Source organism: Herpetosiphon gulosus, assembly GCF_039545135.1.
Classification (GTDB): Bacteria; Chloroflexota; Chloroflexia; order Chloroflexales; family Herpetosiphonaceae; genus Herpetosiphon; species Herpetosiphon gulosus.
Window position 1 is genome coordinate 1 of sequence record NZ_BAABRU010000001.1, and the last position, 55,009, is coordinate 55,009.

Sequence of the window (55,009 nt, forward strand, 5' to 3'; positions counted from 1 at the left end):
TGGTGATGCCAGGCGACAACATCCAAATGACGGTGGAGTTGATCGTTCCGGTAGCTATCGAACAAGGCTTGAAGTTTGCGATTCGTGAAGGTGGCCGCACCGTGGGTGCTGGCATCGTGACCGAAATCATCGCATAAGCTATAAAACGGCTGGCAGGTGTGCCCGTCACACCTGCCTTCTTTTGCGCTTAGGAGTAATGACGTTGGCAAAGCAAAAAGTTCGCATTCGCCTCAAGGCGTATGACCACAAGATCTTGGATCAGTCGGCACGCCAGATCGTGGATGCGGCAGAACGCACCGGTGCCCAGGTCGCTGGCCCAGTGCCGTTGCCGACCAAGATCGAAAAATACAGCGTGTTGCGCTCACCCTTCATTGACCGCGACAGCCAGGAACAGTTCGAAATTCGGACCCACAAGCGTCTGATTGACGTGATTGATCCAAGCCAGCAAACGATCAATGCTTTGATGAAGCTAAACTTGCCCGCTGGTGTGGATATTGAAATTAAGCTCTAATCGGGAACCCCGCTTGGAGCCATAGCCAATACGGCTGGGCGTGGTAGCCCAGAGGCTCCGCACGCTATGGACTAAGGAGTAACCAATGCTCAATGGTATTTTGGGTCGCAAAATTGGTATGACCCAGATCTTCACCGAAAAAGGTGAAACCATTCCTGTCACCGTGATCGAAGCTGGCCCATGTGTGGTCACCCAACTTCGCACCAAGGACAAGGATGGCTATGAAGCAGTCCAACTCGGCTTCGGCGAAATCAAACCACGAAAAGTAACGAAGCCAATCCAAGGACACCTGAAAGCTGCTGGTCGGTTGGTTCGCTTCATGCGCGAAGTGAAAACCACTGACTTGAACGCACACACTGTCGGCGACGTGGTAAATGTTGATATTTTCCAAATCGGCGAAAAGATTGATGTCGTCGGCACAAGCAAAGGTCGCGGTTTTGCTGGTGTTGTCAAGCGCCACGGGTTCCGTGGTGGCCCAGCAACCCACGGTCAAAGCGACCGTCATCGCGCCCCAGGTTCGATTGGTTCAGGCACCACCCCAGGCCGCGTCTGGAAAAACATGCGTATGGCTGGTCGGATGGGCAATGATCGCGTAACCGTTCAAAATTTGGAAGTGGTAAAAATTGACCTTGAACGCCACGTAATCTTAGTTAAAGGCTCAGTGCCAGGCGCTAAGAATGGTTTGGTGATGGTCTCACGGGCAGCTAAGGCCACGAAGAAATAGGAGTTGACGCATGGAAGCCAAGCTTTATAACCAAGCCGGTCAAGCTATCGGCACGCTTGAGCTGCAAGACTACATCTTCGGCATCGAGCCTAACATTCCCGTGATGCACCAAGCAGTCATTCGCCAACTGGCTAATGCACGTTTGGGCACTCACAGCACCAAGACTCGTGGTGAAGTACGTGGTAGCACGCGCAAGTTGTATCGCCAAAAAGGTACTGGACGCGCTCGCCAAGGCGCTATTCGCGCCCCCCATCACTCAGGTGGTGGTGTTGTTCACGGGCCAAAGCCCCGCAAGTACACCAAAGCTATGCCCCGCAAAATGCGCCGCTTAGCTGTACGCTCGGCACTTTCGGCCAAATACGCTGAAAACCAAATCATTTTCTTAGATGATTTGAGCTTGAATGCACCAAAAACCAAAGACTTCCTGGCTTTGTTGAAAAACTTGCCCTTAGTCGGCGATAAGACGCTGGTGGCATTGGGTGAAAAGAGCGATAACATCACGTTATCAACCAGCAACCTGCCAAACGTCAAGACCTTGTTGGCAGCCTACCTGAATGTTCGGGATCTGTTGACCTACGACACCTTGATTTTGCCCAAGTCGGCACTCAGCGTTGTTGAAACAATTCTGGGCAAAAAGTAGGAGATGCAACCGATGAACGCGCACGATATTATTATTCGCCCCGTCATCACCGAAAAAAATACGGCGTTGATGGAAGAGGGCAAATACACGTTCGAGGTGGCACAAGAAGCCAACAAGCCGATGATCAAGGCTGCTGTGCAACAGATTTTCAACGTCAGTGTGAAAGCTGTTAACACCATGAATGTCAAGGGTAAGTTGAAAGTTCGCCGTACTCGCAATGGCCAACAAAGCGGTTATAGCCGCAGTTGGAAAAAAGCCATCGTTACCTTGGCTCCAGGCGAACGGATCGAAATCTTCGAAGATCTCTAGGAGGTTACGCAGTGGGCATCAAACGCTATAAACCGACATCGCCGGGTCGGCGTGGCATGACCGTCTCGGACTTCGCAGAAATCACGAAGTTCGAGCCAGAAAAGTCGCTTACCGAACCCTTAAAGAAACATGCTGGCCGTAACAATCACGGTCACATTACCACCCGTCACCGTGGTGGTGGCCACAAGCGCCGCTATCGCTTGATCGATTTCAAGCGCAAGAAATTTGATATTCCAGCAAAAGTAGCGGGGATTGAGTACGATCCAAACCGCTCAGCGAATATCGCGTTGTTGCACTACACCGACGGCGAAAAGCGCTATATCATTGCTCCATTGGGCTTGAAAGTTGGCGATATGTTGATGGCTGGCCCCAACGCCGAAATTCGGGTTGGTAACGCCTTGCCATTGGCCAACATCCCAATCGGTTCGCAAATTCACAACATCGAATTGACCCCTGGTCGTGGTGGCCAATTGGTGCGCAGTGCTGGTAACAGTGCCCAATTGATGGCCCGCGAAGGTAACTACGCCACTGTGCGTTTGCCATCTGGCGAAATGCGCATGGTCCATATCAAGTGTATGGCTACCTTGGGTCAAGTCGGCAATGTTGATCACCAAAATATCATGATTGGAAAAGCTGGTCGCAGCCGCTGGTTGGGCCGTCGCCCAGTCGTGCGTGGTTCAGCAATGAACCCTGTTGATCACCCACACGGTGGTGGTGAAGGTCGCGCCCCAACTGGGATGAACCCCAAAACCAAATGGGGCAAGCCAGCAATGGGTAAAAAGACCCGCCACAACCCCCGCACCCAACGCTTTATTGTGCGGACTCGCAAGCAAAAATAATCCCTGGGGAGCGCTTCGTTGTGATGGCGCTCCTCACCTTGGAGCAAGGGCGGCTTGGCCGCCGCTGCACTGGGTTCCGATAACTCGTGCAGCGCCTTCTCCCTCGTGAGTAGTGACAACAACTACTGCAACTAAAGGAAGGAAACGAATGTCTCGTTCAACCAAAAAAGGTCCATTCGTTGATGTTCGGCTCTTGAGCCGCGTTGAAACGATGAATCGTGGCAATGAAAAGCGCCCACTCAAAACGTGGTCACGCGATTCAACCATCTTCCCTCAGATGGTTGGTCATACCATCGCTGTCCATGATGGCCGCCGTCACGTGCCAGTGTATATCACTGAAAACATGGTTGGTCATAAGTTGGGTGAATTCGCGCCGACCCGCACATTCCGTGGGCACGGTGGCAAAAAGGCCGACAAGCGCGGCAAATTAAAGTAAGAGGTGCGCAATGCAAGCTAAAGCCATTCTGCGTAACTTCCGCATGTCGCCGCAAAAAGTTCGGCTGGTTGCCGACCTCGTGCGCGGTAAAAATGTGACGGAAGCGCTGGGGATTTTGCAATATCTGCCCCACAAGGCAGCCCCAGAAATTGCCCGCGTGATCAAGTCGGCCAAGGCCAATGCCGATCACAACTATCAAATGTCACCCGAGGATCTGGTCGTTAAAACGATTATGGTCGATGCTGGTCCAGTGCTCAAGCGCTATATGCCTCGCGCACGTGGCCGTGGTGATCGTATCTTGAAGCGTTCGTCACACATTACCGTGATCGTCGATGACGGCGAAGTCTTGTAGAATATAAAGCATGAATGATGAAGGCATCGTGCAATGATGACCTTCATACTTCATCCTTTAGTTCATCATTATCTTAGGAGGATCTCTTGGGTCGTAAAGTGCATCCGAATGGATTCCGCCTCGGCATCATTAAAGATTGGAAATCGAAGTGGTTTGCCGAACGTAACTATACTGAACAACTGCACCAAGACTTGGCACTGCGTAAATATATCGAAGGTGCCGATGAGTTGAAAAATGCTGGTGTAGCACTTGTTGATATCGAACGCTCAGCCAATCGGGTTGAAGTGACCATCCACACGGCCAAGCCAGGGATTGTCATCGGCAAACGCGGCGCGAACGTCGATACCCTCAAAAACCAAATTGAAAAACTTACAGGCAAAAAGGTGCGCTTGAATATTCAAGAAATTCACCAGCCTGAATTAAATGCTTACCTGGTGGCCGAAAGCGTTGCTGAACAAATCAGCAAGCGGGTTTCACACAAACGTGCCATGAAGCAAGCAACCCAACGAGCCATGCGGCTTGGTGCTCAAGGCATCAAAGTCAAATGCTCAGGCCGTTTGGGTGGCGCTGAAATGAGCCGCTCATTGTGGGAACGTGAAGGTCGTGTGCCGTTGCACACCATCCGCGCAGACATTGACTACGCTTTGGTGCATGCTCACACTACCTATGGCCGAATCGGGGTTAAAGTTTGGATTTATAAGGGCGATGTGCTTGGTCAACGCGAACGCCAATCTGCAACTGCAGCAGCCGATGCGTCAAAAACCAACACTCGTTCGGGCAAGGGGTCGTAAACCATGTTAATGCCCAAGCAGATGAAATATCGCCGCCCACACCGCCCTCGTAACATCAAGGGTATTGCTCAACGCGGCGCAACTGTGGCATTTGGTGATTTTGGTTTGGTCTCACTCGAAGCTGGCTGGATTACCAGCCGCCAAATCGAGTCGGCTCGCCGTACCATCACCAACTATGTGAAGCGGGGCGGTAAAGTTTGGATTCGGATCTTCCCAGATCGTCCAATTACCCAAAAGCCTGCTGAAACACGGATGGGTTCCGGTAAAGGTTCAGTTGAATACTATGTCGCAGTGATCAAGCCAGGTCGCGTGTTGTTCGAATTGAACGGCGTGCCCGAAGATGTGGCCCAAGAAGCACTGCGCCGCGCTGCCCAAAAATTGCCAGTCAAGTGCAAATTCGTAACCAAGGCATCGCAGGAGGTTGGCTCAAATGAAGGCTAGTGAACTGCGCGACATGAGTAACGCTGATTTGGAAAAGTTGATCAACGATAACAAACAAGAGTTGTTCACCATGCGTTTCCAAAAATCAGTTGGCAAATTGACCAACACCGCCCGCGTGCGGTTGTTGAAAAAAGATATCGCCCGCGCCAAAACGGTCATCCACGAACGCACCTTGGTGGCGGAGGGAAATTAATGAACGAGCATTTAGCAACAACTGATAGCCGCAAGCAAAAAGTTGGTCGGGTTGTCAGCACTAAAATGAACAAAACTGTGGTGGTTGCGGTCGATTACCTGCGCCCCCATCCGTTGTATCGCAAAACCGTGCGTCAAACCAGCAAGTTTTACGCCCACGATGAAAACAACGAATGCCATGTAGGCGATACCGTGGTGATCGAAGAAACCCGCCCCTTGAGCAAGCTCAAGCGCTGGCGCGTGGTTGAAATCGCCACCAAAAACCGCCGCGAAGGCTTGAATGTTCTGCGCCAAGACGTAGTAACCGTTGAAGGCGAAACCGAGGAGGCCTCGTCGTGATCCAGCAAGAATCTCGTATGCGGGTTGCCGATAACACAGGCGCAAAAGAGCTGTTGTGTATTCGGGTACTCGGTGGCACCAAGCGCCGTTATGCTAGCGTTGGCGATACGATTATCGCAACCGTTAAGCAAGCGAACCCAGGTGGTTCAGCCAAGAAGGGCGAAGTTGTTCGCGCCGTGATCGTTCGGGTCAAAAAGGGCTATACTCGCCCCGATGGCTCGATGATTCAGTTTGATGATAATGCTGCCGTCATTATCAACCAACAAGGTAACCCTCGCGGCACGCGTATCTTTGGGCCGGTCGCCCGTGAATTGCGCGAAAAGCAGTATATGAAGATCATCTCACTTGCTCCAGAAGTGTTGTAACATTCTTCACGAGCTGTGGTACAATACAACGCTTGTGGGCAACCACATAGCGGTGACACTATGGAGGCAAAACCATGCACGTCAAAAAGGGCGACCGCGTAGTGGTCCTTAGTGGGCGCGAAAAAGGCCGCGAAGGTGTAATCAAGCTGTCTTTGCCCAAAAAAGAACGCGTCGTCGTTGAAAATGTTAATATTGTCAAAAAACACGTTAAGCCAATGGGGAATCGCCAAGGCGGTATCCTCGAAGTTGAAGCAGCTTTGCATGTCTCAAAAGTCATGTTGATCTGCCCAGCTTGTGGCAAACCTTCACGTACTGGCCATCGCGTCAATGACGAAGGCAAAAAAGTCCGTGTTTGCAAACAATGCAATGCCGACGTTGCCTAATTGAGCAAGGTCGAAGACAAATGAGCAATGAACAACCCTTGGTTGCTGACTACTCATTTGGTTGGAACTATCGTATTTGCCATCTGGGCTGGCGCAGTTGTGCCGCAACCGTTTGGTAGCCTTGGTTACCAATGCTGCCGCCGAACCCCAGAAGTGAGGAACCCATGGCACGTCTTAAGGATGTCTATTTGAAGACCGTGGCTCCTGCATTGTTCAAGGACTTTGGTTTTAAGTCCCCAATGCAAGTGCCTCGTATTACCAAGATCGTCATCAACATTGGCTTAGGTGAAGCGTTGCAAAACCCCAAAGCGGTGGAAGCAGCCATCGGCGACTTGACCATGATTGCAGGTCAAAAGCCGGTTGTAACCCGCGCTAAGAAATCGTTGGCAGCCTTCAAACTCCGCCAAGGAATGCCGATCGGCGCAATGGTAACCCTGCGCAACGACCGGATGTACGATTTTTATGATCGTCTGGTCAACTTGGCGTTACCCCGTATCCGCGACTTCCAAGGCTTAAGCCGCAAATCGTTCGATGGTCGCGGGAACTACAGTATCGGTATTCGGGAACAAATCATCTTCCCTGAAATCGAATACGATAAAGTCGATAAAATCCGTGGTCTTGAGGTGGCGATTGTTACCACCGCTCCAAACGACGAACAAGGCTTTGCTTTGTTGAAGGCGTTGGGGATGCCGTTTCGTGACTAGAGTTGGTCAGGCACTACAGCGGTAGTGAACCAACGACTCTTACTGGGAGGCCAAAACAGTCTATGGCTAAGAAATCAATGATCGTCAAGGCGAATCGCGCACCAAAATTTTCAACGCAGGGATACAATCGCTGCAAGCGCTGTGGTCGGCCTCGGGCGTACATGCGAAAATTTGGTATCTGCCGGATCTGCTTCCGCGAGTTGGCATCACAGGGGCTGATTCCCGGTGTAACAAAATCAAGCTGGTAGAACCAGGAGGACGAGCTAGTGAGCGTTAATGATCCAATTGCCGACCTGCTGACACGCATCCGCAACGCGGGTATGGCGCGTCACCAAACGGTGACGATTCCATTGTCGAAAATCAAGCGCGGTATTGCTGAAATTTTGCAAGCCGAAGGCTATATTAAAAGCTTTGAAGTTCAAGAAGGCACACCATTCTCAAACTTGGTGTTGACCTTGAAGTATGCTGCTGACCGCAAGCCAGTAATCACAGGCTTGAAGCGGGTTAGTCGCCCAGGTTTGCGGGTCTACACCAAACGCAACGAGATTCCTCGGGTGCGTAATGGTTTGGGCTTGAGCATTCTTTCAACGCCGAAAGGGTTGATGACTGGCGATGCCGCTTGGAAATCGGGTGTTGGCGGCGAAATTGTTTGTTACATTTGGTAATACTAAACGAGGACAACGGTAGCATTACCGTCATCACTCGTGGAGGAAATGACCCATGTCACGTATCGGTCGTAAACCGATTGAAGTTCCAGCTGGCGTAACTGTGAACGTTGACAGTAATAATCTGGTAACGGTCAAAGGCCCCAAAGGAACCTTGAGCGAATCAATTCGGCCTGAAATTACGGTTACGATCAATGGCGCAACGGTAGATATTACTCGCGTCAACGATAGCCGTCAGGCTCGCGCATTTCACGGTCTCTCACGGACGCTGGTCGCCAATATGGTCGATGGCGTAACCAAGGGCTTTGAAAAAACGCTTGAAATGAATGGTACAGGCTACCGCGCCGTACTTGATGGCAAAACCTTGGTGCTTTCACTTGGCTTCTCGCACCCAGTGCGAGTTGAGCCATACGAAGGCAACAGCTTTGAAGTAGCCGAGCGTCGGGTTGTGATCAAAGGTCCCAACAAGCAAAAAGTTGGCGACCAAGCAGCGAATATTCGTAAGCTGCGTCCACCCGAACCCTACTTGGGCAAAGGCATCAAGTACAGCGACGAAGTGATCCGCCGCAAGGCCGGTAAAGCTGGTAAGAAGTAGGCTGTTGGCGGCGGCGTAGCGTGGTAACACTAACGCGCCGCCTAACCCACCTACAGGAGAAATATAGCAATGTCGAAATTTACATCCCGCGAATTGCGGGCCCGACGGCATCGTCGGCTTCGTGGCCAACTCAGTGGTACGCCCGAGCGCCCACGCTTGAATGTGTTTCGCTCAGGCCTGAATATCTATGCCCAAGTGATCGATGATCTCGCTGGTCATACGCTTGTTTCCGCGTCAACGATCGATACCGAATTACGCGGCAGCCTTGGTGAGCAACGCAAGCTCGAACAAGCACATTCAGTTGGCAAGGCCGTTGCAGAACGTGCTCGCGCCGCTGGGATTACCAAAGTGGTGTTCGATCGCGGTGGCTACAAATATCACGGTCGTGTGAAAGCTGTTGCCGAAGGGGCACGCGAAGGCGGACTTGAATTCTAATCAACTCTGGAGGCAACGTGGCGAAGCGAAATCGAACTGGCGCTGATGAAGTTGAACTGGACGAACGAGTTGTCCAGATCAACCGCGTCGCGAAAGTGGTCAAGGGTGGCCGCCGCTTCAACTTTAGTACCGTCGTAGTCGTTGGCGATGGCAACGGCAATGTCGGGCTAGGGATGGGCAAGGCTTCTGAAGTACCTGAGGCGATCCGTAAGGGCGCTGAATCAGCCAAACGCAATATGATCGCGGTTTCCGTTATCGGAACCACCATTCCACATGAAATTGTGTCAACCTATAAAGCATCAAAAGTGTTGCTCAAGCCAGCCTCGGCTGGTACCGGCGTTATCGCTGGTGGTGGCGTGCGGGCCGTGCTTGAAGCCGCTGGCATCAAGGACGTTCTGACCAAATCATTGGGCAGCAACAACTCAGTCAATGTAGTGCGAGCTACCTTGAAGGCACTTTCTGAATTGCGCACTCCGCAAGAAGAAGGCCGTCGCCGTGGTCGCGCTGCATCGTCATTCCGCCTGAGCGGCCAAAGCCGCGCCGTTATCAGCGGTACGGAGGAGTAACGATGAGCTTGCGTATTACTTATAAAAAGAGTTCAATCGGCTATAGCCAAGCGCAAAAAGATACTGTGCGCTCACTCGGCTTGCGCAAATTGAACCAAGTGGTCGAACTTCCAGATACTCCGGTTGTCCGTGGGATGATCTTCAAGATCAAGCACTTGGTAACTGTCGAGGAAGTGACTGCGACGGAGGCCAAGTAATGAAATTGCATGATCTGAAGCCAGCACCAGGCTCAACTCGCAAAAGCAAGCGCGTTGGTCGTGGTCATGGTTCGGGCAAAGGTAAGACCTCTGGTAAAGGTATGATGGGTCAAAAGGCTCGTTCAGGGCCAAACCCCTACCCACACTTTGAAGGTGGTCAAAATCCTTTAGTCCGCCGGATGCCCTACAAGCGTGGCTTTACCAACCGTTTCCGGGTTGAATATACCGTCGTTAATGTCGGTGATTTGATCGAATGGAACAATGGCGATGTAACGCCAGAAGCACTGCGCGAAGTCGGCTTGATCAAAAACCTCAAGCAACCGATCAAAGTCCTCGGCGATGGCGACCTGAACGTAGCCCTCAAGGTGCGTGTCCACAAGGTTAGCGCCAGCGCTCGCCAAAAAATTGAGGCTGCGGGCGGTTCAGTTGAACTGATTGACGCTGCCGCCTAAACAATGGTGATGCGATGACCTTCTCTTGCGACGGCGTAGCGGGCTTTGCCCAAGGCTACGCCGTTTGCAAATGAAGGTCATTCGTGCATTACACAGGAGAATTCCATGCTTCAAGCTGTGGTCAACGCGCTTAAAATCGCCGAAGTGCGTAAGAAAATTTTGTTCACCATGATGATGCTGGTGATCTTCCGCTTTATCGCGGCTATCCCAGTGCCAGGGGTCGATACAGCCGAACTTGATCGGTTGTTTAATGGTCAGTTGCCGTTGAGCGATTTGGCTAACTTCCTCAACTTGCTCTCGGGTGGGGCTTTGCGGCAGTTCTCAGTCGCAGCCATGGGGGTTTATCCCTACATCACGGCTCAAATTATTATGCAGTTGCTGATTCCGTTGATCCCAGCGCTGGAGCAATTGAGCAAAGAGGGTGAGCAGGGTCGCAATCGTATTCAGCGCTATCAGTATTTCCTCACTGTGCCACTAGCTTATCTCCAAGGCTATGGCCAAATTAAATCCTTGATCAACAGCGGGATTAATTTGTTCGGTACGTTGAATTTCAGCATTACCGAAAACTTCTTCCAAACCTTCTCGATCTTGACGATTATGGTCTCAGGCTCGATGTTCTTGGTTTGGATGGGTGAGTTGATCGATGAACGCGGGATTGGTAATGGTCTCTCGATGATTATCTTCGGCGGGATTGTTACGGCCTTGCCAAGTATGGTCTATCAAGCAATCACCACCTCAAGCTCAGGTAACAACGTGATCGGCGGGATTTTGCTGCTGATCGTGACCTTAGCCACTGTGGTGGGGATCGTGTTGATCACCGAAGGCCAACGCCGCATTCCAGTTCAATATGCCAAGCGCGTGCGTGGCAACAAGGTCTATGGCGGTCAATCAAGCCACTTGCCGTTGAAGGTAAATATGGCTGGGATGATTCCCTTGATCTTCGCCCAAAGCATTTTGATTTTCCCCAGCACCGTTGCTTCCTACTTCTGGAACCCCAATGGTTCGGGCTTTTTCAATGGCGTTGCCAACTTCTTCGTCAACAGCTTTGGCCCGAATGGCTTAGCCTTTACCTTGGCGATGTTTGTGTTGGTATTGCTCTTCACCTACTTCTATGCCTTGGTGATGTTCAACCAACAAAACTTGCCTGAAATGTTGCAACGCAACGGCGGCTTTATTCCAGGCATTCGCCCAGGTCGCAACACCGAAGTCTATTTGACCAAAGTCTTGAACCGCATCACCTTGATTGGCGCGGTTGGCTTGGCGGTGGTTGCAGCCTTGCCTTATTTTGTACAACAAATTACGGGCTTGCAAATTGGCTTTAGCAGCACCGGCTTGTTGATTGTGGTTGGTGTAGCGGTCGATACCATGCGCCAACTCGAAGCTCAAATGATGATGCGCAATTACGAAGGCTTCATCTCGCGCTAAAAAACGCTAACTGCTGTGGGCAGGCGGCGCTATGGCGAACAACGGCGTTCGCCATCCTTTGCTGACTCACCGAGGAGCACTGACCTATGAACATCATTTTGCTTGGTTCGCCTGGAGCGGGCAAAGGAACCCAGGCAACTGAGTTGGAAGCAGCCACCGGCATGAAGCATATTGCCAGCGGTGATATGTTTCGGGCGGCTGTGCGTGAAGGCACACCACTGGGCAAACTCGCTCAATCGTATCTCGATAAAGGCGAGCTTGTGCCCGATGATGTTGTGATTGGCATGGTTTTGGAACGGGTACGCCAACCCGATTGTGAAAATGGGGTGATTTTCGATGGGTTTCCCCGAACACCTCAACAAGCCGAAGCCCTGCAAGCAGCCCTAGCTGAACATAACGATGCGATCAACGCTGTGTTGTTGCTGCATGTCGATAAAGATGTGCTGATTCAACGGGTGATTGGGCGCTGGACTTGCAGAAAATGTCAAGCTGTATATAATACATACTTCCGAGCACCAAAAGTCGAGGGTGTTTGTGATCTCTGCGAAGGCGATTTGTACCAACGCAGCGATGACAACCTTGAGACGATCAACCATCGACTTGATGTTTACGAAGCCCAAACATCGCCATTAATTGCCCATTATCGCACGCAAGGTATCTTGCACGAAATTAATGGTCTCGGCGATATCGACGATATTACTGCACGTATGGTTCAAGCAATTGAATCGGCAAAGCCGTGCTAAATTTGTGGTATAGTAATAGGTACCGATGCAGAAGCATGGGCCGACGGCCTATGCTTCTAGCTTGCTGCGTATGCTATACACCGTCTGCTGGCGTATTGCACAGCCCAGTGACGGATTATCCTTTGGGGCAATTGCGCACCACTCGCAACGCATGCGACCATTGCCACCGCTGATGTGCTAGTTTTAAGGAGTTATATGGCCAAGAAGAAGGATGTCATTGAGGTCGAGGGCGTTATTACTGAGCCACTGCCAAACGCGATGTTTAAAGTAGCGTTGGATAATGGGCTGGAAGTATTAGCACATGTCTCTGGCCGGATTCGGATGAATTATATTCGGATTCTCAAAGGCGATCGCGTGCTAGTCGAACTCTCGCCCTATGATCCGACTCGTGGCCGTATTACTTATCGGTACAGATAACACACTGACCACCGCAACCAATGCCTCTGGCCGAAGCGGACGGGGGGTTGGATTGTTGTGTGTCTACGAGCGAGGTTCCGATGAAAGTTCAACCATCAGTCAAACCACGCTGTGAATATTGCCGGGTCATTCGTCGTAAGGGCGTTGTCCGCATCATTTGCAGCCGCACCCCGAAGCATAAGCAACGGCAAGGCTAAGAGGAGCATCGAATGGCACGTATTTCAGGGGTTGATATTCCCCGCAACAAACGGGTGGAAATTTCCCTTACCTACATCTACGGGATTGGTCGCACCACCAGCAGTGAAATTCTGGCTCGCACCAGTATCAATCCAAATGTTCGGGTCAAAGATTTAACCGAAGACGAAGTGATTCGTTTGCGCGAAATCATCGACCAAGATTACACCGTTGAAGGCGATTTGCGTCGGGCTGTTCAATTGAACATCAAGCGTTTGATGGATATTGGCTGCTACCGTGGGATTCGTCACCGCAAAGGCTTGCCATTGCGCGGTCAACGCACCAAAACCAACGCCCGTACCCGCCGTGGTAAAAAAGGCGCAGCAATCGGTGGCAAGAAGAAAGCTACCAAGAAGTAATTTCCTGAATTTTTATTTTCAACGCTATTTCGGAGGCCTTGAATGGCGAAACAAGCAAAAGCGGGAGCAGCTCGCCGCCCTCAACGCGGTCGTCGCCGTGAGCGTAAAAATGTGCCGCGCGGGCAAGCTCACGTCCAAGCGACCTTTAACAACACGATCGTTACGATCACCGACCCAGCTGGCAACGTGGTTTGCTGGAGCAGCGCCGGCGCAAGTGGCTTCAAAGGCTCACGCAAAAGCACCCCATACGCTGCCCAAGTAACTGCCGAACAAGCAGCCCGCAAAGCCATGGATAACGGCATGCGCGTGGTTGAAGTGTATGTAAAAGGCCCAGGCGCTGGCCGTGAATCAGCGGTGCGGGCACTGCAAGCTACTGGCTTGTCGGTTATTGCAATCACCGATGTTACGCCAATCCCACACAATGGTTGTCGCCCACCAAAGCGCCGCCGCGTGTAATGGCTTCGCGGCAGCATGCTGTCGCCGAAGTGTGTAGTAGCAACGCCACGATTAAAATACGTGAGCAGGATGAAGCACGGCTGTTCCTATACGTGGAAATAGGAGTCGGTGTGTAAACTGCCTTGGCAATTAGGAATTGCGAAGGGACAAACAAGAACATGGCTCGATATACTGGTCCAGTATGTAAATTGTCACGCCGCGAAGGCGTTGACCTAATGCTCAAGAGCGGTAACAGTGGCCGCAAGGTGCTTGAGCGCCGTGGGAGCCAGCCCCCTGGCCAACATGGGGCTTCAGTCCGACGACGACAATTGTCTGATTATGGTGTTCAGTTGCGCGAGAAGCAAAAAGTTCGCCGGATCTATGGTGTTTTGGAACGTCAGTTCCGCCGCTATTATGGCATTGCGACCCGTACCACCGGCCAAACCGGTGCTGTGCTCTTGCAAATCTTGGAACGTCGCCTCGATAATGTGGTGTTCCGCTTAGGCTATGCAGTAACTCGCGCCCAAGCTCGCCAGTTGGTCAACCACGGTCATATTACCGTGAATGGCCGCAAAACCGATATTCCTTCAGCCTTGGTTGAAGTTGGCGATGTAATTGGTGTGCGTGCCGAAAGCCGCAAACGCGATTATTTCAAAGATCTCGAAGAAACCAAACAACTCAACCGCGTGTCACCACCAAGCTGGTTGTCACTTGACGCTGGCAAGATGGAAGGGGTTGTGCAAACCTTCCCATCACGTGAAGAGTTGGATATGTCGATTAACGAGCAGTTGATTGTTGAATTCTACAGCCGCTAATCGGACGTAATCGGTATCACTATCCCAGCAGGAGGCGGATACGTGCTAGACATTGCAATGCCCAAACTCGAATGTGTCGCAGCGGCGGAGAACTATGGGCGGTTCAAAATTGAGCCTCTGGATCCCGGGTACGGGCACACATTAGGGAACGCGCTGCGACGGGTGTTGTTGTCGTCCATCCCTGGGGCAGCGGTCATCAAGATTAAAATTGATGGGATTTTCCACGAGTTTTCGCCAATTCAAGGCGTGCGTGAAGATGCTACCGAGATTGTGTTAAATGTGAAAGGCATTCGTTTGCGCTCCTACGCCGAACGCCCAGTCAAGATGATTTTATCGAAGACTGGCCCAGGCGTGGTGCGGGCAAGCGATATTGAATGCCCTTCGAATGTGGAGATCGTTAACCCCGATCACTACATCGCAACCCTCGATAGCTCCGATGCCCGCTTGGATATGGAGTTGACCGTGGAACGTCACCGCGGCTATCTGCCAGCTGAAAATCGTGACCCGGTGCCGATTGGCGAAATCCCGGTGGATGCGATCTTCACGCCGGTGCACAAGGTTAACTACGTTGTGGAACATACCCGCATTGGCGGGATGACCGACTTCGACCGTTTGTTGCTTGAAATTTGGACTGATGGCACAGTTAAGCCAGGCGATGCTCTAAGCTACGCCGCGCAAGTGCTGGTTCAATATTCATCGATCATCGCCGATTTCAATCGCTTTGACGATGAACAAGAGCAAGTTGGCGATGCTAATGGTCTCGTTATTCCCAGCGAGATCTACGATATGCCTATCGAAGATCTTGACCTTTCAACCCGCACCTACAACTGTCTCAAGCGTGCCGACATCACCAAGGTTGGGCAAGTGCTGGAGATGGACGAGAAGCAACTGCTGGCTGTGCGGAACTTGGGGCAAAAATCCATGGACGAAATTCGCGAGAAATTAATCGAGCGTAATTTACTGCCAACCTTGCCTTTCAACTCCGCTATTCTGAACACCAATGTCGCTGCCCGTCTGAACGACGGTAGCGCTGAATAGACGAGGATCGTTTCATGAGACACCGCAAGTCTGGCAAGAAGATGGGCCGGCCAACGGCTCAGCGCAAAGCCTTATACCGCAGCTTGATGATTGCGATTATCGAGCATCGCGGCATTACAACCACTGATGCCAAGGCCCGCGCAGTTCAACCAGAAGTTGAAAAATTGATTTCATTGGGTCGCTTTGATACTCCCCACAATCGCCGGATGGCGCTTTCGAAGCTGCACAGCAAGATTGCCATGAACCTTTTGTTCCAAGTGGCTCCTGCTTACGCCGAACGCCCAGGTGGTTACACGCGGATTGTCAAGATGGGCTTCCGCAAAGGTGACGCTGCGGAAATGGCTCGGATTGAATTGGTCTAATTTGCCTTATGAGCCGTACTTTAGCATTGTGTTTTGAATATCTCGGCACTGCTTTTTGCGGCTCGCAATGGCAACCAGGTGGTCGCTCCGTGCAAACGGAGTTAGAGACTGCTTGGCAGCGATTAACAAGCGAGACTGGGCGTTGGATTTTTGCCGGTCGTACCGATGTAGGAGTTCACGCCCTGGCCCAAGTCGCCCATATCGTGAGCGATACGTCGCGCAGTTTGGATACAATTGCCAAGGCAATCAATGCCATTACGCCGCCAGATATCAGTGTTCACGAAGCATGGGAGATGCCAACCGGCTTTCATTCCCGCTTTAGTGCCCGTCAACGAACCTATCGCTATGTTCTTGATAGTGCACCTGCGCCTTCAGCCACGCTCTCTGGGCGGGTGTTGCGCCTCGATCATCAACTTGATTGGGCGGCGATGCAGGCGGCCTTGGATACGCTGATTGGTACTCACGATTTTGCGGCGTTCGCTGGCGCTGGTCACGAAGGCTCGACCACTCGCACCTGTATGTTGGCACAATTACGCCCCGCAGAGTGGCTTGGTCGCCCAGTGACTGTCCTGCATTTGCAGGCCAATGCTTTTCTCAAGCATATGGTGCGCAATATCGTTGGTACGTTGCTGATGGTTGGCGATGGCAAGCTTTCATTGGAAGCTTGGCAGGCGATTATTGCTAGTCGCGACCGTCGTAACGCAGGCCCAACCGCGCCCCCACAGGGGTTGTATTTAGAGTCGATTGGCTATGACCCAGCACTTCAGCCATTGGCGACAAGTTCACGCTGGGATGGCACGACCTATTTTCGGACGTATCAAGGCTGACGATGTGAATACGGGCAGGTTGCCAACGCTTCTCATCGCCAACCTTACAACGATTTGTGAACATGCCAGCGTGGCATAATTCACAATTCATACACGAGGAATTCAGCAGCATGAAGACTTATAGCCAAAAAGCTTCGGAGATTCAGCGCGAATGGCTGGTCGTCGATGCAGAAAATCAGGTGCTTGGTCGGCTCGCGACCCAAATTGCAACCCTGATTCGCGGCAAGCACAAGCCAACCTACACGCCAAGCATGGATGGTGGCGATTTTGTGATCGTGGTTAACGCTGAAAAAATTCGCGTTACCGGCGATAAAGCCAACCAAAAAATTTACTATCGCCACTCGAACTTCCCTGGTGGTTTGAAGCGCACCGCTTATAAAGTGATGTTGCAAACCCACCCCGAGCGGATTCTTTACTTCGCGGTAAAAGGCATGTTGCCACGCAATCGCTTGAGCCGCCACATTATCAAAAAACTGAAGGTGTATGTTGGCGCTAGCCATCCTCATGCATCACAATCACCTAAAGTCTATGCGGTGAAAGGTTAATAACGATGAGTGAACAACGCTATTTCCAAGGCACTGGTCGCCGCAAGACCGCCGTGGCTCGGGTACGCTTGTATCCTGGTACTGGCGAGTTTGTGGTCAATGGCCGCACCTCAGAAGAATTCTTTGGCGGTCGCGCTTTGTATCAACAATTGATTCGCCAACCGTTGTTGGCTGCCAATCAACTTGGCTCGTTCAATGTGTTGATCAAGGTTCGTGGTGGTGGTGATACTGGCCGCGCCGAGGCTGTGCGCCACGGTATTGCTCGCGCCTTAGTCGATGCAGATCCAGCATTCAAGCCCATTATGCGGGCTGCTGGCCTTTTGACCCGCGATGCTCGTAAAAAGGAACGCAAGAAACCAGGTTTGGTCAAGGCTCGCCGCGCCAAACAATACACCAAGCGCTAAAGTTTTTAGCCTTTGGTGTCCGGTTCTTCTCCCCCAGCCTCGGAGCTTCGGTTCTAAGGCTGGGGTTGTTTTTTAGGGGTCAGGGTTCAGGGGCTAGGGGTCGGTTAAGGTTGATCCACGAAGAGCACGAAGGGGAATGAGGCTATTGGCTTTGGGCTATAGGCGATCAGCATGCCCTCACCCCCTGACCCCCTCTCCCGCACGCGAGGCGAGGGGGAATCCGCCATTATGACTGGAACGCCCCTCGCCCGCCGCATGGGAGAGGGGTTGGAGGTGAGGGCCATTCAAACCTATCCCTGTAAGAATTACCGATCCTCTTCCCTATGCCCTCTGTTCTTAACGTATTCCTGACCCCTGAACCCTAGCCCTGAACTCTAATTCCCACCTCTTAACGCTAGCTTCATCCTTCATCCCTCATCCTTCATCCCTTCTATCGTTTGACTTTGGCCTTGGCTTTGACCACCACTGGCTCGATAATGGGGGCGGGCAGGGCTTTGCTAGCTTCGCGCCAAGCACTGTAACCGCCAAGATGGGCTTTGACGCTACCATCAGCGACCGCCCAAACCCGATCAACCACCCGATCAAGGAAGTAGCGATCGTGCGAAATCACAATGACTGTGCCGTCGTACCGTTCTAAAGCATCTTCTAAGACTTCGACTGAATCGATATCCAAGTGGTTGGTTGGCTCATCAAGAATCAGACAATTGGGCTTGGCTAACATCAACAAGGCCAATTGCAAACGTGCCCGTTCGCCACCGGAAAGCGAGCCAATGTTTTGACGACATTGAGCATAACTAAACAAAAATCCACCTAAAAAGGCTACCGCTTGGCCCTCGTACATTGAGCGGGTTAGGCGTACCACATCAATCGGCGTTTGGCTATGGTCAAGCGTCTCAACGCCTTGGGCAAAATAGCCAATGTCGATCGATGGGCCAACCCAAACCATGCCATCGCTTGGTTCAAATTGCCCATGCATCAATTTGCCCAACACACTTTTGCCAGCTCCATTTTGGCCAACGATCCCAACTCGTTCGCCGCGCCAAATCGTTTGTTCAATTCCGAGTAAGACCAAATCGTCACCAAAACTCATGCTGACATCACGCAGATCGATGATTTTTTGGCCGCCACGCTGCTCGGAGCGTAGGCTCAAGCCGACTTTGCGCCGTTCTAGCACGGGTTTTTCAACTTTATCCATCTTATCAATCTGCATTTGCTTGACCCGTGCTTGCTTGATATGGCGTTCGTTGGGAACTAACGAAGCCCACAGTTGAAAACGCTTAATTGCTTCTTCTAAGCGATTAATTTCCTTTTGTTGAGCCGCAAAATCTTGCTGCTGGCGCTGCAAAGCCAATTGGCGATTGACGGCGTAGGTCGAATAATTGCCCAGCCAGAGGCTAGTTTTGCCAGCTTCCAAATGCACAACGCTAGTGATGGTTTCATCGAGCAAGTAGCGATCGTGAGCGACAATCACCACCGCGCCCGCAAACTCACGAATTGTCGTCTCTAAAAACTCGCGGCGATTCAAATCGAGGTGAGTTTCTGGCTCGTCGAGCAGTAATAAATCGGGGCGCTGAATCAAACAACTTGCCAAACCGATCATTTTGCGTTGGCCACCGCTGAGCGAGTTGGTTGGTAAATTCAAATCGTTACTATCAAAGCCAAATTGCTGTAAATAGCCACGAGCATCGTTATCGAGCATCGAGCCACCCAACTCCTCGAATTGGTTCAATAGGCGACTATGATGCTCTAAAACCTGATTCATGCGCTGAAGATCGTTGGCGATCGCTGGCTCGCCCAGTTGGTTTTCGCAAGCCTGAATTTGGGCTTCAAGTTCGCTCAAATCGGGGCGGGCGGCCATGACGGTTTGTAAAGGTGTGCGCTGATCGCCCACAATATGCTGTGAAAGATAGGCGATGCGCAAGCCACGGCGTGTGCTAATGTGACCAGCCGTTGGCGTTTCAAAGCCCGCCAATAAGCGTAGTAGGGTTGATTTGCCTGCGCCATTCGCGCCCACCAGGCCGATGCGGGCGCGTTCGTGAATTTCCCAATTCAGGCCGTTGAGAATGCTTCGACCACCAATGCTGTAGTGTAAATCTTGAGCGCTAGCGATAATCATCGGGCAACCTCCAAAATAGGGGGCAGCACTATGCACGAGCATCAAAAAAGACTAGAGGCGCATAATGCTGCCCCCTAGTCTTAATCATTTGGTTTCAATAGCAAATGGTTCAGATTTTAGGCGCAGCTATCCTGTCTGCGCCCTTGTTGAACCCTTTCCGTGCGTGAATCACGCCCATAAATGCATTGAAAACCATAATCGTCTTCCAAACTATAATCCATTAAGTGCGGCTAGGATAGCATAAGCAAGCAACGATCATGATCGGTCTTTAGGCCGAATCTAAAATCCAGCCAAGCTCATTTAATCAACCAATTGATTTAGCGAGGAATATTCGATGAGTTTACAAATTGGCCTAAATGGGCGTTTTTTCGAACAGAATTGGCGGCCTGCACTGAATGAAATTAATTTTGCTGCTGCCAATGGTTTTGCCAGTATTCAGTTTCAGGGTAAACCAGTAGGCTTACAAGCCGCAGCCTTGGGAGCCGATTTTGCTAGCATTCGTCAACAACTCACAGCCCATCAAATTACGGCGGTAATGGAAATTGCCCTTAAAATTGAGGCAAATGGGCGTTCTGAGGCAGGTCAAACGCCGCTGGAAGTGCTTGAAGCCAATTTATCTGCAATCACTGGCTTGGGCTGTCAACGAGTGCATTGGCATCTTTATAATTTGCCTGCCTTAGAACCTACCCAAGTTGCTGAGCTTGAAATTGCTTTACAATCCCAATTTGCCGCAGGTGTAGCTTTGGCTCAGCAGTATGGCTTTAAATTTGGCTTCGAGCATAACGACCCGATTTTACGCTTGTTTACCACACCGCAAGCCTGTCGCCAACTGCTGGATGCTGTGCCAGATTTGGGTTTCGTTTGGGATTTTAATCATACCTTACCAGAGGATTTAACTGGATTTTTGCAATTAGTTCCGCGAATGAGTATGTTGCACATCTCAGATACGCCTTTGCCAGAGGTTAATTGCCACCTGCCTTTGGGTCTGGGTAAGATTGATTTTGCGGCCTATTGCCAAGCCTTGGTTGCTGCCAATTTTCACGGCCCTGCGATCTTAGAAATTGGTGGTTTACCCAAATCAGGTGGGTATGGGCGTGATACTGATGCTGCGTTGATTGATTCATTGGCCTATTTGAAGGCTGCTTTGTTGCAAGCTGCTTGAAGTGTGGGCGGTTTTAACATAGAGGTGCAGAGGATGAGTAGGGACTAGGTTTCAGGGATTAGGAGTTAGGTAACGTAGGATTGCGTTGGGCATAAGTGGCTAATCAAATAAATCGGTGGCTAAAAAATCGGTTTTCACGTTCTTCGCGGTTCCGGTCTTTACAACCGATCTTCAATCATAACGTGACACCTTGCGTCATAAACCTGCTTAGGGTATGATCATGCAATAACGACTGTGCGCCTTCAACGGAGAACGCCAAAATGACTCAATCAGATAGCCTTCGCTCGTTTGGTCTGTATATTGACGGAGCTTGGGTCGCGGCCAGCGATGCTGCTAGCGAAACCCTGTACAATCCCGCGACTGGCGAGCCAATCGCCCAAGTAGCGCGAGCCACCATCCACGACATCGATCGAGCGGTTGAGGCTGCGCGGAAGAGTTTTGATATTGGTTCGTGGGCGCAAATGCGGCCTGTTGATCGCGCTAAAACGATCGAGGCGATTGCCGATTTGCTTGAAGAGAACACCGACGAATTGGCTGAGCTTGAGACGCTCAACGGCGGCGCGACCCTGCGCAAAAGTTCATGGCTGGATATTCCAGTTGGCATCGAGCATTTGCGCTATTTTGCCGATTTGGCGCGGCAACACCCCATGCAAACCTTGCCCTATATCGATTTCCCTTCGCCAAGTGCTAATGCGGTTTGGCGTGAGCCGATTGGGGTCTGTGGCCAAATTATCCCGTGGAACTACCCATTTTTGATGGCAATTTGGAAGATTGGCCCAGCTTTGGCCGCTGGCAATAGCTTGGTGCTCAAGCCAGCCTCATTAACTCCGGTTACGGCCTTGCGCATGGCCGAATTGATTCACGAAGCCGATTTGTTGCCCCATGGCGTTTTCAATGTGGTGACTGGGCCTGGCGGTTTGGTGGGCGAACGCCTGACCAGCCATCCTAAGGTCGATAAAATTGCTTTTACTGGCTCAACCGAGGTTGGTCGCCGAATTGCCGAAGTCGCTGGGTGCAATCTCAAACGAGTTACCTTGGAGCTTGGCGGTAAATCGCCAGTGGTTGTATTACCCAACGCCGATCTTGATTTGGCGGTTGATGGGGCAATTTGGGCGGCCTTTATGCACTCTGGCCAAAGCTGCGAGGCTGGCACGCGCTTGCTCTTGCCCGATTCACTGCACGATCAGTTTGTTGAGCGCATGGTTGCGCGGGTTGAACAATTGGTGCTGGGCGATCCACTTGATCTTACAACCGATTTGGGGCCGTTGGTTTCAGCTGCCCAAAAACGCGCGGTCGAAGCCTATATCGAGCTGGGGATTCAAGAAGGCGCTACTTTGCGCTGTGGCGGAGTGGGCATCGATGATCCTAAGCTTGCCAATGGCCATTTTGTGCGACCAACGATCTTTACCGATGTGCATAACCAGATGCGCATCGCCCAGGAAGAAATTTTCGGGCCGGTACTATCGGTGATTCGCTATCACACGGTTGGCGAGGCGATCACGATTGCTAATGCCACTAACTATGGTTTGGCAGCCAGCGTTTGGAGCCGCGATTTGCAAGATGCCCAAGAAGTGGCACGGGCAATTCGGGCTGGCACAGTTTGGATCAACGATCATCACCTGATCAACGCCAAAGCGCCATTTGGTGGCTATAAAGATAGTGGGATTGGCCGCGAGTTGGGGCCGAATGCGCTTGATGCCTATAGCGAAATCAAGCATATTCATACCGACTTGACCCAAGAACGCACGCGCCGCATTTGGGTCGATATTGTTACACCACGGCTTGATGATTGAGTAATTAGATGGAGTCTGGAAGAAGGTTTTAACCACGAAGGACACGAAGAGCATGAAGGATGCGGCTATAGGCTATTGACTATCGGAATAATTGTTGGTATTTCCAACCAATGTTCGATAGTCAATAGCTGTAATGATTTAGGAGTTGGCAAACGCCATTATTCCCTCACCCCCTGACCCCCTCTCCCGCACGCGAGGTGAGGGGGAACCGCTTCAGGGGAGTGCTCCCTTCGCCCACCGTAGTGGGAGAGAGGCCGGGGGTGAGGGAACGGGAGAACCCAATATTCTATGCCCTATGCTCTAGGTTCTTCAATGGTTAACGCTGAGGCTTTGGTGCTGAAGGCTTCGCAGGTGCGGCCAGTGGCGGCATGGTAGGCTGGGCCTAAAGCTGCAATTACCGTATCAACTTGGCTGGCTTCGACTAAGGCCACGCAGCAGCCACCAAAGCCAGCGCCAGTTAGGCGTGCGCCCCAAACCCCAGCCATATCGCGCAATAACTCAGTTAGTTGATCAAGTTCAGGGCCGCTAACTTCATAATCGTCGCGTAAGCTCCAGTGCGATTCATTCATCAACTCGCCGACGTAGCCAAAATCGCCAGTCCGGAAAGCGGCGGCGGCTTTATGCACGCGCTCGTTTTCGCTAACAACATGGCGGGCACGCCGATAAATAACATCTTCAAAGCGATCTTGTTCGACGGCTTGGGCTAGCAAAGTGCTGCTGACATCACGCAAATCGTTGATGCTTGGGTCGAGTTGCTGCAAAATTGCCACAGCTTGTTCACATTCGGCGCGGCGTTGATTATAGGCTGAGCCAGCCAAGGTGCGTGGCACACCACTATCAATCACCAAAACGGCCACTTCAGCCGGAATTGGCACAGCCTCGATTTCCAACGAGCGGCAATCAATTAATGTGGCATGGCCTGCAACGCCTGCAGCAATCGAGAGCTGATCCATAATTCCACAATTAACATGGGCGTATTCAATTTCGGCGCGTTGGGCAATTTTGGCTAATTCGGCAGGTGCAATCGTGATGCCTTGGGCGTGGAGTAGGCTAAAAGCCAAGCCAACTTCTAGTGATGCCGATGAGCTTAATCCGCCGCTCAGCGGCAAATCGCCATCAATATTAATCTCAGCGCCTTGCAATGCGTAGCCAGCATCAAGCAAGGCTTGGGCTGTACCCCGCACATAATCGCGCCAATCACCATGTGTGCCAGCTGCCAAATTAGCCAAATCGGCTTGATCATGAGCATTGAAACGCAGGGCATGCACAATCAACTGCTGATCATCACGGGGTTGAACCTGAAACGTTGTGCCACGTTCAAGTGCCAGCGGCATAACAAACCCAGCATTGTAATCGGTATGCTCGCCTATTAGATTAACCCGACCTGGAGAACGAACAAAAAATGCAGCTTTAACCTCAGTCATAGCCAAATGCTCCAAAATCTATCAATGAGTACGTTAGCTGGCGAAGGAGCACTGCCAAGTTTGGTGGAGTACAGCAGAGGATATAGTCCAAGCAGCACCCAATAGCGCGATTGGATGCTGCTTGTCGAATGAGCCAAAGCCGATCTTGCAAGCCAACGCACGAAAGCGATCGGCTAGATCTTATGCCTTATTGGCTAAATAATCAATCATGTCAATTTTGGTGATGATCCCGCGGACAACTTCGGATTCATCAACCACAACCCCGACTTGACCACGGCTAAAGACTTCGGTCAAAGCATCGATACTGGTGTCGGGGCCGACGGTTGCTACGGCGCTGCTGACAATATCGCTAATTTGATGATCCATCTGGCCAGCGCCCGAAAGCAGATAATCCAGCAAATCAACTTCAGTAATCAAGCCAACCAACGTGCCATCATCGCGCACAACTGGCATTTGCGAAATATCGTTGGCCTTCATATCTTGGATAACTTGGGCGACGGTGTGCGTTGCTTTGGCTGAAATGACCGAGCGTGGCCGAATATCGAGCAATTGGCTAATTGGTTCGCTTTCCAAGAAGCCATTTTCGCGCATCCAATCGTCCGAGAAGATTTTGCTGATGTAGCGCACGCCAGAATCGGGCAGTAGAATCACTGCGGTTTTGCTTTCGTCCCAATTTTGGGCACGCAACCAGCGCATCGCACCCGCTACGGCCATTCCACACGAACCGCCGACAAACAAGCCTTCTTCGCGCACCATGCGGCGAGTCATTACGAACGATTCTTTATCGCCAACCTGCACCACATCATCAACATATTGGAAGTGCATCGTGGTAGGCAAGAAATCTTCACCAACCCCTTCAACTTTATAGCCAAAGGCTGGGCCAAGCTGGCCAGTGCGGAAATACTCGGTATACAACGAACCAACTGGATCAATCCCGACGACTTGAATATTGGGATTTTGCTCTTTCAAGAATTTCGCCGTACCGCTGATTGTGCCGCCAGTGCCCATACCTGCGATGAATGCATCAATTTTGCCAGCGGTTTGTCGCCAGATTTCAGGGCCAGTGGTACGGTAGTGGGCCTCAGGATTGGCTTGGTTCCAATATTGACCAGCCAAAATCGCGTTAGGCGTTTCTTCGGCTAAACGCTTGGAAACCGAATAATACGAGCGTGGGTCGTCTGGCTCGACGGCTGTCGGGGTAATTACGACTTTGGCTCCTAAAGCACGCAAATAACGAATTTTTTCGTCACTCATTTTGTCGGGCATCACAAAAATTGTTTTGTAGCCACGAATTGCCGCCGCAATTGCTAAGCCCGCGCCAGTATTCCCGCTGGTTGGTTCGACAATCGTGCCACCTGGTTTGAGTCGGCCTGAGCGCTCGGCATCCTCGATCATGGCAATCCCGATGCGGTCTTTGACCGAGCCACCTGGATTCATGTATTCGACTTTGGCCAGCACTTGAGCGCGAACCCCACGATTGACCCGATTCAAGCGAACCAAGGGCGTATTCCCGATCGCGTCCAAAATGGTGTCGTGAATTTGCGGCATCGCCATTGTTGCCGTCTCTGTCATTGGGTGCTCCTGAGTTGATTGATCTGTCATGCTTCTATCCTAATCGCAAAAATTCAATGCCGCAAGCAAAATGCTTGGCCTCATGGTAGCACATCTTAAAGGCAGAAGGCAGAGGGCAAAAGGTAAAAGGTAAAAAGAATATAGGGATCAGGGGGCAGAGGTTAGGGATCAGGCGATGGCATATAGTGATAATCAAACAAATCTGGGTCAATCTGTAGCGAAACAACAGCCCTTCGTGCTCTTCGTGTCCTTCGTGGATAAAAATCTGGCCCCTGAATCCTGACCCCTGATCCCTTCCATCTAATGACCGATCCCTGCTATGGTACACTGCACATATTGGCATAAATGAATACAGGAATAGTGGGTGAATTCGATGCAGGCAGTGCAAATCTCAACCAATCAGAATCGGGTCGAAATTCCATGGCGAGCCTATGTGGCGCTGGCAATTGGCATTGTTTGTATCGCGTTATCGGCAATTTGGGTTAAGTGGGCGGCTGTGCCAGGGCCAGTTTCGGCCTTTTACCGCATGCTGATTCCGGCGGCGATTTTGCTGCCATGGTGGTTTGCCAAACGGCCTAAGCAGCTGCCCAAGCAAGCTACGCGGCTTTCGCTGTTGGGCGGTGTTTTTTTTGCCTTCGATTTAGCCCTGTGGAATAGCGCAATTTTGCTGACTTCAGCCGCCAACTCAACCCTGTTTGCCAATAATGCCCCGCTATGGGTTGGCTTGGGCGCTTGGTTGATTTTTCGCGAACGCTTGCCACAGCGCTTTTGGTGGGGCATGGCAATTGCCCTGATTGGCGTAGTGGTGATTATGGGCGAGAATTTACAACAGCTCACGATTAGCCAAGGCGATTTGCTAGCGATCTCGGCAGGTGGTTTTTATGCTGCCTATTTGCTCACAACCCAACGCGCCCGCGCCGAACTGGATACCTTGACCTTTATGACCTTAGGAATCGTGGTCAGCGTGGTCATTTTAGGCTTGATGTGTTTGATTGGCGGCTATAGCATCGTTGGGTTTAGCGCCAAAACATGGTGGTCGTTGCTGGGCTTGGGCTTGGTTTCACACCTCGGCGGTTGGCTGGCGATCAACTATGCACTTGGGCATATCAAAGCTGCAACGGCTTCAGTCAGTTTATTGGGACAGCCCGTGTTGACTGCAATCATCTCGATTCCGCTGTTAAACGAACCCTTGCAGATTTTTCAAATCATCGGTGGTAGCTTAGTTATTGGTGGCATTTGGCTGGTTAACACCCAAAAAGAGTAATGGTCAAATTGCTGGACAAAGACGATTACGTGCCAATGCAACCCTTCTTTGTCCATTGCATTACAGACTGCTCGAATCGTTGTCATAGCTCTTTAATGCAGGAGGAAGTAGAAAAACGAACAAATGTTCGTTATACTAACGAGGCTGAGGTATACTGTATGTTCGCCTTGGCTCAAACGGAGGACACTATGGGACGCTTGACCTTCAGTATTAACATCACCCTCGACGGATGCATCGATCACCAGGAAGGCATCGCCGACGACGAGACCCACGCCTTCTTCACCCGGCTTATGGACGAGAGCGGGGCAATGCTCTGGGGCCGTATCACGTATGAGATGATGGAAGGCTACTGGCCGGCGGTCGCTTGCGGCACCACGGAGGCACCGCAGGCGCTGCGCGAGTGGGCGATCAAGCTGGATGCCAAGCCGAAGTACGTGGTATCCTCGACACGAACGGACTTCCCTTGGACGAACAGCCACCTCATTACGGGCAATCTGCGCACGGCAGTCCAGCAGCTTAAGGACGCGACCCCAAATGGTGTGCTTCTTGGGAGCGGCAGGCTCGCGACCGAACTAGACCGACTGGATCTGATCGATGAGTACAAGTTCCTTGTCCACCCGAGGATCGTTGGCCATGGCCCGACCTTGTACGCAAGTGGGCTGCCCAACACGCGACGGCTTACGTTGATTTCGTCGATATCGCTCCGCAACGGAGCAGTCGCCATGCACTACCAGCGTGCAGGTTGATCATTCCATTAACACCCAAAAAGAGGCTTCTAAACATAAAATGTAGCGTTTATTACAAAATTGATGTATACTAACAATAAGTCGTGCTATACTGATGCGACATGCAGCGACCACGCCAACTGGAAACGCAGGGATGCTGCCAACAAAGGAGCCTTATTCAGATGGAAAAGCAAAAAGTAACCGTGATTGGTTCGGGGCCAGCTGGCTTGACGGCGGCGCTGTATGCTGCGCGGGCCAATTTAACCCCGTTAGTAATTCGTGGAATTCAGCCTGGTGGCTTGATTGCTACCACCAGCGAAGTTGAAAATTACCCTGGTTTCCCCGATGCGATCAATGGCTTTGATTTAGCCGATAAAATGGAAAAACAAGCAGCCCGTTTTGGAACCCACTTCTTAGATGGGATTGTCGAAAAAGTTGAGTTGGGCGAACGGCCTTTCAAGCTGCATATTGATAATGGTACGATTGTCGAAACCGAAACCCTGATTATTGCGACTGGGGCTTCGCCGCGCAAATTGGGCGTGCCTGGTGAATTAGAATTGGCTAATCGCGGCGTTTCGTATTGTGCCGTATGCGATGGCTTCTTCTTCCGCGATAAAACCTTGGTGGTGGTTGGCGGCGGTAATAGCGCTTTGGATGAAAGTTTGTTCCTGACCCGCTATGCCAAGGAAGTGCATATCATCCATCGCCGCGACCAATTACGCGCCGACCCCGTATTGATCGAACGTGCCCAAAATAACCCGAAAATTAAATTTATTTGGGATACGGTGGTCACCAAGGTTGAAGGCACGGTTAAGGTTGAAGGTGTAGGTTTGCAAAATGTCAAAACTGGCGCTGAATCAACCTTTGCTGCCGATGGGGTGTTCCCATACATCGGGCATATTCCTAATACATGGTTATTCAAAGATCAAATTGAGTTGGATGAGAACGGCTATATCGTTAGCCCGGGGCGTGCCCGCACCAATGTTCCAGGGGTTTTCGTGGCTGGTGACGTAGAAGATCATGTCTATCGCCAAGCGATCACCGCTGCTGGCAGTGGTTGTATGGCGGCCATGGAAGCTTCATGGTTCTTAGACCAAATTGAGCACGAGCAAACCAGTTTGGCTCAGTGGTAATAACGAGGGGCTAGGGTTCAGTTGTCAGGGGTCAGAATTAATTTTCTGACCTCTGATTTAATTAATCTCTAAGCTGCTTGATGCTTTTAAAATAAGTCTGATAGCACCATTCTAATTGTTTGATTGCAGCATCTAGGTGCTGCATAACGTGTTGGCAGTCGGCGATATTGATTGTCTCTGAATATGAATTAATCAGCATGCGATAACCAACGAGTGTCCCAACGCAAGGTTGAATATCCTCACGAAGCAAGAGAAAATTGTAAACGATCTGTTTCTGAATTTCTAATGGAATTCGATCAACTATCTCTCGATCCATATTAATCTCCTCAAAATGATAGAATCGATAGCCATTGCCAAGATAGCATTTAATCCCAGTCAATTCAAATTGCGATTAACTGAGGGTGCTCATCTTTCAATCAAAATAAACACCCTCAAACCTGAACCCTAAATCCTAGCCCCTGACCCCTCTTTAAACCTTCGCACTTTGCCATTTGCCTTGGCGGAAGCGCCACCAAGCCAATGTGCCTTGGATGGCAAAATCGGTACACATTGCCAGCCAAATGCCATTCAAGCCAAGCTCGAATTGCTTGACCAACAGCCAAGCCAAGGGCAAACGTACACACCAAACACTCAGCATTTTGCTAATCAAGGGCCACTTTGGCTCACCGCCGCCACGCAAACTCCCGCTAAAAATAAAATTGGCGGCCAAGGCGGGCTGAGCAAAACCGACCATCCGCAAGGGCAAGGCGGCTAAACGCACAACCTCTTCATCGGCCACGAAAAAACGTAAAAATACTTCAGGTGCAATCACAAACAATAAGCCGATTGCTCCCATAAAGATTGCCCCAAGCCGAAAAGCTTCAAAACCACTTTCGCTCGCTTGTTGCGGCTGATTTGCGCCCATATGCTGACCAACCAAGGTAGTTGCTGCCACCGCCAAACCCATGCCTGGCAAAAACGAAATACTCTCGATTGTGATAATCGTGTTGTGAGCAGCATAGGCTGCCGTGCCAATATCGTTGATCAAATGAATGAAAATCAACAATGCTGCTTGAAAAATAAATTGTTCAGCGCCATATGGCAGGCCTTGGCGCAAAATCCGCCAAATTAAGTTGCCATTTGGACGAGGTAGTTGATCAAGTTTCAAGCCAGAGCGCCCGCGAATCAGCGTGGCTAGCACCATTAATCCGCCGATGCCCTGACCGCTCATCGCGGCAAAAGCTGCTCCATTAATCCCCATTGCTGGAAAACCGAGATAGCCATTGACCAACAACAACGATAACCCAGCATTAATCCCGTTGACCACCAACATCACCTTGAGCGGTGTACGAGTATCGCCAGAGCCGCGTAAGGCTGCATTGCCAACGTAGAGCATGGCCATCAACGGCATCGATAAGGCTGAAATTCGCAAATAGCCAGCGCCGTATTGGCGAACTTGGGCGTTTGCGCCGAGTAAATCCATGAGTTGCGGCGCAAACGTATACGCCAAAAACAAACTTAGCAAGCCCATCGCTAAGCCAATTAGCAAGGCTTGGCGCAAAGTTTGGTTGGCTTGTTCACGTTCGCTGGCCCCAACAAACCGGGCAATGACCACGGTGCTACCGAGGGCCACTGCCATAAAAAAGGTGATTAATGTCCATGTGACTTGGCTTGCAATCCCAGTCGCCGCTAGGGCGATTTGGCGATCGTAGCCATTGGCTGCGGCTACGGCTAAGCTCAAGTGTCCCACCACATAGGTATCAACCAGCCCAACCATCAAACTTAATAATTGCTCGCCGACTGCTGGCAAGCCCAACTTTAATACAGCGCTACGTTGGCTACTCCGCCCACGGGCTGCGCCTAATGGAATTGCCATGATGTGTCCGTTACCTCATGCAATATGTCGATATATGCATAATAGCAGAAGTCATGCAAAGTATGAAGGATGAGGGATGAAGGATGAAGAACATAGAGCCATGATGATCGGGTAGCTATTGGCTTGTGAATAATAGATTATTTGAAATTCCCAAGGGTTTCCGATAGCCTTGAGCCAATAGCCATATGATTCTCTGTGCCACTGTTGTATTTCGAGCTACAAATTTTTCATCCCTCATCCTTCATCCCTCATATTTTCCTCCGTGGCACACTTTCTGCATTTACTCCAATTCAGAACGACAGACTGAACATTGCAAACAGAAAAATGCTGGCACACTTTCTGCATAAGAGTAACAGTAGAATGATACGTAGATTGAACAATCAATGAACAATCTACAACTACTGAAAAAAGAATGCTGGCACACTTTCTGCATAAGCAATCAGTAGTAGTCAAGACAAGCACTTATTGAAATTATTACGCGGAGGAATCAACAATGTTCTCACTTATCGCATGGCTCATCTTCGGTGCATTGATCGGTTGGGTCGCAAGCAAAATTATGAATACCGATGCCCAACAAGGTGCAGTTTTAAATATCGTGGTGGGGATTATCGGGGCATTCATTGGCGGTTTTTTGATCAATCGCGACGTGACCGGTAATGTGTTCAATTTGATGAGCGTCTTTACTGCATTGATTGGTGCAGTTGTGCTGCTTGGGATTGTAAATCTCTTCCAACGTGGCCGCGTGCGCTAAGCTTTGAATAAATAATCCAAGCACTGATTAATAAAATAATTATTTGGAGGAATTTAGAATGTTTTCACTTATCGCATGGCTTATCTTCGGTGCATTGATCGGTTGGGTTGCTAGCAAAATTATGAATACCGATGCCCAACAAGGTGCAGTTTTGAATATTGTGGTCGGGATCATCGGAGCGTTCATTGGTGGTTTTTTGGTCAATCGCAACGTGACCGGTAGCGTGTTTGATCTGTGGAGCGTCTTGACCGCGCTGATTGGTGCCGTTGTATTGCTTGGGATTGTAAACCTCTTCCAACGTGGGCGCGTGCGCTAAGCCAGCATCCTAGCCTGATCTGACGAATCGCGAATGCTACAATGCCGTAGCATTCGCGATTTTCGTTTAACTACAGCTAAATCGCAACGCTGTAAAAGCCAAAGTAGCCCAATTAACACCAAACTCTGGCGGTAGAGGCGGCGCTTTCTGCTATAATCGCTGCTGTTGACAGTGATCAAAACGATTAACAATCAGTCAAAGGATCATAAATGACCAGCGAACGTCCAAGTATTTCGGTCTTCTTCCCTGCCTATAATGATGCTGGCACCATTGGTAGCTTGGTGATTACAGCATTTCACGTTTTACCCGAACTCACCGATGATTATGAAGTGATCGTGGTGAACGATGGTAGCAGCGATTATACCGCGCAAGTACTTGATGATTTAGCCACCAAATATCCACGTTTTCGACCAATTCACCACCCCAAAAACCGCGGTTATGGCGGAGCGTTACGCACAGGTTTTGCCTCGGCAACCAAAGATCTAGTGTTTTATACTGATGGCGATGCCCAATACGACCCCAACGAGTTGCGCGATTTGTATCAAGTGCTGACCCCTGAGGTTGATATTGTCAACGGCTATAAGATTGCCCGTTCAGATCCATTGCATCGTAAAATTATTGGCCGAGTGTATCACCACGGAGTCAAATTTTTATTTGGCTTTAAATTGCGTGATGTTGATTGTGATTTTCGGCTGATTCGCCGCAAAGTTTTTGATGTGGTTAATCTTGAATCCGATAGCGGCACGATCTGCTTGGAACTGGTCAAAAAGTTACAAGATGCAGGATTTAATTTTGCTGAAGTGCCAGTTCATCACTATCATCGTACCTATGGCAAATCACAGTTTTTCAATTTCCCCCGTTTGTGGCGGACGCTGATTCAGTTGTTGCAGCTTTGGTGGAAGTTAGTCATCCTTGGCAAACATCTTAAAGAACAAGCTGCTCGCCAACGTGCTCTTGGGCGCGACGCGGGCTAACGGCTATTTATGGAGGTTGTGTGCTAGAGCAGGCATTTCGTGGTAAGCGTTGTTTGATTACTGGCGGTTTGGGCTTTATTGGCTCGAATCTCGCGTTTCGTTTGGTCGAATTAGGCGCTGAAGTGATTATCGTTGATTCCTTAGTTGCTGAATATGGCGGCAATATGGCGAATGTCCATGGCTTGGCAGAACAAGTCCGGATTAATATTGCCGATGTCCGCGATCAACATTCGTTGCAATATCTGGTACAAGGCCAAGATTATCTGTTTAATCTTGCTGGTCAGGTTAGCCATATTGATTCAATGGAGAATCCCTTCAACGACTTGGATATTAATTGTCGGGCACAGCTTTCAATTTTAGAGGCTTGTCGCCACAATAATCCAGCGATCAAGATTGTTTTTGCGAGCACCCGCCAAATCTATGGCCGCCCCGATTACGTGCCTGTTGACGAGCAGCATCTGCTGCACCCAACCGATGTCAATGGCATCAACAAAATGGCGGGCGAGTGGTATCACATTCTCTATAACAATGTCTATGGGATTCGGGCCTGTGCTTTGCGCATGACCAATACCTATGGGCCACGCATGTTGGTACGCCATGCTCGCCAAACAGCGTTGGGTTGGTTTGTACGCCAAGCGCTTGATGATGAAGTGATTAGCATTTATGGTGATGGCGAGCAGCAACGCGATTATACCTATGTTGATGATGCAGTTGAAGCCTTCCTGTTGGCAGCCATCAATCCGGCTGCCGATGGTCAGGTGTTTAATCTCGGCGGCCCTGAGCCAATTAGCCATTTGCGATTGATTTCGACCTTGACTGACGTTGCTGGAACTGGCTCGTATCGGCTCGTGCCGTTTCCCCCCGAAAAGGCTCGAATCGACATTGGTAGCGTCTATAGTGACTACAGCCGAATTCAAGCAGTCTTGGGTTGGCAGCCGACCACGAGTTTGCGCCAAGGTCTTGAATATACCGTAAACTTTTACCGTGAATTCCGCGAAGCCTATTGGTAGTTGAGATCCCTCACCCCAACCCCTCTCCCACTGCGGCGGGAGAGGGGCTAGTTTATAGCGGTTCCCCCTCGCCTGCTGGGCGGGAGAGGGGTCTAGGGGGTGAGGGCACGAAGTTTGGTTCTATGATGGCAACAACCCCAACAGCCTCAATCGATCAACAAATACGCGTCGCTATGCTCTGTCGGGCAGTTTTTCCGTTACACGGATTTGGCGGCATCGAGCGCCATGTCTTTCATTTGGTGACTCATCTCAGCGATTTAGGGGTTAAGCTCGATCTTTGGACCCAAACAATTCCCCAGGATGCGCCCACATCGGGCGAGGCCTATACCCGTTTATGCCAAAACCCATTGATTGAGCTGCATGAAACCCGTTATGATCGCACCAGCCCTTGGTTGCGACCGAATAGCATCATCGGTCGACAGTTTAATTATCCGATTTTTACTTGGCAACAAGCTAGTGCTGTGGCCAAAACTGCCCAGCAAGGCCAGCTTGACATTGTACATACCCAAGGTTTGTGTGCTTTGGGCTGGGGCTTGGTGCGGCAACAACAGCCTCGTTTGCGGCGGATTCCTCAATTGGCCAACCCCCATGGCATGGAAGAATATAAGAATATTGATTGGCGCAAGCAGTTGGCCTATGCGCCGTTTCGAGCGCAATATTCATGGAGCCATCGCCAAGCTGATTGTGCGATTGCCACCGATGCTTGTACCGCCGATGATCTACCAACCTTGTTGGGCGTTGATCCGGCGCGGGTTGCGGTCTTGCCCTCGGCGATTGATGTGGCCGAGGCCTTGGGTCAGGTTGATGCCGAATTGGGCAACGATTTGGTGCAGCGTTTGAAGCTTGCCGACCACGATCTGGTTTTTTTGACCGTCAGCCGTTTAGAGCGTAACAAGGGCTATCATCTGCTCTTGGCAGCCTTGGCCGAATTGCGCGATGTGCTGCCTGCAAGCTGGCGTTTGTTGATGGTTGGAACTGGCAAAGAGCAAGCAGCGCTTGAACAGCAAGCCCAAAGCCTGGGTTTGGCGCAACATGTCAGCCTGCTTGGTCGTCTGAGTGATCGTGAATTGCATTCACTGTATGAACATGTTGATTTGTTCATTCATCCAACCTTGTATGAAGGTTCGTCGTTGGTCACACTCGAAGCCATGATTCATCGCTTGCCAGTTGTGGCAACTGCGGCTGGTGGGATTCCCGATAAAGTTATCAGCGGCCATAATGGCTTGCTTGTGCCAGCCAACAATCAGCGGGCCTTGACCAATGCGTTGCGTTTAGCGCTCGATTTGCGCGAATATTGGCCGCAATGGGGTGCTGCTGGCGCAGCGATTGTACGGCGCAGCTTCGATTGGCCCGTTGTGGCGCGTCAAACCCTTGCCACCTACCGCGAACTATTGCAATCTCGCTCTTTGCGTGGAGGATTCCAATGAGTTTTCGTAACACTCAGCCATCGTCATCTCAGTCTGCTCCATCATCGCCGCCAACCACTCCTGCCCCAACTATGCAATTACCCGAACTGTTGCAAGCCTCGATTGCCTTGGCTGGCAAGCCCAGCGAGCCGCCCTTTGGCCTGGTGCGTGGGCGTGGCTCACTCAAAAATGCCTTAATCTATGTTGCGATTGGAGCATTTGTCAGTGGCATTTTGATCCTAGTAATTGGCCTACTGATTTATCATTTTCCGGCTCGACTGGCTGGTCAAAGCTTGCTGATCAATGTGCTTGGACATACGGCAGGCTTTGCGGCCTTGATTTCATTTATTGCCCAGCGCCAGCGTTTGAGTTTTCGCCAACGTGATGAATTTGCAACGGCCTTAGCCATGGCTTGGTCGCCAAGTATGCTCGTGATTGGTGGTATTTTCTATTTGCTCGGTGGATTTATTAGCTTTGTTGGCAACCTTGGCAACCTAGCGTTGAGTTTGCTCTTTATGGCCGCTGCCTTGAAGGCGTTGCGTGTATTGTTCTCCAAGCCTTACGAAGAAACATTTGTGAGTGTTGGTTATAGTCTGTTGCTTTATAATTTAATTCTGAGCTTCGTAACCTATATTGTGGTACAACTCTTTGTTTGACATAACCGATGATTTAGGGCGTTTGCTGCGCTTCGAGCGTGTGCCACAGCGAATTGTCTCGTTAGTGCCAAGCTTGACCGAGTACTTATTTTGGTTGGGTTTGGCTGAGCAAATTGTGGGCATTACCGATTATTGTATTGTGCCTGCTGAACAAGTGGCAACAGTGCCCAAAGTACGGGGCACCAAAAATCCTAATCGCGAGCAGATTATTGGGCTGGCTCCAGATTTGATCATCGCCAATAAGGAAGAAAACCGTCAGCGTGATATTGCAGCACTCGAAGCGGCGGGCTTGACGATTTACGTGAGCGATATTGAAAGCGTGCAGCAAGCCATGATTACCTTGCCCAAATTGGCAGGAATCTTTGGGCGAGCTGAACAAGCTAATTGGTTGATTGCGGCGATTCAGGCTGAACTGGCCCTGAAGCCAACCACACACCAACGGGTAGCCACGGCAATTTGGCGCGACCCTTGGATGTGGGTTGGTCAAGCGACTTATGCCGCCGATTTGCTGGCCTGCTGCGGTGCTAGCAATTGCTTGGCTGATCCAGCGGGGCGCTATCCACGTTTGGAGTTGGCTGAAATTGCGGCCTTGCAACCAGATCGCATTTTACTGCCCGACGAACCATATCCATTCAGCCAAGCCGATGCTGACGAATTGCAAGGCTTGGCGGCACGAATTGATTGCTGCGATGGTCAATTATTGACGTGGTATGGCCCACGCATTCCCCTCGCCTTACAAACCTATCGGCGTTTGTTGCAAACTGAGTAAGTTTTAGTTGACGTGAGTAGCTTGCCGCGCTTTGGTCGTGGCAACTGCCTCGCGATATTCTTGGCCCCAATCACGCATCAAAAACAAAATTGGCCGCAAACTTTCGCCAAAATCGGTCAGCGCATATTCGACCCGTGGTGGCACTTCGGGGTAGACGGTGCGTGTAATTACCCCATCGGCCTCAAGTTCACGCAATTGTAGAGTTAACATACGCTGAGTAATTGATGGCAAGAAGCGTTGCAATTGGCTAAATCGCTTCTTGCCATCGCACAGATGAAACAAAATCACACACTTCCACTTACCACCAATTACCGCAATTGTCGCCTCAACCGGACATGAATAGCCTGATTCAAAATTGTGACACATACGATTTATCCCTTTGGAATCCAATAGTATCAATTTTGTTAGTACCCGACAAAATTGTGCGTTCTTGTAAAAATCATAGCACGCTTTATACTAAGCGCAAAGCAATATTTGTATAGATGGAAGGATATCTGGATATGGCGACGATGAAGGCAATTCAAATTAATCGGTATGGCGGCGTTGACGAATTAGTGCAGGCAGAAATTGCTCGGCCTGAGCCTGCGGCAGATCAAGTGTTAATTAAAGTTCATGCAATTGGGATTAATCCGGTTGATTATAAAGTGCGTTCAGGCATGATCGCCTTTTTCGAAGAGCAAGCTTTTCCGGTGGTGCTTGGTTGGGATGTAGCGGGCACAATTGCTGCTGTTGGCTCGAATGTTAGCCAATGGCAGCTTGGCGATGAAGTTTATGGTATGGTCAATTTTCCTACTCCAAGCGGTGCGTATGCTGAATATGTGGTAGCTCCAGCGCTTGAAGTTGCTGCCAAACCCCAAAGCCTAAGTTTTGAAGAAGCCGCAGCCGTGCCATTGGTGACCTTGACTGCTTGGCAGGCCTTTGATGTTGTTGGTTTGCAGGCTAGTGATCGGGTGCTCGTGCATGCGGCGGCTGGCGGCGTTGGCCATGTGGCAGTGCAATTGGCCAAATTACGCGGAGCGCATGTGATTGCTACGGCTTCGGCTCGTAATGAAGGCTTTGTGAGCGAATTGGGCGTTGATCAATTTGTTGATTATACTGCTGCGCCATTTGAGCAACAAATTTCGCCAGTTGATGTGGTGTTTGATACAGTTGGCGGCGAAGTCCAAGCGCGTTCGTATGCAGTGTTAAAACCTCAAGCTGGCTTGGTAACAATTGTTGGTTCGCCACCTGCCGATTTGGCCGCAGCCCACGCCGGTAAAAGCTTGAGCCATCTTGTTCAGGCCAATCAAGCCCAGTTAACTGAGATTGCCAAATTGATCGATAGCCAACAATTGCGGGTTGAAGTTGAGCAAGTCTACGATTTCACGGCCATGGCAGCGGCCCACGAACGCATGCAAAGTAGTCGGGTGCGCGGCAAAATTGTGGTAAAAGTGAGCTAAATTAAGGTGTGTGTTGGCAGATAGTCCTAGTTGCTATCTGCCAAGTGCTGCCAAGCCATCTAGTACTAACTTCCCATTTCCATGTTGCAGATTGTTGAGTGTTTTCTTATACTTAGGGCTATCTGCACTAATTATTTGGGAGGTCGATCGACAATGGCAACACGCTTTAGAGCCTCGCTATTAGGGATACTCTTGCTGATTGGAATCGGTTTACAAGGCTGGGTTCGCCCGCAAGCACCTAATGCGCCAACGGTTTTGAATGAGAATTTTGATTCATTCAACGATGTCTTGGCTAGTGGTTGGGTAATTGTGAATGGTAGTGAACCAATCAACAATGACAATTCAGATCATAATCGCTGGAAACAAGGCCGTTCCAATAACAATAATATGGATTCTCACTCTGGTGCTGCTAATTCATATGCAGGCTCATCTTGGGAGGCATCGAACTTTGATACTGGTGCGATTGTTAGCAATTGGCTGTTGACTCCCCCACTTTTACTCGAAAATGGTAAAACCGTTTCATTTTGGACTCGATCACTTGGTTGTTCAGGTGGACCAGATCGTTTAGATATTCGCTATAGCACCGCTGGAACAAGTACGAATGTTGCCACAGGCAATAACACTGGTAATTTCTCAAACCAGCTTGGTCGAATTAATCCTGATCAGGAATTTGGTCATGATGCTGATGGGAGTGATGGCTATCCTTGTAACGACTGGGCACAGTTTAGCTATACGTTAAGTGGGCTTAATCAACCAACCATTGGTCGGATTGGTTTCCGCCATTATATTGTCAATACGGCAAGCCGTGGTCTGTATATTGGAATCGATGATTTTAGCTATTCAGGTGATTTGGGCGGGGATACTCCAACACCAATTACCCATACTCCAACGGCGACCGCAACTAATACGGCTACTGCTACCGCCACGCCAACGAGTACAACAACCAGTACTCCAACCTCAACTAGCACGCGCACGCCAACCAATACCGCAACCAACACGCCAACCAACACCCCAACTAATACCCGTACCCCAACCAATACCCCAACGGGTACGCCACCAACGCCAACCTTTACCAATACGCCAACCCGCACCCCAACCAATACGCCGACGAACACCCCAACTCGTACCCCAACCAATACACCAACGCGCACGCCAACTGCGACCTCTGTGCCTCAGACTCCGGTCTACAAGGTCTATATGTGTCCTGTCCAATATGATGGCTAAAGGAAGTTAATCGAAATCCCCGTGAGATCACTGTGATCTCACGGGGATTTTGGTGCGGAGTTTAGGCTTTGATTTTGAGCAATAACGTTTCGTGGGGTTGAATGCGGGTTTGCCAAGCTTCGCCAAATTCAGCAATATCTTCCTGTGCCCACAAGTTGCGCACTGATTTAGGTGTATCCAACAGGCCAATATCGCTGGCTCGCAAGGTTAAATCGCTGCCAATTGCGCCACGATTAATCAAGGCAACCGCCAATGAGCCATCAGCAAGCGGTTTTTTCCAAACTTCGCAAGTGCCAGTTTGTTTCACGCGCCGTCCAGCAATCCCCAAACTATCTTGGTTGACGGCCAAAACTTCGCGATTGGTCAATAAACTGGTGGTGTCCCGATCCATATTGCGGATATCACAGCCAATCATCAAGGGCGAGCAGGCGATTGTCCACAATGACATATGGGTTTGATATTCGATGAATGATAAGCCGCCGCCGGAGATTTGACCCTTGCCTTTCAACCCAACCACCAGCATATCCAAATCGTTCCAAGCATCGGGGCCAGCGTATTCGGCCAAATTGGCGGCAATATCAATCGCTGTATCAACCCCTACACCATAATATTTGTGCGGCGCAACCCAAATATCAACCCAGCTATCGAAAATATCGCCAGTTACCCGCCACATATGCCCACCAACTGAGCGACCCCAGAGCTGCGGGCTGCGGCCACCCCACTCACACAGCGAGTAGAGAAATTGACGCTTGGTTTTGCGTAAAGCCTCGCCCATACGGCTGTAACGGTCGATCGCGGTGGCTTGGTCGGTGGGCGCAAAACAAAAATCATATTTGAGGAAATCGATGCCCCACGAAGCCCACAATTGGGCATCTTGCTCCTCGAAGCCAAAGCTGCCAGGATAGCTGGCGCAAGTCAGATGCGCCGCATCGGAGTAGATGCCAATTTTCAAGCCAAGGCTATGCACATAATCGGCTAGTGCTTTGATCCCGCTGGGGAATTTTTCGGGGTCGGCAACCAAATCGCCATTGCCATCACGGCCAACTTTGGTTGACCAGCAATCATCGATCACAACATAGTTATAACCACAATCCTTGAGGCCTGAGCTAACCAGCACGTCAGCAGTGGCACGGACTGAATCTTCATGAATCGTACTACCAAACATGTTCCACGAGTTCCAACCCATTGGGGGCGTAGGTGCGAGAGGCTGTTCTGAAGTCGTCATACATTTCTCCATGTGGTCAGGGTCGTTCCTTACCATTCGATCATTGTAGGTTGCCAGCTTAGCCAATGTCAAAGCTTTTCATGGATAATATTTTTAGAGTTTTAACCTGATTTGACAATACCATACAGTATGGTATGTTTTAGTTGTGGCATAACGGAGGCCCATATGGCGCGAGTACGACGTGAGGATTGGTTGCACCATGGCTTGAGCATTCTCAGCAGCGAATCGGTGGCGGCCTTGACGATTGAGCGTTTAACCACCGATTTGGGCGTAACCAAAGGCTCGTTCTATCATCATTTTGGGGGTTGGCCAAGCTACAAAACGGCGCTGTTGCAGCAATTCGAGCAACAAGACACCTTGGATGTGATTCAGCACTTGGCGGGCTATAACGACCCAGCCCAAAAATTACGTGCTTTGTTCGATTTGCTGACGATTGTGGCAATTTATGCCGCCAACGACCCATGGGATGTGGAGATTGCCATGCGTGGTTGGGCCGCAACCGACCTAGAGGTTCGGGCCATGATCGAACGCATCGATCACTTACGGGTGAGTTTTGTGGCCGAACTCTGTAGCGCAATCACTGGCGATCCTGAGCGCGGTTTATTAATGGCCCAACACGGCTATAGCATTTTACTGGGCGCTATTTTGATGCAGCCAATGTTGCCAATGGCCCGTTTACGCCAAATTTATGACGAATTTTTACGTTTGTATGCAATTCCAGGAGGCTCCGATGTCGATCACGCAGCACCCAATTCTGGCCCCACTGATCGCCCAAGCGAATCATGTTGATGTTAAAACACGCCAAATTCATACAACCCAGCCTGAGCAGGAGTTACGCCGTTTTATTGCAGCCATGATCGGCTATAACCCGCGTTGGATGCAACGTTTATATGCGATTCGTTGGGGCTTTGTGCGCTTATTGGGCATGCGCCAACATGGTGTGCCCAGCTCAAACCAACTAAAACCTGAGCAAGTGCCAATGCAAGCTGGCCAAAACTTGGGCTTTTTCAAGGTTACAGCCGCTGCCGAAGGCCAATATTTAGTGGCCTCAGCCAGCGAATCGCATCTGACCGCTTGGTTGGCGATTGTGCTAGAGCCGCTTGGTGGAGCCAATTACAACTTGCATACGGTCACAATTGTGCGCTATCACGCTTGGACGGGGCCAGTCTACTTTAATGTGATTCGGCCATTTCATCATATCGTGGTCAATCAGATGATCAAAGCTGGTTTGGCGGGTCAACCAACAGCCTAGGAGCAAATGATGCTAGCACGAACAACAATTGTAGGCTTAATTGGTGGGGCAACGGCATTGATTCATGGAGTTGGCGGCCAATTAACTGGGATTCAAGCCATGAACCAAACTAGCTTGGCAGCCAGCCCACGCCTAGAACTTTTAGCAACTTGGCATATGATCACAATCCATCTTGGATACTTGGCCTATCAAGTTTGGCGTTTAGAGCAACACCCACAACCGCTTGATCAAGCACGGCTGATCGTTGGGCAATATTTGGCTTATAGCCTATTGTGGCTAGGGCTGAATTTGTTGGCTGGTCAGCTTTGGTTGGCTCCACAATGGTTATTATTAGCGGCATTGGCAGGGCTAACATGGTGGGCTACGCCACGGAAAAATCAACGTATCCAAGGAGTCCATCAATGAAAACTGGCTTTTTTGGCAAGCTCAGCGCTTGGATTTTTATCCTCGTTGGGGTTGGGCACACCCATTTTCAGCTATTTGAAACCTCGGCTAATTCAAACGCTGCGGCTAGTTTGCAACAAATTCAGGTGCAATTGCCAGCGGCCCAACGCACCATGCTCGAACTCAATACCGGCTTTTCCTTGGCGATGGGTTATTTGCTGATTGTCTATGGTGGCCTAAATTTGCTGATTATGTGGGCTTTGGGCAATGATACAGTTCGCTTGCGCTCGATCTGGCGGTTTAATAGTGCCGTTTCGTTGGGCTTGGCACTACTTTCGTTGCGCTACTTTTTCATCTTTCCTAGTGGCTCGTTTACGATCACCACGGTTTTGTATGCCTTGGCCAGTCGCCAAGCTCGCAAAATAGCCTAAATCCATCGTAGGGCTGAAACGTTGGCCAAAAAATCAAGTATAGTTAGCACGATTAGATGCCAAGATCGACGAGAGCGATCTTGGATTTTTAGTGCAATTGAGGCCGCTTTATGCTACGACGGATGTTGGTATTGTTGGTATTGGTTGGGTTAGTCGCTTGTGGTACGAATGAGCAAACCGCCACCAACAGCGAAAGCTTGACGCTTAAATTAAATGTTCAGCCAAATCAAACCTATCGTTATACATCAACCCAAGTGCAGCATACCACCCAAAGTATGTTTGGCACTGAGCAAACTCAAGTTACCACGGCGACGATGGTGATGCAACAAAACGTGATTTCAGTCTCACCCGAAGGCGAAACAGTACTCCAAATTATCATCGATTCAATGCGAGTTGAAAGCCAAGTTGAAGATGAGACCGTTATCTATGATTCAACCGATGCTTCGACAACTCTTGATTCACCAGAGTTCGCCCAATTTGCTGGCATGACCGGCCAACCAATCACGATTACCTTAAGCCCAGAAGCTGCTGTTAACAAGATCGAAGGCATCGATCAACTGATCAACAAGATGCTTGGCGATACTGAAATTACGACCGAAGTTGCTATGATGCGCGATATGTTGACTAAAACGTTTGAGCAAAGCTATGCCAAGGGTACAATTATTCCTTTTGCTGGCAAGCCTATGGTCATTGGCGATTCATGGCAAGATGTAACCGACCTGAATTTGCAAATTTTCTCGATGGTTTTGACCAATACCTATACCTTGAAAGAACGTAACGCAGGTTTGGCAACCTTCGATCTGACTGGCGATTTTGCGCTTGGTGAATTCAACTTCCCTGGTTTGATGGAACAAGAAAATATCAAAATGTCGATTGAAACTGGCGAAAATGGCAATACCCAAACGGGTGTTGTGGTCATTGATGAAAAAACTGGTATGTTGAAATCGAATGTCTTTGACCAAACCATGGAAATGATTATCAAGATCGAAGGCGAAGATGCAGGTCAATCACTAACCATGCCAATCAAACAGCAAATTCATATGGATGTCCAATTGCAACCATAACATCAGCTTTTTCTCAGATGCGATTAAGTTGGCTATCGTGGTGAATCGATCGGGAGCGTGCTATAACCAAGGCACGCTTTTTTGATTTGAGGAGTTTGTATGCGCATCCGTTTATTTAGTGGTCTGCTCAGTTTGTTGATCGTGGCTGGATGTGGCAGTCAAGCAGTTCAGCCAACGATTACACCGCCACCAACTCTGACCACCGCTGCCCAAGTTGAGGTGATTGCTACCGCAAGCTTGGCTCCGAGCGAACCAACCGCTGAGCCTGCTACACCAACGCTGGACGACCCCAACGCCTTGGTGGATACCTCGATGCTAACGGGCCGAATTTATTTTATTGATCCCTTGGGGTTTGCGATTAACTCAATTACGCCAACTGGTGGTGATTTGCAAACAGTCTATAAAGAACAAGGGTCAGTGCCGTTATCACGCTTGGGCGTTGACCCCAGCCTACAGTATTTGAGTGTATTCAAAGGCGATTTTTTGCACATTTACACCACCGATTTTCAAGAGCTTTTGAGCTTGCCGAGTAGTTTTGAGCCAATCTGGTCGCCGCGTGGCGATGGCAAATTTGCCCTGCTCAAATTAACCGACATGGGCGAAGCTTTTATTGATGTGTATGATTTGAATAGTGCTACGCCTGCCAGCATGGTGGTGAGTACGGTTGGTTATCGCGCTGCTTGGCTCAGCGATGGGCTTGGCCTAGTAGTGCATAATGGCAATCAAATAGGCACTGCCAACCTCGATGATGGTGCCTTTAGCCCAATGCTTGAGCTAACCGAGGATGAAAATGGAACGTGGGCGGTTGACGATTTATTGAGCTATGCCGACCAAATCTATTTTCATGGTGGTCAAGTTAATTTGCTAGGAGCATCGGGCAATGGTATGCAGTGGTGGGCCTTGGTTGATGGCGCACCCCAAGCGGTGACCGACATAGGTGGCAATGGGATTTTGCGGCTGCAATTTAACCCCGACCGTGAGCAAATTGCTTATATTGATAATTTTCATATTAGTGCTTGTTTGGGGGCGCAAGTGCTGAGCGTGCAAACTCCAGATTTTAGCGCACCAGCTCGCAATCCCAATTTAACTCCCATTTTGGCCGATAATGGGCAAGCAATTCATGGCGCAGCTTGGAACCCAACTGGCGATTGGCTGACCTTTGCCAAGGGCGATTATCGCTGTGATCAAACTGGACCAATTTATGCAACGCCACAAGTTTTGGTGTGGAATCCAGCAACCCAAGCTATTCAAGCCTTTGAGTATGGCAGCTATCCGGTGTGGGTTCCGTAGCAGGTTGAGCCACGAAGGACATGAAATACGGCTAAACTCAGGCTTAATATGGCCCTAAAAAGCGCGAACCATTAAAATGAATCAGATGATCGGGTGCTTCCGCAATCCATACTTCTGATTCCCAAGCAATATCGGCGACAAAGCGTGCCATCTCGCGGCGGGTTGCAAACGCCGTCACAAAAATCAAACCAAGGTTGGCACGCTGAAACCGTTGGGTTAATTCCTGATAGCGCTTGCCGTCAACCGGACCATGGCTCGTAACTGCCTCAACCAAAAAAAGCCAGTTTTGAGTTGGGGTATACAAAATAACATCAGGCATTTTGCCTTGCAGATCAAGCTGAATTCCTAGGCGATCAAATTCAGCTTGATCAACGTAACCCCATTTTTGCCCTGTATCGCCAACATACAATAATTTGCCATTTGGAACATAGCGCGAACCGAAATCTTCAATAATCGCTTTAATCAGTTGACTGTGCTCACCAGCACTGAGATCGATAATCAATTCTTGACTCAAAGTAACTGGGATTCGCTGAATTTCGCGTAATTGGGCATAGGTTTTTTGTAGACTTTGTCGAATTTTTTGGAAATGTGCTAGCTGATACAACCATTGTTCATTCTTAAAGACTTGGAATAAACTTAACGCTTCAGGTGTAATTTGATAACACCATTTTGGGCTATTAATTGCTCGATCTGGTTGATCTGGATTAGCAATTACAATACCCGCCTCGATAAATTGATGCATAGTTTGGCGGCGAAAGGTTTCACGCGTGTTAGGTGCATAGATTTTGGCATAATGTTGCCGACACCAATCCATAATTGGCGTAATACCAATTACTGGATTGCTAACTTCATGCCATGCTTGGGTTGGTTTGAGATCGAGCAATGCTAACAATGTTAATGCTGAACGCTCATTTTGCTGAGCCACTGGAAAATCCAATAACCCTAGAATTTGCTGTGCTTCTTGGCATTTTTGTTGGATTAACTGTTCAATATTCATGAGAAATAACCTCATTAACCCACTGATCGATGATCAATTGATCAGGTTTAGTGTGCGAATCTAATTTTTTTCCTAGCTTGATCAATTGTTGTTGATCTGGATAGCGTAGTGCGTACAAATCACGCACATTAACTTGAGTATGGCCGCTAAATTGCCGAAAACAGGTGTCGTAAAACGTCGAATTGAGATATAACATTAATCCTTGGGCTAGCTGGCGATTCAAGCCATTTTTGGCAGCATGAATCACATTCAGATGGTTTTCAATTGCAAGACAGTCAGTGGCTTGAATTTCAGGATGATAGACAGTTGCTTTAATCCGTCGTACTTCTTCTTTACTAGAAAAACGTCGGATTAGCACATAGCTCCCGTTATTTGGATACAACCACTTGATCACATCAGGATGTTTATTAATTGCATTGGGTTTATTGCAGGTTGAGATTGGCCATTCAACTTGTAACGAACGGCAATGGATCGGGTAAAGCAGTGGATAGGTATCAGCATTAGGCTGATCATGCAGGTATTGAGCTAGCCGAAAATCGACAACAGGGCCAGTCGAAGCTTTTAAGCCCAAATCGGCTAAAGTACATGGTAATTGCTGCATCAAGGTCATTGCTTGATCATGGTGGATTTCAGTTGGGATGTGGATAAACTGTTGTGGATCATGTGGTTTTACCAACTGCCCAAAAGGAATTTCACGTTGGTTGATTGCACTCAATCGATTTAATGGAGTTTGGGAGATCGTTACATTGGCTTGTTGCTCGTGCTTGATCGCATGGATAATGATTAATTCCTGCAATACCTGATCATCCTTAAATGCAGCGGTTCGGCTATTGAAGCTATGAATTTGCTTAATCATCATTTCTTTTAGTAGTATTGAGCGAAAAGGCTTGAAATACACCCCATTACAAAAACTGCGTGGCACGATTGCCACTAATTCACCGTGCGGGGCAAGCAAATGAATGGTCAATGCAAGAAATGCACTATAAAGATTAACCGTTTCAATTTCGACGCTGCGTAATAATTTTCGACTAAGTGAACTGGATTGGATTTTCTTATAAGGTGGGTTTAAAATTGCATGGCTATAACCATTGATTGATTGCCATGCTGCGAGCTGAATTTTTTGCGTCGCTGCCTGAATAAAATCGTGGTTAAAAATGTTTGCTTGGCAATCAATCCCAGCATTGCTAGCAAACTGCTGACAAGCCGCTAAAGTTGAAGTTAATTGCGGTAGAAGTAATTGATCAATTTCGTAAGCATCAATGGTTAATGATTGAGTGGAAGCTTGTTGGCTGAAACGCTGAACGAAGGCGGCAGTTAACGAACCAATTCCAGCTCCTGCATCAAGTAAGCGAACGCTTGGCTGGCTTGGCGGCTGAAAAAGGCTTGCCATATAGTTGGCAATTGGGGCAGGCGTTAAAAATTGACTATAACTAGCACGCTGCTCAGGCTTGATTATTTGATTAACGATCAAACGCTGTTGATCGATCTGTCCCATAAGATCAAAATGTGTGCTAACCATGAGCCAATGCCCCAACTATAAACACCAATGTGCTAAGGTTCTATGATAGTAGAAATTTGAGTTTTAGCCAATCCGCCTTTTTAGAATTGATCGTGCCAATTGGCTAAAATTGCTGATTAGAAGGCATTGATTTGCGTTCGACACTCCCCTTAAACTGCGCTATAATCCAAACAACTTTCTGGAGTTGCTGATTCGCGAGCCTCTGATCAGAAATTTCTGATCGGCAGGTGATATTTGTGTTTACAACCATGAGCACTGCACCGCGTGATTGGTTGGCTAGTCGGGATGAGTTCCCGATTTTGGGCCGCAAAACCTATCTGAATACCTGTTCGCTTGGCGCATTGAGCAGCCGCGTGCGTGCGGCAGTTAATCAGCATTTGGATTTATGGGAAGAGTACGGGGCTTCGGCTTGGTATAAGATTTGGCTCGGTGAGTGCGCTGCTTTACGTACGACCACCGAACGCTTATTTAATGCTCCGGCTGGCTCAGTGGCTTTAGCTCCTAGTGTTGGCGTGGCCCTTTCGGTACTCGCCAGTGCCTTGGATTATCGCCAACGGCCTAAGGTTATTTCAACCGTCCTCGATTTCCCAACAATTCCCTATCAATGGTTGGCGCATCCTGAGGTTGAGGTGGTGCTTTTGCCATCGCTCGATGGCGTGCATGTACCATTGGAAGCCTACGAGGCCGCGATCGACGAGCGCACGGCCTTGGTGGCTACCTCGCATGTCTTTTTTGCAAGTGGCACGATTCAGCCAATTGCTGAAATTGCCAAATTAGCCCATGCCAAAGGCGCGTTATGCCTGATCGATGGCTATCAGGCGGCGGGGCAAGTGCCAGTCGATGTGGTCGCCAGCGATCTGGATTTCTACATGACTGGGGGCTTGAAGTGGCTGCTTGGTGGGACGGGCATTGTTGAATGCTATGTACGCCCCAGCCTGATTCAGCAACTTAAGCCGACGGTTGCTGGCTGGTTTGGTCATGCCAACCAATTTGCCTTCGACCCCAACAACTTTGAGTTTGCCCCCGATGCGCGGCGCTTTGAAGTTGGCACGCCTGCCTTAGCGGCGGTCTATGCTGGTCATGCTGGCATGCAGATTATCCTTGAACATGGCGTGGCGGCAATTCAACAACGCACCAGCGAACTGGTGGCCTATTTGGTGGCCAAGTTACGCGATGCAGGCTATCAATTAACTATTGCTGGCGACCCACAGCAGCATGCAGGGATCGTCATGATCCAAAGTGCCGAGCATGCCAAGCTGGTGGCCGCCTTGGCTGAGCAGGGGATAATCGTTGATCATCGGCCTGGCCATGTGCGGGTATCGCCATTTTTCTATACCTTAGAGACAGAGCTTGATCTTTTTGTGGAACGCTTGCAGGCTCTTAGCCAATAATTTGGAATTCAGCATCAATAAGGAGGTTACGTGTCCACTCGCACGATTTTGGACCGTTATCAAACGAGTGCCTCGTATCTAGCGCGCATTTTACTCCGGTTTTCGGGCTTGTTGCTCACGGTGTATATGCTGACGTACATTTGGGAATTGAGTACGGTGATTCGCACCAGCGATGAGCCGGCTGGCACCGCTGCGGCGGCCTTCAACACGGCGATGGCTGCGTACAACACGACCTTCTGGCATATTACCCATGCGGTGGTTGTGGCGCTGGTGGTGTTGCATGCCCTAACTGGCTTGCGGGTTTTGACCCTTGAGGCAGGTTTTGGCGCTCGCTTCCAACGAGCCTCTTTCTGGCTTTCGTTGGTCTTGACGGTGGCGCTGTTTGTGCTGCTCTTTATTAAGATTATCGCCAATCTGGCGGCGTAACGGCTGGAAAGGAATCGCTTCAATGGTGCACCGAGATGTTATCAGCGTTACAAGCCGCGCTCAAAAGGTTAAAGTAGAACCTGGTGCGGGCACGCTGTTGTGGATTCTGCAACGCCTTTCTTCGTATGGTTTGTTGCTGTTTTTGCCAATCCACCTGTATTTTACCTATTTCACCAAGCTTGATACGCCAGCGCTGACCTTTAACGGCGCTCGCGAAACCTTCCGCGCATTTCCACTTTGGTATGTGCTGAACGAAGGGCTTTTGTTAATTTGTGCGCTGTTTCATGGCCTCAACGGCTTTCGTAATGTCATCTACGACTGGACAACCAATAGCGCTGTGCGCCATACGGTCAACTTTTTGTTGATTGTCTTGGGTATCGCCGGGGCAATTTTGGGCTTCTGGACGTTGTGGGCTTTGGCATAAGGAGTGTCGTCTGTGATTCAGCATGATGTAATTGTGGTTGGCAGTGGCATCGCTGGGATGCGCTGCGCCCTTGAAATTAAACGCAACGCGCCCAACGCCGATGTGGCGATTGTTACCAAACAGTATCCAGTACGGGCGGCTTCGGTCGTCGAACGCACCGGTATTGCCGCCGCCTTAGGTAATAGCAGCAGCGATAGCATCGAAGCACATATCAGCGATACCTTGACTTATGGCAAAAGCAATAATGCCGCTGCGGTCAAGGCGCTGTGCGAGCAAGCTCCCGCCGCTGTTTATGAGCTAGAGCACATGGGCTTGCCATTTAGCCGTTTGAAGAGTGGCCGGATCGCCCAACAAGCCGCCTATGGCCATTGCCAACCACGCTTGGCCAATGCTGGCGACCAAACTGGCCACGCAATTGTTACCACGTTGTATGGCGAAGTTGTACGCTTTGGGATCAAAGTTTATCCTGAGTGGTTTATGCTGGGCTTGGTGGTTGAAGGCAAAAACGTGCGTGGTGTTAGTGTGCTCGATATTCGCAGCAGCGAAATCGAAATTATCAACGCCAAAGTGACCGTGCTGGCAACTGGCAGCTATGGTCAACTCTACGCTACTTCCAGTGATTCATATGCCTCAACTGGCGATGGCCATGCTGCTGCTTTGCGAGCTGGGATCAACCTAACGGGCATGGATTTAGTCAATTTCCATCCCTTGGGCGTGGCCAATACTGGCTTGATTATCAACGAACAGGTACTGGCCGATGGCGCACATCTGCTTAACGCTAGCGAAAAACGTTTTACCAACGAACAAGCGAGTTTGGCCGAGGTAACCGCTGCGATCAATGCTGAAATTGCTGCTGGCAGAGGCGTTGATGGCCATGTGTGGCTGGATGTTCGCCATTTGCCAACTAGCCAAATTCGTGAGCGTTACCCACACGTATTGGATTACGCCGAAGATTTTGCAGGCGTTAATCCCAAACATGATTTTATTCCAGTCAAGCCAACCCAACAATCGAGCCTTGGTGGTTTGCCAACCGACCTCAATGGGAGCGTGGCTGGCTTCGAAGGTTTGTATGCAGTTGGGGCTTGCGCCAATAACGGCGTGCATGGCGAGCAAGCCTTGCCTGGCAACGAATTAGCAGCGGCTGTGGTGTTTGCCAAATTGGCAGGCGCTGCAATTGCAGGCAAACTGGGCACGGCCAGCTATGGCAACGTGCCAAGCTACGCCACCAGCAATGCTAGCGATGAAATCGAAGGCTTGTTCGGCCAAAAAGGTAGCCACAAATTGGGACTTGTGCGCAAAAACTTGCGTCAAGCCTTCAATAGCCAAGCCCACACTGCGGCCAGCGATGAACAACACGTTGGCTTGGTGCATAGCTTGCGCGAACAATTTGGCCAAATTGCCTTGCACGATAAAAATCGGCGCTTTAATACTGAATTGCTCGAAGCCCTAGAGCTTGATCGGCTGCTTGATGTGGCCGATGCTGTGGCGAAAGCAAGCGTGGCTGCGCTCTAAGCGGATTGGAATTCTCTCACCTACGAACCTTACAAGGGTTGGTTTCCGCTGCGAACCACTTGATTTTGTGGTTCATCGATGGATGCGTGCTGGTCCCTGATTGTCCTTGAGGGGGTGCAGGGGGATTAAAGCCCCCTGCGTCTCCCGCCTAGAGGCGGGACGGAAGGGTGGTGATCCGAATGCTGATTAACACACTACCCTTGAAAGAAATAAGGATCAGAGATGAGGGAACATCGACAATTATAAATGGCGTGAACCAATTCACTTAAGCGCTAGAACCTAGTGGAGTAGTTTCAATGAAAGTAACATTTCGTGTGCCACGCTTCGATGCTGCCACCGATTTTACCGCCAAATATCAGGTCTATCATGTTGAGGTAAATCAATTTACCACGATTCTTGATGCCTTGAACATCATCAAAGACGAACAAGATAGTAGCTTGACCTTTCGGCGTGGCTCGCAATCGGGCATCGATGGCTCATGCGGCATGATGATTAATGGCCGCAATCGCTTGGCTTCGACCACCCGTGTGTTGTCCTTAAATACCACTGAAATTGCTGTAGGGCCATTACCAGGCTTCCCAGTTATTCGCGATTTAGTGGTTGATTTCGATTCGTTTTTTGCCAAAGATGCAGTGATGTTGCCCTATTTGGTCACCGATATCGCTAAGCCTGCCGATGGCAAAGAGCGCTTGCAAAGCCCCAAAGATGCTAACCGCATCGCCTTGGCGGCTAGCTGTAATCAATGTGGTTGCTGTACCTCGGCCTGCCCAGTTCACTGGAGCAACGGCGAATATTATGGCCCATCAGCATTAACTCGCGCCTATCGCTTCGTCGAAGATTCACGCGACACCGCGATTAAGGCTCGCTTAGATATTGTTGGCTCTGAAACCGGCGTTTGGCGCTGCCATACCGTGTTCAACTGCTCAGAATGTCCTAAGTCGATTCCCAATGGCGAAAATATTCAAGCCCTCAAGCGCAAAATTATGCTGAATAAAATTGGCCTTGGGCGGATTGAAGTTAAAGTTGCTCGAACCGAAGCAACTGTCTAAATTCTATGACTGGGCAATCATCAATTCAAACCTTGCTGCACCATTGGCTCAAGCTGTTTGCCTTGGCGATTGCCCAGTTGGTTCAACGCTTCGCCAAGCCACCAAACCAGCTAGCAATGAATGTAGATCAAGCACCACCTATGTCTGTTACCCCAACCGACCAACCAGAATTTGAAGCCGAATTGTTCTCAATTGAGGTAGTTGCAAACCCTGAGTTTGAGACTGCTATGTTGATTGAGCCAGTTGAATTATCATCCCCAACACCAACCCTGACTGAGCATTTAAATCCAGATCTGTTGCTGCGAGCCGAGGCTGTGCTGTTTGTAGCAGGCGATCCGGTTGAGTATGCCACCTTGGCCAAGGCGCTCGAATTGCCTGAGCAGGACATTCCGCTGTTGATTGCTGATTTACGCCAGCGTTTCAATGGGCGCGGCATTCGGTTACAAGATCAAGCTGGTACCTTGCAATTGGTTAGTGCGCCTGAGGCAACCGATGCCCTTGAACGGTTTCTAGGGGTCAGCCAGCCGCAAAAACTCTCGCCAGCAGCCCTTGAGGTTTTGGCAATTATTGCCTATCGCCAACCAGTAACCCGGGCTGGGCTTGAAGCAATTCGGGGGGTTGATTCGAGTGGCGTTGTGCGTTCGCTCTTGGCGCGTGAATTAATTTATGAGGTTGGTCGGGCTGAAACAATTGGCCGCCCAGTGCTTTATGGCACAACCAGTCAATTTTTGCATATTTTTGGGATCACGAGTTTGGCTGAATTGCCAGCCTTTAATTTTGAACGCCAAGCCCCAATCGACCCCGACGCAACTCAAGAACGCCTGTTTTAAGCAATTTAGCTCCCTCACCCCAACGACTTTTTCTAAGCTGCTAGGGCAAGGGAATTCGCTATGATTAAACTGAAGATGCGACTTCGGCTGGCTCAGCCACGCTAGGTTCAGGTTTGGCCGAATGCGGTAAGGCTTTGAATAATTTCAAGCCCCATTGCACCGCAGGCCCGATGCTAACTGCAAACAACAAGGTGCCCCAACCAACATCACCGCCCATAATCCAGCCTAAAAACAATACAGATAGCTCAATGCCAGTGCGAACATGGCGCACAGGCCAGTTGAAACGTTTCACCAAAAACAGCATAAAACTATCGCGTGGGCCTGCTCCCATATTTGCCCCGATATAGGCTCCGATGCCAATGCCACACAGCACCAAGGCTATCAGATAGTAACCCAATTGCCAAGGCCATGAGCTTACCGCAGGAATAAACGGCATAGTTAGGTCGGTGACCAGCCCAATCAAAATAATATTGCTGATTGTGCCCCAACCAAAGCGAATATCAACCACCAGCAACATTGCCATCAGCGCAAAGCCAACTAGCTCGCTGACCAAACCCACCTTCAAGCCAGTTAGTTTGTTAATCCCTTGATGAAAGAGATCCCACGGTCCCAACCCAAAATGGCTCTGCATCATAAAGCTGATTGCGAGGCCATACATGCTCAAGCCAAAGATCAATTGAACCCATTGGCGAGCCGCAACTGGCCGAAAATCGAAGTGCCGCGCGATAAATGAACCAAACATAGAGCCATCCTTGTGGAGCAATAAACCAATAGTATGTGTTTAACAGATTGTCCTAGCAACAACGAGTGACAATCGTTGAACATGGATTAGGACAATTATAGCCAACTTTGACCGTAGGAGGATGGCGCTGCTTTTGCTATACTCGCCCTAGGTTTCGGTTGTTTCTCATTTTGGGAGGTTGTATGCAGCTTCGTGATCGTTTGGGCTGGATGTTGAGTGGTATTTTGCTGGGCATGTTGTTGATGGTGAGTTGCGATGTGGTCAATCAGGCTTCGACGGTTCAGCCAAGTGTGGCCGATGCTGCCGCTGTGCCTTCAACTGGCCCGTTGGCAACCGCCGCTGCCCAGATGCCCGTCAATCAGGCTGGGGTTGATGCCTATAGCAATGTAATTCGGGCGGTCTATAATCGGGGCAATCCTTCGGTCGTTCGCATCGATGTGCAAAGTAACCAAGGCGAATCGCTAGGCACTGGCTTTGTGATCGATAAACAGGGCCATATCGTCACCAATAATCACGTTGTTGGCAGCAGCCGTAGTGTGTTGGTTAATTTTATTGACGGCGAGGCAGCAATTGCCGATGTAATTGGCGTGGATAGCGATTCAGATTTGGCAGTGATCAAGGTGCGCAATCCAAATGCCAATATTTTGGTGCCAGTTGAGCTTGGCGATTCATCGGCGGTGCAAGTTGGCGATGTAGTGGTGGCGATTGGCAATCCTTACGGCGAGAATCGTACCGCCACGGCGGGGATCATCAGCGCAATTCGTGGAGCTAAAAACGAGGGTGGCGGCAGTACCTTCTCAATTCCTGGGGTGTTGCAAACTGACACAGCGATTAACCCAGGTAATTCGGGCGGGCCATTGTTCAACAGTCAAGGTCAAGTAATTGGGGTCAACACCTTTATTCTCGATCCATCGGGGCGCGGCGCGAATATTGGCTTGGGCTTTGCCGTGCCGATCAATTTAGTTAAGCTGGTTGCCCCAGCGATTATTCGTGATGGCAGCTATACTCATCCATTCTTTGGCGCGGTGGTGAGTAGCGTCGATAGCTATTTTGCTGAAGTTAACAATTTGCCCAGCAAAGGCATTATCATTACCCAACTCTATAATGGCCCTGCTGCCGAAGCTGGTTTGCAAGTTGGCGATGTGATTGTGGCGGTCAATGGTGAACCAATGCTCGAATCGGGCGATTTGATTTCATTGTTGGAATTAACAACCCAGCCCGGTGATCGGATTACAGTTACCGTAGCCGAAGGCAATGGCCGTACCCGTGATGTTCAAGTGCAGGTTGGGGCACGCCCAGGCCGCTAGATCAAACCAAGCAGCAAGATTCCACCTTCAGCCCTAG

71 protein-coding genes are annotated in these 55,009 nt (G+C 50.0%); 61 read left to right on the forward strand and 10 right to left on the reverse strand.

Features of this window, described 5'->3' with window-relative positions:
- The 34 genes from ABEB26_RS00005 to rpsI all read left to right on the forward strand — a co-directional run.
- On the forward strand, positions 1–137 hold a 137-nt coding region (locus ABEB26_RS00005), incomplete at its 5' end, for an EF-Tu C-terminal domain-related protein (protein ID WP_486348286.1).
- 65 nt (positions 138–202) lie between these two features.
- Complete coding sequence (gene rpsJ / locus ABEB26_RS00010) at positions 203–511, forward strand: 30S ribosomal protein S10 (protein WP_041307187.1); 309 nt, start codon at positions 203–205, stop codon at positions 509–511.
- Positions 512–596: 85 nt separating this feature from the next.
- Entirely contained in the window at positions 597–1,235 is a 639-nt protein-coding gene (gene rplC, locus ABEB26_RS00015) for a 50S ribosomal protein L3 (RefSeq protein ID WP_345719905.1), read from the forward strand.
- A gap of 10 nt (positions 1,236–1,245) precedes the next feature.
- On the forward strand, positions 1,246–1,875 hold the full coding sequence (gene rplD, locus ABEB26_RS00020) for a 50S ribosomal protein L4 (RefSeq protein ID WP_345719906.1): 630 nt from the start codon (positions 1,246–1,248) through the stop codon (positions 1,873–1,875).
- A 12-nt stretch (positions 1,876–1,887) separates the two neighbouring features.
- On the forward strand, positions 1,888–2,184 hold the full coding sequence (gene rplW / locus ABEB26_RS00025; RefSeq protein ID WP_345719907.1) for a 50S ribosomal protein L23: 297 nt from the start codon (positions 1,888–1,890) through the stop codon (positions 2,182–2,184).
- Between the two features lie 11 nt (positions 2,185–2,195).
- The gene (rplB, locus tag ABEB26_RS00030) at positions 2,196–3,023 is read left to right on the forward strand and encodes a 50S ribosomal protein L2 (RefSeq protein WP_345719908.1); all 828 of its coding nucleotides are present in this window, start codon (positions 2,196–2,198) and stop codon (positions 3,021–3,023) included.
- 148 nt (positions 3,024–3,171) lie between these two features.
- Positions 3,172–3,459: a 30S ribosomal protein S19 gene (rpsS, locus tag ABEB26_RS00035; protein ID WP_041304992.1), complete on the forward strand. Its 288-nt coding sequence runs from the start codon at positions 3,172–3,174 to the stop codon at positions 3,457–3,459.
- Positions 3,460–3,469: 10 nt separating this feature from the next.
- A complete protein-coding gene (gene rplV / locus ABEB26_RS00040) occupies positions 3,470–3,811 on the forward strand; it encodes a 50S ribosomal protein L22 (protein ID WP_012192438.1) in 342 nt (113 codons plus the stop codon).
- Positions 3,812–3,897: 86 nt separating this feature from the next.
- Positions 3,898–4,602, forward strand: coding sequence for a 30S ribosomal protein S3 (gene rpsC, locus ABEB26_RS00045; protein WP_345719909.1), 705 nt, complete (start codon positions 3,898–3,900; stop codon positions 4,600–4,602).
- 3 nt (positions 4,603–4,605) lie between these two features.
- Positions 4,606–5,043, forward strand: a complete 438-nt coding sequence (gene rplP / locus ABEB26_RS00050) for a 50S ribosomal protein L16 (protein WP_012192440.1) — start codon at positions 4,606–4,608, stop codon at positions 5,041–5,043.
- Positions 5,033–5,236: a 50S ribosomal protein L29 gene (gene rpmC / locus ABEB26_RS00055; protein WP_012192441.1), complete on the forward strand. Its 204-nt coding sequence runs from the start codon at positions 5,033–5,035 to the stop codon at positions 5,234–5,236. Before rplP ends, rpmC begins: the two co-directional genes overlap by 11 nt.
- Positions 5,236–5,574, forward strand: a complete 339-nt coding sequence (gene rpsQ / locus ABEB26_RS00060) for a 30S ribosomal protein S17 (protein ID WP_345719910.1) — start codon at positions 5,236–5,238, stop codon at positions 5,572–5,574. The genes rpmC and rpsQ overlap by 1 nt, the downstream gene beginning before the upstream one ends.
- Positions 5,571–5,939, forward strand: coding sequence for a 50S ribosomal protein L14 (gene rplN / locus ABEB26_RS00065; RefSeq protein WP_012192443.1), 369 nt, complete (start codon positions 5,571–5,573; stop codon positions 5,937–5,939). Before rpsQ ends, rplN begins: the two co-directional genes overlap by 4 nt.
- A 74-nt stretch (positions 5,940–6,013) precedes the next feature.
- On the forward strand, positions 6,014–6,322 hold the full coding sequence (gene rplX, locus ABEB26_RS00070) for a 50S ribosomal protein L24 (protein ID WP_041304996.1): 309 nt from the start codon (positions 6,014–6,016) through the stop codon (positions 6,320–6,322).
- Between the two features lie 164 nt (positions 6,323–6,486).
- Positions 6,487–7,026: a 50S ribosomal protein L5 gene (gene rplE, locus ABEB26_RS00075; protein WP_012192445.1), complete on the forward strand. Its 540-nt coding sequence runs from the start codon at positions 6,487–6,489 to the stop codon at positions 7,024–7,026.
- Positions 7,027–7,088: 62 nt separating this feature from the next.
- Positions 7,089–7,274, forward strand: coding sequence for a type Z 30S ribosomal protein S14 (locus ABEB26_RS00080; RefSeq protein ID WP_012192446.1), 186 nt, complete (start codon positions 7,089–7,091; stop codon positions 7,272–7,274).
- Between the two features lie 18 nt (positions 7,275–7,292).
- Positions 7,293–7,691 carry a 30S ribosomal protein S8 gene (rpsH, locus tag ABEB26_RS00085; RefSeq protein WP_345719911.1) on the forward strand — a complete coding sequence of 133 codons (399 nt, stop codon included), beginning with the start codon at positions 7,293–7,295 and terminating at the stop codon, positions 7,689–7,691.
- Between the two features lie 55 nt (positions 7,692–7,746).
- Entirely contained in the window at positions 7,747–8,286 is a 540-nt protein-coding gene (gene rplF / locus ABEB26_RS00090; protein WP_345719912.1) for a 50S ribosomal protein L6, read from the forward strand.
- A gap of 69 nt (positions 8,287–8,355) precedes the next feature.
- Positions 8,356–8,721, forward strand: a complete 366-nt coding sequence (rplR, locus tag ABEB26_RS00095) for a 50S ribosomal protein L18 (RefSeq protein WP_012192449.1) — start codon at positions 8,356–8,358, stop codon at positions 8,719–8,721.
- Between the two features lie 17 nt (positions 8,722–8,738).
- Complete coding sequence (gene rpsE, locus ABEB26_RS00100) at positions 8,739–9,287, forward strand: 30S ribosomal protein S5 (RefSeq protein WP_012192450.1); 549 nt, start codon at positions 8,739–8,741, stop codon at positions 9,285–9,287.
- Between the two features lie 8 nt (positions 9,288–9,295).
- Positions 9,296–9,484 carry a 50S ribosomal protein L30 gene (rpmD, locus tag ABEB26_RS00105; RefSeq protein WP_012192451.1) on the forward strand — a complete coding sequence of 63 codons (189 nt, stop codon included), beginning with the start codon at positions 9,296–9,298 and terminating at the stop codon, positions 9,482–9,484.
- On the forward strand, positions 9,484–9,936 hold the full coding sequence (gene rplO, locus ABEB26_RS00110) for a 50S ribosomal protein L15 (RefSeq protein ID WP_012192452.1): 453 nt from the start codon (positions 9,484–9,486) through the stop codon (positions 9,934–9,936). The genes rpmD and rplO overlap by 1 nt, the downstream gene beginning before the upstream one ends.
- A 105-nt stretch (positions 9,937–10,041) precedes the next feature.
- The gene (gene secY / locus ABEB26_RS00115) at positions 10,042–11,361 is read left to right on the forward strand and encodes a preprotein translocase subunit SecY (RefSeq protein ID WP_012192453.1); all 1,320 of its coding nucleotides are present in this window, start codon (positions 10,042–10,044) and stop codon (positions 11,359–11,361) included.
- 86 nt (positions 11,362–11,447) lie between these two features.
- Complete coding sequence (locus ABEB26_RS00120) at positions 11,448–12,104, forward strand: adenylate kinase (protein ID WP_345719914.1); 657 nt, start codon at positions 11,448–11,450, stop codon at positions 12,102–12,104.
- Positions 12,105–12,299: 195 nt separating this feature from the next.
- On the forward strand, positions 12,300–12,521 hold the full coding sequence (gene infA / locus ABEB26_RS00125; RefSeq protein ID WP_012192455.1) for a translation initiation factor IF-1: 222 nt from the start codon (positions 12,300–12,302) through the stop codon (positions 12,519–12,521).
- A gap of 80 nt (positions 12,522–12,601) precedes the next feature.
- Entirely contained in the window at positions 12,602–12,718 is a 117-nt protein-coding gene (rpmJ, locus tag ABEB26_RS00130) for a 50S ribosomal protein L36 (RefSeq protein ID WP_083469996.1), read from the forward strand.
- A gap of 12 nt (positions 12,719–12,730) precedes the next feature.
- Positions 12,731–13,114 (forward strand): 30S ribosomal protein S13, encoded by a 384-nt coding sequence (rpsM, locus tag ABEB26_RS00135; protein WP_110514151.1) that lies wholly within the window; start codon positions 12,731–12,733, stop codon positions 13,112–13,114.
- 42 nt (positions 13,115–13,156) lie between these two features.
- A complete protein-coding gene (rpsK, locus tag ABEB26_RS00140) occupies positions 13,157–13,570 on the forward strand; it encodes a 30S ribosomal protein S11 (RefSeq protein ID WP_012192457.1) in 414 nt (137 codons plus the stop codon).
- 158 nt (positions 13,571–13,728) lie between these two features.
- The gene (gene rpsD, locus ABEB26_RS00145) at positions 13,729–14,364 is read left to right on the forward strand and encodes a 30S ribosomal protein S4 (RefSeq protein WP_012192458.1); all 636 of its coding nucleotides are present in this window, start codon (positions 13,729–13,731) and stop codon (positions 14,362–14,364) included.
- Positions 14,365–14,406: 42 nt separating this feature from the next.
- Entirely contained in the window at positions 14,407–15,402 is a 996-nt protein-coding gene (locus ABEB26_RS00150; RefSeq protein WP_012192459.1) for a DNA-directed RNA polymerase subunit alpha, read from the forward strand.
- Between the two features lie 14 nt (positions 15,403–15,416).
- Positions 15,417–15,764: a 50S ribosomal protein L17 gene (rplQ, locus tag ABEB26_RS00155; RefSeq protein ID WP_012192460.1), complete on the forward strand. Its 348-nt coding sequence runs from the start codon at positions 15,417–15,419 to the stop codon at positions 15,762–15,764.
- 8 nt (positions 15,765–15,772) lie between these two features.
- Entirely contained in the window at positions 15,773–16,591 is an 819-nt protein-coding gene (gene truA / locus ABEB26_RS00160; RefSeq protein ID WP_345719915.1) for a tRNA pseudouridine(38-40) synthase TruA, read from the forward strand.
- A 110-nt stretch (positions 16,592–16,701) separates the two neighbouring features.
- Positions 16,702–17,136, forward strand: a complete 435-nt coding sequence (gene rplM / locus ABEB26_RS00165; protein ID WP_345719916.1) for a 50S ribosomal protein L13 — start codon at positions 16,702–16,704, stop codon at positions 17,134–17,136.
- 5 nt (positions 17,137–17,141) lie between these two features.
- The gene (gene rpsI, locus ABEB26_RS00170) at positions 17,142–17,540 is read left to right on the forward strand and encodes a 30S ribosomal protein S9 (RefSeq protein ID WP_012192463.1); all 399 of its coding nucleotides are present in this window, start codon (positions 17,142–17,144) and stop codon (positions 17,538–17,540) included.
- 430 nt (positions 17,541–17,970) lie between these two features.
- Here rpsI and abc-f read toward each other — a convergent pair whose 3' ends face one another.
- Entirely contained in the window at positions 17,971–19,656 is a 1,686-nt protein-coding gene (gene abc-f, locus ABEB26_RS00175; protein WP_345719917.1) for a ribosomal protection-like ABC-F family protein, read from the reverse strand.
- 334 nt (positions 19,657–19,990) lie between these two features.
- Here abc-f and ABEB26_RS00180 point away from each other — a divergent pair, with 334 nt between their 5' ends.
- Complete coding sequence (locus tag ABEB26_RS00180) at positions 19,991–20,818, forward strand: sugar phosphate isomerase/epimerase family protein (RefSeq protein WP_345719918.1); 828 nt, start codon at positions 19,991–19,993, stop codon at positions 20,816–20,818.
- A 260-nt stretch (positions 20,819–21,078) separates the two neighbouring features.
- A complete protein-coding gene (locus ABEB26_RS00185) occupies positions 21,079–22,611 on the forward strand; it encodes an aldehyde dehydrogenase family protein (RefSeq protein ID WP_345719920.1) in 1,533 nt (510 codons plus the stop codon).
- 293 nt (positions 22,612–22,904) lie between these two features.
- Here the strand turns inward: ABEB26_RS00185 and galK are convergent, their stop codons facing one another.
- Entirely contained in the window at positions 22,905–24,035 is a 1,131-nt protein-coding gene (gene galK / locus ABEB26_RS00190; protein ID WP_345719921.1) for a galactokinase, read from the reverse strand.
- A 180-nt stretch (positions 24,036–24,215) separates the two neighbouring features.
- The gene (locus ABEB26_RS00195; protein ID WP_345719922.1) at positions 24,216–25,607 is read right to left on the reverse strand and encodes a cystathionine beta-synthase; all 1,392 of its coding nucleotides are present in this window, start codon (positions 25,605–25,607) and stop codon (positions 24,216–24,218) included.
- A 373-nt stretch (positions 25,608–25,980) separates the two neighbouring features.
- On the opposite strand from ABEB26_RS00195, the gene ABEB26_RS00200 reads away from it, so the two are divergent.
- The 3 genes from ABEB26_RS00200 (at position 25,981) to trxB (ending at position 28,729) form a co-directional block, all read left to right on the forward strand.
- On the forward strand, positions 25,981–26,871 hold the full coding sequence (locus ABEB26_RS00200; protein ID WP_345720278.1) for a DMT family transporter: 891 nt from the start codon (positions 25,981–25,983) through the stop codon (positions 26,869–26,871).
- 188 nt (positions 26,872–27,059) lie between these two features.
- Positions 27,060–27,617, forward strand: coding sequence for a dihydrofolate reductase family protein (locus ABEB26_RS00205; RefSeq protein ID WP_345719923.1), 558 nt, complete (start codon positions 27,060–27,062; stop codon positions 27,615–27,617).
- Between the two features lie 161 nt (positions 27,618–27,778).
- Positions 27,779–28,729 carry a thioredoxin-disulfide reductase gene (trxB, locus tag ABEB26_RS00210; protein WP_345719924.1) on the forward strand — a complete coding sequence of 317 codons (951 nt, stop codon included), beginning with the start codon at positions 27,779–27,781 and terminating at the stop codon, positions 28,727–28,729.
- A gap of 61 nt (positions 28,730–28,790) precedes the next feature.
- Here the strand turns inward: trxB and ABEB26_RS00215 are convergent, their stop codons facing one another.
- Both ABEB26_RS00215 and ABEB26_RS00220 read right to left on the reverse strand, forming a co-directional pair.
- Positions 28,791–29,045, reverse strand: a complete 255-nt coding sequence (locus tag ABEB26_RS00215) for a hypothetical protein (protein ID WP_345719925.1) — start codon at positions 29,043–29,045, stop codon at positions 28,791–28,793.
- A gap of 153 nt (positions 29,046–29,198) precedes the next feature.
- Entirely contained in the window at positions 29,199–30,584 is a 1,386-nt protein-coding gene (locus ABEB26_RS00220; RefSeq protein ID WP_345719926.1) for an MATE family efflux transporter, read from the reverse strand.
- 493 nt (positions 30,585–31,077) lie between these two features.
- On the opposite strand from ABEB26_RS00220, the gene ABEB26_RS00225 reads away from it, so the two are divergent.
- The 7 genes from ABEB26_RS00225 to ABEB26_RS00255 all read left to right on the forward strand — a co-directional run bounded on the left by ABEB26_RS00225 (position 31,078) and on the right by ABEB26_RS00255 (position 36,466).
- A complete protein-coding gene (locus ABEB26_RS00225) occupies positions 31,078–31,335 on the forward strand; it encodes a GlsB/YeaQ/YmgE family stress response membrane protein (RefSeq protein ID WP_345719927.1) in 258 nt (85 codons plus the stop codon).
- Between the two features lie 58 nt (positions 31,336–31,393).
- Entirely contained in the window at positions 31,394–31,651 is a 258-nt protein-coding gene (locus ABEB26_RS00230; RefSeq protein WP_345719928.1) for a GlsB/YeaQ/YmgE family stress response membrane protein, read from the forward strand.
- A 209-nt stretch (positions 31,652–31,860) separates the two neighbouring features.
- Positions 31,861–32,625, forward strand: a complete 765-nt coding sequence (locus ABEB26_RS00235) for a glycosyltransferase family 2 protein (RefSeq protein WP_345719929.1) — start codon at positions 31,861–31,863, stop codon at positions 32,623–32,625.
- Between the two features lie 20 nt (positions 32,626–32,645).
- Entirely contained in the window at positions 32,646–33,635 is a 990-nt protein-coding gene (locus ABEB26_RS00240) for an NAD-dependent epimerase/dehydratase family protein (protein ID WP_345719930.1), read from the forward strand.
- A gap of 122 nt (positions 33,636–33,757) precedes the next feature.
- A complete protein-coding gene (locus ABEB26_RS00245) occupies positions 33,758–35,062 on the forward strand; it encodes a glycosyltransferase family 4 protein (RefSeq protein ID WP_345719931.1) in 1,305 nt (434 codons plus the stop codon).
- Positions 35,059–35,697: a hypothetical protein gene (locus tag ABEB26_RS00250; protein WP_345719932.1), complete on the forward strand. Its 639-nt coding sequence runs from the start codon at positions 35,059–35,061 to the stop codon at positions 35,695–35,697. Before ABEB26_RS00245 ends, ABEB26_RS00250 begins: the two co-directional genes overlap by 4 nt.
- Positions 35,690–36,466 carry a helical backbone metal receptor gene (locus ABEB26_RS00255; protein ID WP_345719933.1) on the forward strand — a complete coding sequence of 259 codons (777 nt, stop codon included), beginning with the start codon at positions 35,690–35,692 and terminating at the stop codon, positions 36,464–36,466. The genes ABEB26_RS00250 and ABEB26_RS00255 overlap by 8 nt, the downstream gene beginning before the upstream one ends.
- A gap of 3 nt (positions 36,467–36,469) precedes the next feature.
- Here ABEB26_RS00255 and ABEB26_RS00260 read toward each other — a convergent pair whose 3' ends face one another.
- A complete protein-coding gene (locus ABEB26_RS00260) occupies positions 36,470–36,856 on the reverse strand; it encodes a winged helix-turn-helix transcriptional regulator (RefSeq protein WP_486348283.1) in 387 nt (128 codons plus the stop codon).
- 110 nt (positions 36,857–36,966) lie between these two features.
- On the opposite strand from ABEB26_RS00260, the gene ABEB26_RS00265 reads away from it, so the two are divergent.
- Positions 36,967–37,905 carry an NADP-dependent oxidoreductase gene (locus ABEB26_RS00265; RefSeq protein WP_345719935.1) on the forward strand — a complete coding sequence of 313 codons (939 nt, stop codon included), beginning with the start codon at positions 36,967–36,969 and terminating at the stop codon, positions 37,903–37,905.
- A 192-nt stretch (positions 37,906–38,097) separates the two neighbouring features.
- Positions 38,098–39,129, forward strand: a complete 1,032-nt coding sequence (locus tag ABEB26_RS00270; RefSeq protein ID WP_345719936.1) for a choice-of-anchor J domain-containing protein — start codon at positions 38,098–38,100, stop codon at positions 39,127–39,129.
- Between the two features lie 61 nt (positions 39,130–39,190).
- Here ABEB26_RS00270 and ABEB26_RS00275 read toward each other — a convergent pair whose 3' ends face one another.
- Complete coding sequence (locus tag ABEB26_RS00275) at positions 39,191–40,354, reverse strand: glycoside hydrolase family 27 protein (protein WP_345719937.1); 1,164 nt, start codon at positions 40,352–40,354, stop codon at positions 39,191–39,193.
- A 165-nt stretch (positions 40,355–40,519) separates the two neighbouring features.
- Between ABEB26_RS00275 and ABEB26_RS00280 the strand changes: the two genes are divergently transcribed.
- From ABEB26_RS00280 to ABEB26_RS00305, 6 genes are all read left to right on the forward strand, one after another.
- Positions 40,520–41,143, forward strand: a complete 624-nt coding sequence (locus ABEB26_RS00280; protein WP_345719938.1) for a TetR/AcrR family transcriptional regulator — start codon at positions 40,520–40,522, stop codon at positions 41,141–41,143.
- Positions 41,085–41,606, forward strand: coding sequence for a DUF2867 domain-containing protein (locus ABEB26_RS00285; RefSeq protein WP_345719939.1), 522 nt, complete (start codon positions 41,085–41,087; stop codon positions 41,604–41,606). The genes ABEB26_RS00280 and ABEB26_RS00285 overlap by 59 nt, the downstream gene beginning before the upstream one ends.
- A 6-nt stretch (positions 41,607–41,612) precedes the next feature.
- A complete protein-coding gene (locus ABEB26_RS00290; RefSeq protein WP_345719940.1) occupies positions 41,613–42,011 on the forward strand; it encodes a hypothetical protein in 399 nt (132 codons plus the stop codon).
- On the forward strand, positions 42,008–42,421 hold the full coding sequence (locus ABEB26_RS00295) for an LIC_13387 family protein (RefSeq protein ID WP_345719941.1): 414 nt from the start codon (positions 42,008–42,010) through the stop codon (positions 42,419–42,421). Before ABEB26_RS00290 ends, ABEB26_RS00295 begins: the two co-directional genes overlap by 4 nt.
- Before the next feature lie 110 nt (positions 42,422–42,531).
- Complete coding sequence (locus ABEB26_RS00300; RefSeq protein WP_345719942.1) at positions 42,532–43,485, forward strand: DUF6263 family protein; 954 nt, start codon at positions 42,532–42,534, stop codon at positions 43,483–43,485.
- Positions 43,486–43,584: 99 nt separating this feature from the next.
- Complete coding sequence (locus tag ABEB26_RS00305; protein WP_345719943.1) at positions 43,585–44,775, forward strand: hypothetical protein; 1,191 nt, start codon at positions 43,585–43,587, stop codon at positions 44,773–44,775.
- A 43-nt stretch (positions 44,776–44,818) separates the two neighbouring features.
- Here the strand turns inward: ABEB26_RS00305 and ABEB26_RS00310 are convergent, their stop codons facing one another.
- On the reverse strand, positions 44,819–45,772 hold the full coding sequence (locus ABEB26_RS00310; RefSeq protein ID WP_345719944.1) for a BsuBI/PstI family type II restriction endonuclease: 954 nt from the start codon (positions 45,770–45,772) through the stop codon (positions 44,819–44,821).
- Complete coding sequence (locus ABEB26_RS00315) at positions 45,762–47,291, reverse strand: Eco57I restriction-modification methylase domain-containing protein (RefSeq protein ID WP_345719945.1); 1,530 nt, start codon at positions 47,289–47,291, stop codon at positions 45,762–45,764. The genes ABEB26_RS00310 and ABEB26_RS00315 overlap by 11 nt, the downstream gene beginning before the upstream one ends.
- Positions 47,292–47,527: 236 nt before the next feature.
- Between ABEB26_RS00315 and ABEB26_RS00320 the strand changes: the two genes are divergently transcribed.
- From ABEB26_RS00320 to scpB, 6 genes are all read left to right on the forward strand, one after another.
- Positions 47,528–48,682 carry an aminotransferase class V-fold PLP-dependent enzyme gene (locus tag ABEB26_RS00320; protein WP_345719946.1) on the forward strand — a complete coding sequence of 385 codons (1,155 nt, stop codon included), beginning with the start codon at positions 47,528–47,530 and terminating at the stop codon, positions 48,680–48,682.
- A 30-nt stretch (positions 48,683–48,712) separates the two neighbouring features.
- The gene (locus tag ABEB26_RS00325) at positions 48,713–49,108 is read left to right on the forward strand and encodes a succinate dehydrogenase/fumarate reductase transmembrane subunit (protein WP_012191313.1); all 396 of its coding nucleotides are present in this window, start codon (positions 48,713–48,715) and stop codon (positions 49,106–49,108) included.
- A 22-nt stretch (positions 49,109–49,130) separates the two neighbouring features.
- On the forward strand, positions 49,131–49,532 hold the full coding sequence (locus tag ABEB26_RS00330) for a succinate dehydrogenase, hydrophobic membrane anchor protein (protein ID WP_345719947.1): 402 nt from the start codon (positions 49,131–49,133) through the stop codon (positions 49,530–49,532).
- A gap of 12 nt (positions 49,533–49,544) precedes the next feature.
- Positions 49,545–51,044 carry an FAD-binding protein gene (locus ABEB26_RS00335; protein ID WP_345719948.1) on the forward strand — a complete coding sequence of 500 codons (1,500 nt, stop codon included), beginning with the start codon at positions 49,545–49,547 and terminating at the stop codon, positions 51,042–51,044.
- A gap of 296 nt (positions 51,045–51,340) precedes the next feature.
- Positions 51,341–52,093 carry a succinate dehydrogenase/fumarate reductase iron-sulfur subunit gene (locus ABEB26_RS00340; protein WP_345719949.1) on the forward strand — a complete coding sequence of 251 codons (753 nt, stop codon included), beginning with the start codon at positions 51,341–51,343 and terminating at the stop codon, positions 52,091–52,093.
- Positions 52,094–52,098: 5 nt separating this feature from the next.
- The gene (gene scpB, locus ABEB26_RS00345) at positions 52,099–52,923 is read left to right on the forward strand and encodes an SMC-Scp complex subunit ScpB (protein ID WP_345719950.1); all 825 of its coding nucleotides are present in this window, start codon (positions 52,099–52,101) and stop codon (positions 52,921–52,923) included.
- Between the two features lie 64 nt (positions 52,924–52,987).
- Here the strand turns inward: scpB and ABEB26_RS00350 are convergent, their stop codons facing one another.
- Positions 52,988–53,665 carry a YczE/YyaS/YitT family protein gene (locus ABEB26_RS00350; protein ID WP_345719951.1) on the reverse strand — a complete coding sequence of 226 codons (678 nt, stop codon included), beginning with the start codon at positions 53,663–53,665 and terminating at the stop codon, positions 52,988–52,990.
- Positions 53,666–53,847: 182 nt separating this feature from the next.
- Here ABEB26_RS00350 and ABEB26_RS00355 point away from each other — a divergent pair, with 182 nt between their 5' ends.
- Positions 53,848–54,972 (forward strand): S1C family serine protease, encoded by a 1,125-nt coding sequence (locus ABEB26_RS00355; protein WP_345719952.1) that lies wholly within the window; start codon positions 53,848–53,850, stop codon positions 54,970–54,972.
- Positions 54,973–55,009 lie beyond the last annotated feature (37 nt).

Coding starts and splice junctions, on each gene's coding strand:
- rpsM (WP_110514151.1), top strand. CDS start 12,731: ATGGCACGTATTTCAGGGGTTGATATTCCCCGCAACAAACGGGTGGAA.
- ABEB26_RS00200 (WP_345720278.1), top strand. CDS start 25,981: ATGCAGGCAGTGCAAATCTCAACCAATCAGAATCGGGTCGAAATTCCA.
- rplP (WP_012192440.1), top strand. CDS start 4,606: ATGTTAATGCCCAAGCAGATGAAATATCGCCGCCCACACCGCCCTCGT.
- rplE (WP_012192445.1), top strand. CDS start 6,487: ATGGCACGTCTTAAGGATGTCTATTTGAAGACCGTGGCTCCTGCATTG.
- ABEB26_RS00245 (WP_345719931.1), top strand. CDS start 33,758: ATGATGGCAACAACCCCAACAGCCTCAATCGATCAACAAATACGCGTC.
- ABEB26_RS00340 (WP_345719949.1), top strand. CDS start 51,341: ATGAAAGTAACATTTCGTGTGCCACGCTTCGATGCTGCCACCGATTTT.
- rplV (WP_012192438.1), top strand. CDS start 3,470: ATGCAAGCTAAAGCCATTCTGCGTAACTTCCGCATGTCGCCGCAAAAA.
- ABEB26_RS00205 (WP_345719923.1), top strand. CDS start 27,060: ATGGGACGCTTGACCTTCAGTATTAACATCACCCTCGACGGATGCATC.
- secY (WP_012192453.1), top strand. CDS start 10,042: ATGCTTCAAGCTGTGGTCAACGCGCTTAAAATCGCCGAAGTGCGTAAG.
- ABEB26_RS00225 (WP_345719927.1), top strand. CDS start 31,078: ATGTTCTCACTTATCGCATGGCTCATCTTCGGTGCATTGATCGGTTGG.
- ABEB26_RS00080 (WP_012192446.1), top strand. CDS start 7,089: ATGGCTAAGAAATCAATGATCGTCAAGGCGAATCGCGCACCAAAATTT.
- rplW (WP_345719907.1), top strand. CDS start 1,888: ATGAACGCGCACGATATTATTATTCGCCCCGTCATCACCGAAAAAAAT.
- rpsK (WP_012192457.1), top strand. CDS start 13,157: ATGGCGAAACAAGCAAAAGCGGGAGCAGCTCGCCGCCCTCAACGCGGT.
- ABEB26_RS00290 (WP_345719940.1), top strand. CDS start 41,613: ATGATGCTAGCACGAACAACAATTGTAGGCTTAATTGGTGGGGCAACG.
- ABEB26_RS00305 (WP_345719943.1), top strand. CDS start 43,585: ATGCGCATCCGTTTATTTAGTGGTCTGCTCAGTTTGTTGATCGTGGCT.
- ABEB26_RS00355 (WP_345719952.1), top strand. CDS start 53,848: ATGCAGCTTCGTGATCGTTTGGGCTGGATGTTGAGTGGTATTTTGCTG.
- ABEB26_RS00280 (WP_345719938.1), top strand. CDS start 40,520: ATGGCGCGAGTACGACGTGAGGATTGGTTGCACCATGGCTTGAGCATT.
- ABEB26_RS00215 (WP_345719925.1), bottom strand. CDS start 29,045: ATGGATCGAGAGATAGTTGATCGAATTCCATTAGAAATTCAGAAACAG.
- ABEB26_RS00350 (WP_345719951.1), bottom strand. CDS start 53,665: ATGTTTGGTTCATTTATCGCGCGGCACTTCGATTTTCGGCCAGTTGCG.
- rpsQ (WP_345719910.1), top strand. CDS start 5,236: ATGAACGAGCATTTAGCAACAACTGATAGCCGCAAGCAAAAAGTTGGT.
- ABEB26_RS00285 (WP_345719939.1), top strand. CDS start 41,085: ATGTCGATCACGCAGCACCCAATTCTGGCCCCACTGATCGCCCAAGCG.
- rplF (WP_345719912.1), top strand. CDS start 7,747: ATGTCACGTATCGGTCGTAAACCGATTGAAGTTCCAGCTGGCGTAACT.
- rpsI (WP_012192463.1), top strand. CDS start 17,142: ATGAGTGAACAACGCTATTTCCAAGGCACTGGTCGCCGCAAGACCGCC.
- rpsS (WP_041304992.1), top strand. CDS start 3,172: ATGTCTCGTTCAACCAAAAAAGGTCCATTCGTTGATGTTCGGCTCTTG.
- ABEB26_RS00275 (WP_345719937.1), bottom strand. CDS start 40,354: ATGACGACTTCAGAACAGCCTCTCGCACCTACGCCCCCAATGGGTTGG.
- rpsD (WP_012192458.1), top strand. CDS start 13,729: ATGGCTCGATATACTGGTCCAGTATGTAAATTGTCACGCCGCGAAGGC.
- rpmC (WP_012192441.1), top strand. CDS start 5,033: ATGAAGGCTAGTGAACTGCGCGACATGAGTAACGCTGATTTGGAAAAG.
- rplD (WP_345719906.1), top strand. CDS start 1,246: ATGGAAGCCAAGCTTTATAACCAAGCCGGTCAAGCTATCGGCACGCTT.
- abc-f (WP_345719917.1), bottom strand. CDS start 19,656: ATGATTATCGCTAGCGCTCAAGATTTACACTACAGCATTGGTGGTCGA.
- truA (WP_345719915.1), top strand. CDS start 15,773: ATGAGCCGTACTTTAGCATTGTGTTTTGAATATCTCGGCACTGCTTTT.
- rplC (WP_345719905.1), top strand. CDS start 597: ATGCTCAATGGTATTTTGGGTCGCAAAATTGGTATGACCCAGATCTTC.
- ABEB26_RS00300 (WP_345719942.1), top strand. CDS start 42,532: ATGCTACGACGGATGTTGGTATTGTTGGTATTGGTTGGGTTAGTCGCT.
- ABEB26_RS00310 (WP_345719944.1), bottom strand. CDS start 45,772: ATGAATATTGAACAGTTAATCCAACAAAAATGCCAAGAAGCACAGCAA.
- rplQ (WP_012192460.1), top strand. CDS start 15,417: ATGAGACACCGCAAGTCTGGCAAGAAGATGGGCCGGCCAACGGCTCAG.
- ABEB26_RS00220 (WP_345719926.1), bottom strand. CDS start 30,584: ATGGCAATTCCATTAGGCGCAGCCCGTGGGCGGAGTAGCCAACGTAGC.
- rplX (WP_041304996.1), top strand. CDS start 6,014: ATGCACGTCAAAAAGGGCGACCGCGTAGTGGTCCTTAGTGGGCGCGAA.
- scpB (WP_345719950.1), top strand. CDS start 52,099: ATGACTGGGCAATCATCAATTCAAACCTTGCTGCACCATTGGCTCAAG.
- rplO (WP_012192452.1), top strand. CDS start 9,484: ATGAAATTGCATGATCTGAAGCCAGCACCAGGCTCAACTCGCAAAAGC.
- galK (WP_345719921.1), bottom strand. CDS start 24,035: ATGACTGAGGTTAAAGCTGCATTTTTTGTTCGTTCTCCAGGTCGGGTT.
- ABEB26_RS00330 (WP_345719947.1), top strand. CDS start 49,131: ATGGTGCACCGAGATGTTATCAGCGTTACAAGCCGCGCTCAAAAGGTT.
- trxB (WP_345719924.1), top strand. CDS start 27,779: ATGGAAAAGCAAAAAGTAACCGTGATTGGTTCGGGGCCAGCTGGCTTG.
- ABEB26_RS00295 (WP_345719941.1), top strand. CDS start 42,008: ATGAAAACTGGCTTTTTTGGCAAGCTCAGCGCTTGGATTTTTATCCTC.
- ABEB26_RS00250 (WP_345719932.1), top strand. CDS start 35,059: ATGAGTTTTCGTAACACTCAGCCATCGTCATCTCAGTCTGCTCCATCA.
- ABEB26_RS00235 (WP_345719929.1), top strand. CDS start 31,861: ATGACCAGCGAACGTCCAAGTATTTCGGTCTTCTTCCCTGCCTATAAT.
- ABEB26_RS00195 (WP_345719922.1), bottom strand. CDS start 25,607: ATGACAGAGACGGCAACAATGGCGATGCCGCAAATTCACGACACCATT.
- ABEB26_RS00180 (WP_345719918.1), top strand. CDS start 19,991: ATGAGTTTACAAATTGGCCTAAATGGGCGTTTTTTCGAACAGAATTGG.
- ABEB26_RS00230 (WP_345719928.1), top strand. CDS start 31,394: ATGTTTTCACTTATCGCATGGCTTATCTTCGGTGCATTGATCGGTTGG.
- ABEB26_RS00185 (WP_345719920.1), top strand. CDS start 21,079: ATGACTCAATCAGATAGCCTTCGCTCGTTTGGTCTGTATATTGACGGA.
- ABEB26_RS00120 (WP_345719914.1), top strand. CDS start 11,448: ATGAACATCATTTTGCTTGGTTCGCCTGGAGCGGGCAAAGGAACCCAG.
- rplM (WP_345719916.1), top strand. CDS start 16,702: ATGAAGACTTATAGCCAAAAAGCTTCGGAGATTCAGCGCGAATGGCTG.
- ABEB26_RS00265 (WP_345719935.1), top strand. CDS start 36,967: ATGGCGACGATGAAGGCAATTCAAATTAATCGGTATGGCGGCGTTGAC.
- rplR (WP_012192449.1), top strand. CDS start 8,356: ATGTCGAAATTTACATCCCGCGAATTGCGGGCCCGACGGCATCGTCGG.
- infA (WP_012192455.1), top strand. CDS start 12,300: ATGGCCAAGAAGAAGGATGTCATTGAGGTCGAGGGCGTTATTACTGAG.
- ABEB26_RS00315 (WP_345719945.1), bottom strand. CDS start 47,291: ATGGTTAGCACACATTTTGATCTTATGGGACAGATCGATCAACAGCGT.
- rpmJ (WP_083469996.1), top strand. CDS start 12,602: ATGAAAGTTCAACCATCAGTCAAACCACGCTGTGAATATTGCCGGGTC.